This is a genomic window from Streptomyces sp. NPDC086080 (genome assembly GCF_044540255.1).
Lineage (GTDB): Bacteria > Actinomycetota > Actinomycetes > Streptomycetales > Streptomycetaceae > Streptomyces.
Genome location: NZ_JBITRU010000008.1, coordinates 197,097 through 253,360 on the forward strand (window position 1 = coordinate 197,097; position 56,264 = coordinate 253,360).

Consider the following 56,264-nt stretch of genomic DNA (forward strand, 5'->3'; position numbering starts at 1 on the left):
GAAGATCGTCGGCTCGACGTAGTAGCCGCCGTCGAGACCGGGCACGGCCCTCGGGGTGCCGCCGGTGAGGATCTCGGCGCCTTCCTGCCTGCCGATGTCGATGTAGGAGAGGATCTTCTCGTACTGGTCGTTGCTCGCCTGCGCGCCGATCATGGTCTCCGGGTCCAGCGGGTCGCCGCTGACGATGGCCTTGGTGCGCTCGACACAGCGGGCCATGAACTCGTCGTACATCGAGGCGTGGACGAGCGCGCGGGACGGGCAGGTGCACACCTCGCCCTGGTTCAGCGCGAACATCACGAAGCCCTCGACGGCCTTGTCCAGGAAGTCGTCGTCGGCGGCCGTGACGTCGGGCAGGAAGATGTTCGGGCTCTTGCCGCCCAGTTCCAGCGTGACGGGGACGAGGTTCTCACTGGCGTACCGCATGATCAGGCGGCCGGTGGTGGTCTCGCCGGTGAAGGCGACCTTGGCGACCCGCGCGCTGGACGCGAGGGGCTTGCCCGCCTCGACACCGAAACCGTTCACGACGTTGAGGACGCCCGGCGGCAGCAGGTCGGCGATCAGTTCGATCACGTACAGCAGGCTGACCGGAGTCTGTTCGGCCGGCTTGATGACCACGCAGTTGCCGGCCGCCAGCGCGGGCGCCAGCTTCCAGGTGGCCATCAGGATGGGGAAGTTCCACGGGATGATCTGGCCGACCACGCCCAGCGGCTCGTGGAAGTGGTAGGCGACGGTGTCGGCATCGATCTCGGCGATGCTGCCCTCCTGGGCGCGGACCACTCCCGCGAAGTAGCGGAAGTGGTCGATGGCCAGCGGGATGTCCGCGGCCAGCGTCTCGCGTACGGGCTTGCCGTTCTCCCAGGTCTCGGCGACCGCGATCTTCTCGAGGTTCTCCTCCAGCCGGTCGGCGATCCTGTTGAGGATGTTCGACCGCTCCGTCACCGACGTGGCGCCCCACTTGGGCGCGGCGGCGTGAGCGGCGTCCAGGGCGAGTTCGATGTCGGCGGCGGAGGAGCGGGCGACCTCGCAGAACGTGCTGCCGGTCACCGGGCTCGGGTTGTCGAAGTACCGTCCCTCCACGGGGGCGACCCAATCCCCGCCGATGAAGTTGTCGTACCGCGAAGCGAAGTTGACGATGCTGCCGTCCGTTCCCGGCTGCGCGTACACCATGGCGGCTCTCCTCGAAGGGTGGCGAGTGCGGTGGTCCGACGGTTCGTTGTCCGTCGTCGTGTCGTTCGTTCCGTCGTTCCGTCGTGACGGACCGCACTGTGCGATGCCGAGGTTGGCGCGAGGTTGGCGCGGTCAGTACCGCAGGGCCGTGGTGAGACGGCCCATCGCGAGGGCACGGCGGGGGTCGCCCGGGTCGAGCAGACGCAGCGCGTGTTCGTGCACCTCGGCGTCGTACGGGGCCTGTTCGCCGTAGCGCAGGGCGTGCTCCGGGCGAGAGCCGGCCAATACGGCCTCGCGCACGGCGACTTCCAGGTGACTGCGCCATTCCTCGATGCCGGGAGCCTCGGACCGGGGCAGCAGCGGGCCGCGGTAGAGGCGCAGCGCGGTCTCCACGTCGCCCCGCTCCAACGCGCTCAGCACCTCGCGCGCGTCGCAGGACACCGGGGCGGTCAGCGCGTAGCGGCGGGTGGCGACGCCGCCGTCCAGGGCGCGCCGGAGATGGGAGATCTCCGCCTTGAAGGTCGACGCGGTGACCGTCCGGTCGCCGTAGAGCGCCTCGCGGAGCCGGCCGGGGGTGAAGCCGTCCCGGTCCAGCGCGAGCAGGGTGAGGATCTCCAGTTGCCGGGGACGCAGCGCCAGGGGGGCACCGTCGCGATCCGCTCGTCCGGTGCCGAGGCAGGTGAGTCTCACCGGACCGGAGGCCACGGCGGGAGGCTCGGCACGGAGCCGGTCCTCGATGGTGGCGGCCAGGGTGCGGACGGTGGACATGGCCAGCGGGTTCGAGCGGTCCCAGGTGGTGGACATGTCCAGTACGCCCAGGACGCGTCCGTCCGGGGCGTGGACGGGAGCGCAGTAACACACCCAGCCGTGCAGGGCGGTGACCAGGTGCTCGGCCGAGAAGACGGAGCTGGGCCGGCCGGTGGTCAGGGCGAGGGAGAGGGCGTTGGTGCCCATGGCCCCCTCGTCCCACCGGCCGCCGGGCGCGAAGTTGACGCGCTCGGCCCGCCGGCGCATGGTGCGCCCGCCGCACGTCCACAGGATGGTGCCGGTCTCGTCGGTGACCGCGGTGACGAAGCCCGCGTCCTCGGCGATGGCGCGCAGTTCGTCGGTGACCCCGTCGACCGGCCGGCGCAGCGGTGAGCCGAGCCAGCGGCGGTGCACCACTCCTCCGTCGGTGACGGGGGCGCTGTCCAGCGCCGGGTCCACGCTGGTCAGCGAGCGCAGCCAGGATGCGGTCACGTCCGGCCGCAGGGCCTCGCCGCCGAGCGGCTGCGCTCCGGCCGCCCTCATTTGCGGTACCCAGCGGGACCACGCGCTCTCCAGCCTGGCCCTGTGCTGCCGCAGCTCGTTCCGCTGTGACATGTATGTTTCCTGCCGTCGAACGGGTACAACCGGCGCCTTCGCCCGCGAGACCGCGCCGACGCGTCCGGTGCTTCGGCGCGGCCCCCCGGCCCGATGTCTGTGTTATCCGCCAGTCCGGCGGCAAAAGCAAGGCCGCGGGTGCGCCGGTGCGGATCCGGCCGCGCCGTCGGTGGTCACGCCGCGACGGGTGGGCGGACGGCGGGGACCCGAGCTCGGCCGTCCGGTGGGGGGACGGGCGTCGGCCCCTCCGGCACCCTGGCTGCCTTTGTGGCACTCTGGGCGTAATCTCCGTATATGTGAGGTGTTCGGTGGACGTACCACGTGGCCGGACGGAGCGTGCCGGGTCCGGTCTCGATGCCATGGACGGGGGCGGGCGGCTGATGGACACCGAGGTGGCCGCCGCGGTGCGGGACATCGGCGCGTTCGGCGGGCTGCTGTATGCGCTGCCGCCCGGCGACAGCGCGTTGTGGCTGGTCATGGTGGCGGGTATTCCGCAGGAGATCGCGGCTCCCTGGCGGCGGGTCGCGCTGACCGACCCGGTGCCGGTGGCGGACGCCGTACGTGAGCGGCGCCTGGTGTGGCTGGGGGATCAGGAGGAAATGGCCCGCCGGTACCCGCGGCCTGCGCTTGTCCTGCCGTACGACTTCGCGCTGGGGGCCGCACCGCTCATCTCGGGTGGCGAGATGCGGGGCGGGATAGTGCTGCTGTGGCCCGGGACCCGTTCGCCGCGGCTGAGCCCTGGCGAACGCGAGGCGATCGCCGCGGGCTGCGACCGCCTCGCCCGCCTCCTCCAGCAGTCCGCGGACCGCGGGGACCCGCTGGTGCCCGGGGTCCGTCCCCGGACCCTGCCGCTGCCGAGCGGGCGCACCGTGCCACCCGACGAGGCGGCGGCGGCCGCGGCCTTCGTCGACCGCCTGCCCGGGGGATCCTGCGCGCTCGACATGTACGGCCGCATGACGTTCGTCACCCCCGCCGCCGCCGACCTCCTCGGCGCCGATCCGGAACACCTGCTGGGTGCCCTGCCCTGGGAAGCACTGCCGTGGATGGACGTCCCTCAGGTCGAGGACCGGTACCGGGCCGCGATGATCAGCCGCAAGCCGCAGGAGTTCACCGTTCTGCGCCCACCGGAGACATTGCTGGCCTTCGAGCTGTACCCGGACCCTTCCGGAATCAGTGTCCGCATCACCGGCGCCGAGCCGTCCGAGGCCGCCGCGGCGTCACCCTCCGGGCCGGCCGCCGGCCCCAGCCGCGCCACCCTGCTGTACCACCTGATGCAGCTGGCCGCGACCCTGACCGAGGCGGCCGGTGTCCAGGACGTGGTCGACCAGACCGCCGACCAGCTCCTGCCCGCTCTCGGCGCCCAGGGCCTGATGATGATGACCGCCCAGGACGGCCGCCTGAAGGTCCTCGGCCATCGCGGCTACGGCTCCGAACTCGTCCAGCGCTTCGACAACGCCCGGCTGAGCCCGGACATCCCGGGCGCCAGAGTCCAGACCACAGGTGTCTCCGGCTTCTACCCGACGTTCGAGGATCTCCGGCACGACTACCCGTCCGCCGAGCACGAGGACGACATGGCCGCATGGGCTGTCCTGCCGCTCATCGCCTCCGGCCGGCCCAGGGGGTCCCTGCTCCTCGCCTACCGCCGGCCCCACGCCTTCCCGCCCGGTGAACGCGCCGTGCTCACCTCGATGGCGGGCCTGGTCGGGCAGGCCCTGGACCGCGCACGCCTCTACGACGCCAAACACGACATCGCGCACCGCCTGCAGTCGGCCCTGCTGCCGCACACCCTTCCCCGGATTCCCGGGCTGAGGGTCGCCGCGCGCTACCTTCCGGCGGCCCGGGGCGTGGGGATCGGCGGCGACTTCTACGACCTGATCCAACTCGACGAGCACACCGCCGGCGCCGCCATCGGTGACGTGCAGGGCCACAATGTGGATGCCGCGGCGCTCATGGGACAGGTCCGCACCGCCGTCCACGCCCACGCCACCGTGGGCTCGCCCCCCGACCAGGTCCTGGCGGGCACCAACCGCCTGCTGAACGACCTCGAGCCGGGCCGGTTCACCAGCTGCGTCTACGTCCGCCTCGACCTCGCCACCCGGCGCGGCTGCATCGCCACCGCCGGCCACCCGCCGCCCCTGCTGCGTCACCCCGACGGACGCACCGAACTTCTGCGGGTCTCCCCGGGGCTCCTGCTCGGGATCGAGCCGGACTCCGGCTATCCGACCGCGGACGTTCCCCTGCCACCCGGCTGCGTACTCGTCCTCTACACCGACGGACTCGTCGAAGCACCCGGAGTGGACGTCGACGACGCCACGGCTGCCCTCGCCGCGCTCCTCGAACGCGCGGACCCGACCGACCTCGACGCCATGGCCGACACCCTCATCCGTCACGCGCCCGGCGCCTGGGACGACATCGCCCTGCTCCTGATCAGCCCCGACGGATGACATGCCGCCCTCCGAGGAGCCCCGGTTCCCGCGCCGCGCACGTGCCGGACCGGGAGCGCAACCGGCCCGCACGCCGCGTCACCCGCGGGACGGACAGCGTTCCCGCACGCGGCCCACGCCGTGTTTCGGGGCCCGGCCGGAGGGCGAGTCCGAGACCGACATGGGCACCGCGGCGCCGCCCCGGTGAGGAGCGGCCGCCCCTGTCCGAGGGGAACCCCTTCCCCGCCCCGTTCCGTCCCCGCGCCGGGTGGCACGGGCCGGGGTACGCGAGCCGACGAAGGAGCGCACCGTGAAGCGTCACCTGCGCACGCTCCGGCGCGGATGGCACTGGCTGGGCTTCCACATCCTGATACGGCGCGGCCGTGACCTCGAACTGATGCACAGGGCCATGGGGTTCGCCACGCTGGCGCTCGTCACGCTGGCCCCCCTGCTCATCGTGATCGCCGCCGCCGACCCGCTCGGCCGGGGCGGCTTCGCGGCCTGGCTGGCGGACGGCATGGGACTGTCCGGCCGGTCCGCGCGGGTCCTCGCGGAGATCATCAGCCCGCCGCGCGAGGTGGTCGGGACCACCAGTGCGTGGGGCGTGGTGGCGCTCGCCGTGTTCGGCATCCCGTTCGGCGGGAGCGTCCAGAACGGCTTCGAGCGCACCTGGGGCCTGCCGCCGGGGCCCTGGCACCGGATCTGGCGTCAGGCGACCTGGCTGTGCATGCTCACCGCCTATCTCTACCAGGAGGTGCTGACCCGTGACGCCCTGTACGGGCCGGAGCGGATCACCGTCTCCCTGGCGACCGGGGTGCTGTTCTTCTGGTGGGGGCAGCGCTTCCTGCTGGGCGGCCAGGTCCGCTGGTGGCATCTGCTGCCGGGCGCGCTCGCCACCATGACGGGCCTCATCGGTCTACGCGGCTTCTCCTACTTCGTCTTCACCCCGCTGATCGTCGAGAACGCGATCAACTACGGCACCGTCGGGGTCGTCCTCATCGTGGAGTCCTGGCTCATCGGCGTGGGGTTCGTCATCTTCGGCGGCGCCCTGTTCGGCCGCTGGCTCCTCGACCACCACGGGCACCGCTTCACCGACGACCTGCCCCCGCGGTCGCCCGGGGCACGGCCGGCAGGCGGCGACGGCTGACGGGTCCACCGTGCGGAAGTCCCGGGTCTCCTCCCGGCTCCTCCGGCGGATCACCCGGAGGGCGGGCCCGCGAGCGCGGTCAAGCGGCTCAGCACATCGCCGTGGAAGAGCCGACGCCCGCACGCGATCCGGTGGTCCCGGTACGGGCCGTCCCGCGACAGTCGCCGCAGCACGCGCACCAGGGCGGCGGCGTCCGTCGCGGTCTCCGAGACGCCGAGCGCCGCCATCCTTCGCACCCCCTCCGCTCCGTGACCCGGCAGCGGGCGGTAGCCCACCACGGGCGTCCCGGATGCCAGCGCCTGCACCGCGGTCTGCCCGGCGGCGTTGTCGACGAGGACCCGTGACGCCCGCAGCAGGCCGGGCATGTCGGTGACCCAGTCCGGTACGAACGCGCCCGGCAGCGCGGCCAGACGGGCCCGCAGCCGTGCGTTGCGGCCGCACAGCACGACCGGGAGGAATCCCGCGCCGGCGAGCAGCCGTGCGGTCCGCTCCAACTGGGACGCCGCGCCCCAGGCACCGGCGGAGAGCACGACGGGCGGCCGTCCGGGGGCATGCCGCTCGAAGCACCGCAGCCATGGCCCGGCTCCGGGCGCCGGTGCGAAGAAGCCGGGTGCCACCACCGGTCCGGTGGTCTCGACGGGCACCGGGACGCTTCGGCCCACGTCCCGCGCCGCGTCGTCGGTGAGGCAGAGGTACAGGTCGTTGCCGGCGTGGAGCCACTGCCGGTGGACGGCGAAGTCGGTCACGAAGACGGCGCTCGGGGACCTCAGCCGCCCCTGGGCCCTCAGATGGCCGGTCAGCTGGGCCGCGAGGTGGAAGACGGGGACGACCACGTCGGCGCCCGTCTGCTCGGTGAGCTCCGTCAGCCGGCCGGCCGCCAGCCGTGCCAGCGGCAGACCGCTCGGGCGGTACCGCGGGCCGGGGCGCAGCAGGGCGTGGTAGAGGCCCGCGTACGCCCAGGGGAAGTGCCGTACCGACGACTGGTAGAACAGGCGCAGCCCGGCGCCCAGACCGTACGGAAGCAGCCGCAGGAGATCCACGACCTGCGCGTCGTGGCCCCGCTCCCGCGCGCGGCGGGCCAGTTCGCCGGCCACGGTGTCATGGCCGGCGCCCATGCTCGCGCTGACGATCAGCAGTCGCGGCCTGCCGTCCGCCGGTGCGTTCCGGCGGGGTACCGAAGACGGTGAGTGCACGCGTTGCCGTGTCTCCCTGCGCCGCGCCGGTGAAACACGCTCTGCCGCGTTTCGACGGCCCGCCCCCTGGATACTCCCGTGTGTCGGCCCCGCCGAACGCCGGGAGCGTCCGCGGAGTGCGGTCTCCCGGTCGTTCACCCCCGCAGCCGAGGTGCAGCCCATGTCTCATACTTCCCGCGCCGGCGCCGCCGACGTGTCGTTCCCCCGGAAGTCCGTCGCACCGACGGACACGGTGCCGGGGATCCCGGCCGGCGGCACCGGGCGCCCTCGCGCCGCCCTGGTGACCGGCGCCTCCTCGGGCATCGGCGCCGCCGTGGCGCGGCGGCTCGGCGCACAGGGGTGGCGGCTCGTCCTCAGCGGACGGGACGCCGAACGTCTCGGCCGGGTCGCGGAGCGGGCCCCGGCGTCGGTCTTCCCGGCGGATCTGACCCGGCCCGGCGCCGAACGGCGGCTGACCCGGTTCGCCCTCGAGCGCGCCGGCCGGGTGGACCTCCTGGTGGCCGGCGCCGGGATCGGCTGGGCCGGGGAGTTCACCGCCATGCCCCCGTCCGCCCTCGACGAGGTCGTCGAGGTCGACCTCCTGGCCACGTTGCGGCTGGTCCGGCAGGTGGTGCCGCACATGGTGGAGGCCGGTTCCGGGCGCGTGGTGCTCGTCGGGTCCCTCGCGGGAACGGTGGCGGTACGGGGAGAGGCCGTGTACTCGGCGGCCAAGGCGGGTCTCGGCGCGTTCGCCGACGCCCTGCGGTACGAGCTGCGCGGCAGCGGCGTCGCGGTCAGCCTCGTGCTGCCGGGCGTGGTGGACACGCCGTTCTTCGACCGGCGGGGCGCACCCTACCGGCGGTCGTGGCCCAGGCCGGTCCCGGCCGAGCGGGTCGCCGACGCCGTGTGGAGCGCCGTCTCCCGGGGGCGGGACGAGGTCTACGTCCCCGGCTGGCTGCGACTGCCCGCCCGGGTGCGCGGCGCGGCTCCGGGCCTGTACCGGCGGCTCGCCGCCGTGTTCGGCTGAACGGCGACCCGGCGTGCTGGTCGTCGTCCTGGCCCTGCTCGCGGCGCTGGCCAACGCCGCGGCCTCGGTCCTGCAGCGGCGGGCCGCGGCGGACGAACCCGAGGGCGGCGCGGGCCTGCGCCAGGCCGTTCGCTGGCTCGGGCATGTGCTGAGACGCCCCTACTGGGTGGCGGGTGCGGGGATGCTCGCGGTGACCACCGTGCTGCAGGCGGCCGCCCTGAGTGTCGGCAGTCTCGCCCTGGTCCAGCCGCTGATGGCCACCGAACTGCTGTTCACCCTCGTCGTCGGCAGCGTGGTGTTCCACCGTCGTCCGGACCGCAGGACGTGGCTCGCCTTCGTCGCCCTGGCCGCCGGGCTGGCGGCGTTCCTGACCTCGGCCGCTCCGACCGCCGGCCGGGAAACCGCCTCCCCCGGGCAGTGGCTGCTGTCCGCGGCAGCGGTCCTGGGTGCCATCGTGGTGCTGGTGACGACGGCCCGCGCGGTACGGGGTGCGCCGCGCGCGGCGCTGCTGGGTCTGGCCTCCGCCGTGTCGTTCTCCCTGACGGCGGCGCTGCTGAAGGAGGTGACCGGCAGGTTCCCCGACGGCTGGGGAGCCGTGCTGGGGACATGGCCGGTGTACGCCACCGTGGCCGTGGGAGTCGTCGCCTTCCTGTTGCTGCAGAGCGCCTTCCGGGCCGGGACCCTGGCCGCGTCCCAGCCCGCCCTGACCCTCGGTGACGCGCTGACGAGCGTGGCGCTGGGGTGGGCACTGTTCGGGGAACAGATCACGCTCGGGGTGCGGGTGGTGCCCGCGGTGACCGGGGTGGTGCTCATGGGCGCGGGCGCCGCCGGGCTGGCCCGTGCCCCGTCGGTCTCCGGAGAATGGGACACGGCGTCGCGACGTCCGGGTACCGACTCGGCCCGGCCGGTCCGGTAGCCCGCGGAAGGAGCAGGAAGCCGATGGGTACGTCCTCCGGTCACTCCCCCGCCCGGCGCACGGCGGCCGTGCTGGCTCCAGCCGCCGCCGTCGTCGCCGCGGCGCACATCGCCCCTGCCGTCACCTGGCTGCCGGTGGCGCGCCGGTGCCTCCCGGGTCTCGCCGGTGCCGGACACCCCGGCCACGTCGCCCTGACCTTCGACGACGGCCCCGATCCCGGGTCCACCCCGCGCTTCCTCGACGCGCTGGAGGCGCTCGGGGTCCGGGCGACCTTCTTCGTCCTCGGCGACGGCGTCGTACGGCATCCCGCCGTGGTGTGCGAGACCGTCCGCCGCGGGCACGAACTGGCCGTCCACGGCTGGAGCCACGACCGCCCGTGGCTCCCCGGCCCCGTGAACGACGTGCGCGCCCTGCTGCGGGCGGCGGGCGCGGTGCGGGAACTGACCGGCCGGACCCCCCTCTGGTACCGCCCGCCCTACGGGATCCTCACCTCCGGGCGCTGGGCGGCGGCCCGTACGGCGGGACTGCGGCCGGTGCTGTGGACCGCCTGGGGCAGGGACTGGACGGGCGACGCCGGCCCCGAGTCGGTGCGCTCCACCGTCGCGGCAGGACTGCGCGGCGGCGGCACCGTCCTGCTGCACGACACCGACCGGATGTCGGCCCCGGGCTGCTGGCGGGCCACTCTGGGCGCCCTGCCCGGCATCGTGCACGACTGCCGTGCGGCGGGCCTGTCGGTTGGCCCGCTCACCGGGCACGGCGTGCGGAACGGTCCCGCTTGACCTTGACACCGTGACAAGGTCTTCACTGCGGTCGGGGAGGTGGTTCTTCGATGACCATCGCGGAAGAGGACCCGGACACGACACGGGTGGTACGAGGGCTGGAGAGCGACAGCTCGTCGACGCGGCTGCGGACGGCGCTGACGATGGGCACCGCACCGGACGCCCGGTTCGTCGGCACGCTCGTCGACCGGTGTGCGGTCGAGCCCGATTTCCACGTGCGGGACATGCTCACCTGGGCGCTCACCCGGCACCCGTCCTCGCTGACGGTCCCGCGCCTCGTCGGCGAACTCCGTTCGGAGCGCGCGCAGGCGCGCAGCCAGGCCCTGCACACGCTGTCCAAGATCGGGGCCCGGCAGGCATGGCCGGCGATCACACGTACGCTGCTGACCGACGCGGACGACGAGGTGGCACGGAGCGCCTGGCGAACTGCGGTCGTTCTCGTGCCCGAGGGTGAGGAGGCAGGGCTGGCCGCAGTACTGGCGACCCAGCTCGGGCGGGGCGGGCGGGAGACCCGGTCGAGCCTCAGCCGGGCGCTGACCGCGCTCGGCGAGGTGATCGTGCCGTTGCTGCGTGCCGCGGCGGCGGACCCCGGTCCCGGGGTGCGGCAGCACGCGATCGCCACGGAGCGGCTGCTGCGCGACCCGGACTCCGGATTCGAGTCCGCGATCGAGGAGGCGAAGCGCATCGTGGCTCTCGGCACGGGCGGCCTGGAGGGGTGACATACGGTGCTGATCGGTGAGGTGGCCCGACGGTCCGGGGTCAGTGCCCGCATGCTCCGGCACTACGAGTCGCTCGGACTGCTGCGCCCGGCGGGCCGTACCGGGGCCGGCTACCGCGCGTACACGGGCGACGACATCCGGCGGATCTTCCACATCGAGAGCCTGCGCTCGTTGGGGCTGTCGCTGCGCGAGATCGGGCGGGCGCTGGACGAACCCGGCTTCGAGCCCGCGCAGCTCGTGGACGACCTCGTCCGCCGGACGCGCGAACGTGTCGCCAGGGAGACGGAACTGCTGACGCGGCTGAGCCGGATCGGTGCCGCCGAACCCGCGGGCTGGGAGGAGGTTCTGCGGACCGTCGCCCTCCTCCAGGCCCTGGGTTCACGGAGCGCCGGGAGGCGCCAGCGCGCGGCCCTGGCCTCGGCCACGGAGCTCCCGGTGCCGGCCGAAGCCCTGGCCGAGGCGGCGCTGAGCGAAACGGACCCGAACGTGGCGGGTGCCCTGCGCTGGGCACTGGCGCGATCGGAGGACGGCGGACTGGGGCTTCTGGCGGAAGGCCTCGGCTCGCACGACGCGGAGGTGCGCGCCCGTGCCGTCCGGTCCATCGCCGGGACGGCCGGGGACGAGGCGACCGCGCTGCTGCGGGAGGCCCTCGGCGACTCCGAGGTCGCGGTACGCAGGCATGCGGCCCTGGCACTCGGGACACGCGGGGTGCGGGACGCGGCCCCGACGCTCCTCGACATGGTCGTCCAGGCGACGAACGACGTCGACGCGGCCGACGCGCTGGGCGTGCTGGCCCGTGATCCGGCGGTCGCCGCCCGGATCACCACCGAACTCGTCGAGCGCCTCGCCCACGCCGCCTCCGGCGCGTCCGCGCGCCGCCGCCTGGCCCAGGCCCTCGCGGGCATCCCGGGTCCCGAGGCGTGCGGGGCGCTCGCGCGCCTGTCGCGGGACGGGGACCGCGGTGTCGCGCTCACCGCGGCGTACGTCATGAAGCTGCGCGACGCGCGCTGAGGGGCCGGGCCCCGTGGCGCGGGCCGTCCCATGGGGCCGCGCACCCGCCGCGCCCCGTGCCGTCGGCGGCCGGGCCCCGCGGTTCAGCCGGTTCCGGTGGCGTCGAACCAGGTGGGTGCGTCCGACATGGCCTGCTTGATCCGGAAGCTCGCGAACTCGCTCAGCTCCGGCAGCGCGTCCACCGGGAACCAGCCGACGTCCAGCGATTCGTCGTCGTTGACCCGCGCCTCGCCCCCGAGCGCACGGCAGCGGAAGGTGATGTCCATGTACTGGCAGATGTCGCCGTTGCCGTAGGTCACCGGCTTCAGCGCCTGCACCAGCACGACCCGCTCGACGGCGCAGCGCACCGCGGTCTCCTCCTCGACCTCGCGCACGGCGCAGGCCGCGGGCTGCTCCCCCGGGTCGGGGATGCCTCCGATCACCGACCATCCGCCGGTGTCGGACCGGCGGTTCAGCAGCACCCGGCCCTCGTCGTCGAAGACCAGTGCGGTGACTCCGGGGAGCCACAGCAACTGGTGACCGGCCGAGGCGCGCAGGGTGCTGATGAAGTCCGGTGTGGCCATGCCCTGACCCTAACCGGCAGCGCGCGATGCTCCCCGGCGCGTCGGAGGGCGTGCGCCTCAGCCGTCGCCGCGCACGCCGGACGCGGTGGCCCCGCGCGTCACCTGTGCGTCGCCTACGCGTCCCGCGCGCCGCCCGGCGGCGACGGCCGCGCCCAGGCCTCCCGCGGCGACGAGCACGAGTGCGATCTCCGGGAGGATGCCGAGGCGGGTGGCGGGGGTCCGGGAGGAGCGCAGCGGCACCTCCTGCACCAGTGAGTCGGCGACGAACATGCCGGTCTTCCGCGCGATCGTCCCGTCCGGCATGATGACCGCGCTGACCCCGCTGGTCACCGGCACGGTCACCGCGCGGCTGTGCTCCACGGCGCGGACCCTGGACATGGCGAGCTGCTGGTAGGTCATCTCGCTGCGGCCGAAGGTGGCGTTGTTGCTGGGCACCGAGATCAGCTGGGCGCCGGCGGTGACCGTGTCGCGCACCGCCCAGTCGAAGGCTGCCTCGTAGCAGGTCACCAGGCCGACCCCGACGCCGTTCATGCGGAACACGCCGGGCTCGCTGCCCCGGCTGAAGTCCTGGCGGACCATCGAGGTCCACTCGTCGTTGATCGCTCCGACGAGGGAGCGCAGCGGCAGGTACTCGCCGAACGGCTGGGTCTGCCGTTTGTCGTAGGTGTCGACGGGGCCCTTCACCGGGTCCCAGAGGATCTGCTCGTTGAGCAGTCTGCCGTCCCTGCTGACCACGCCGCCGATCGAGACGGGCGCGCCGATGGCCTTGGCCGCCCTGTCGATGACGGCGCGCGCGTCGGCGTTGGCGAAGGGGTCGATGTCGGAGGAGTTCTCCGGCCACAGCACGACGTCCGGCCGCTCGGTCCTTCCCGCCGCGACCTCGGCGGCCAGGCGCTCCGTCTCCCGCGCGTGGTAGTCGAGGACGGCGCGCCGCTGGGAGTTGAAGTCGAGGCCCAGGCGGGGCACATTGCCCTGGATGACGGCCACGGTCGCGGTGCCGGTCTCGGCCTTGTCACTGACCAGTGTCCTGGCCGCGAGCGCCGCGACCACCGGGACGACGACGCTCAGCACCCCGACGACCGCCGCCGCCCGGCGCAGGGTTCCCGTGCGGCGGGCCCGCACGGCGAGCCGGACGGTCTCGTACAGGCCGAACCCGCACAGCACGACGGCGAAGCCGAGCACCGGGGTGCCGCCGAGCGCGGCGAGCGGCAGGAACATGCCGTCCGCCTGACCGAACGCGGCCTTTCCCCAGGGGAAACCGCTGAACGGTACCCGCGCGCGTGCCGCCTCACCGGCGATCCACAGGGCCGCCGCCCACACCGGCCACCCGGGCAGTTTCGACACCGCGGCGACACCGGCGCCGACCAGCGCCACGAACACCGCCTCGATCACCACCAGGGCGATCCACGGTCCGGGGCCCACCTCCACACCGGTCCACACCAGCAGCGGGAGCAGGAAACCGAGGCCGAAGAGGTAGCCGAGGCCGAGTGCCGCCTTCCAGCTCCGGCCGCGCAGCACCCAGCCGAACACGGCGAAGGCGGGCAGGGCCAGCCACCACAGGGTGCGCGGCGGGAAGCTGACGTAGAGGAGCAGGCCCGAGAGCGCGGCTGCGGCGGCCGGGAGCAGGCGCACGAGCCGCCGGTCCCGCGCGGGGGGCGCGGTTCGCGGAGGCATCGGGCCCGACTCGCCGACGGAGGTTGCGGTGACGGTCACTCCGGGAGTCTACGGCGGGTGACCTGGCGGCCGACAGCACGGTCTGCGGGGCGGGCAAGGTCACGGTGCGGCCCCGCCGTCTCCGGGGCGGGCGGCGTGCGGCATCGCTTTCGGGTGACGCGTCACCACACATCCCCAAACCGGTCACCAGCCGTTACGGTGTGCCGGTGCCCTGATCGTGCGGCCCGTTCCTGCGCCGGCGGCCGGGGCCCGTCACAGGTCGGGGGCGACGCGGTGCGGGGTGCGGGGTGGGTTCCACGGGAATGACGTCCGCCGGTCCGGAAGCGGACGGCGAGAGACGGGTCGGTCCGGACGCGGCGGGTGTCGCGCTGCTGGGGGTCTGCGCGGCCTGGCCACTGATCACGGCGGCGACCCGGGGCGGCCGTCCCGAGGGCATGCTGCTCGCGGTCCTGGCCGTGGCCGCGGGCTACGCGGCGGGCCGGATCGGCGGGGCGCTGCTGCCGGTGGCCGCGCCCTGCGCGGGCGCCCTGGCCGGCATCGGCCTCACGGTGGCGGTCCCGCACCTGACGCCCGGTCCGCAGATCACCGCTCCGCTGGGGCACGCCGGTGCGACGACCGCCATGGTGACGCTGTCGGCCGGCGCCGCGTGCTGCGCGGCCTGGGCGGCCACCACGCCGGCGGTCCGGATCGCGCTGCGCCTGCTGGCCGCGGGCGTGGCGGTGACAGCGGGCGTGCTCGGTTCGGTCGTCGGTTGTGTCGCGGGCTCGGTGGTACTGCTGTGTTCCCTCGCCGTGGGCCGCGTACGGCGCCGCGGTCCCGCCCTCGCGGGGCTGGGCGTGGCCGGCGCCGGGGTGACCGGGCTGGTCTGGGCGGTGGCCGGCGGAGCCCTGCCGGAGGGGCTCACCGCGTCCCTGGAGGGACGGCTGACCCCACACCGCGTGGGGTTGTGGCGCGACGCGCTCGGCATGGTCCGGGAGCACGCGGTTCTGGGCGTGGGCCCGGGGCGCTTCGGGGAGTTCAGCACGACGTCGGGCCAGTCGCCGCTGTCCGACGGCAAGCCGCACTCCGCGCCGCTCCAGCTGGCGGCCGAGCAGGGGCTCATCGGGATGGCGCTGCCGGCGCTGGCCTTCGGCTGGCTGCTGTACGCCCTGTGGCGCAGCCCGCGTGCCACGCCGGTGGTGCTGACGGCCGGCGCGGCGCTCATGGGCCTCGCCGCCGTCGCCTCGGTGGGCAACGCCCTGAGCTTCACGGCGGTGTCCGTGGGCGGCGGCCTGCTGGCGGGCCTGGCGACGTCCCGCCCCTTCTCGGACGACGCGACCCGCGGCGCGGGCGGCGACCCGCACCCGCGCGGGAACCGGCCGGTCCGGGTGACCGGCGGTCCGTAGGCGTCCAGGGCGGCCTCCGCGTGGCGTCGGCTCGCGACCGTCTGCCCGAGGGCGGACCACACGGCCGGGGCGGGCAGTGGTGTTCTTCGCCCCCGCCGCCCCTTCCCGTCCCGTCCCCGGGGCACTGCCCCGGACCCCCGTACCCCCTCACCCGGCGAAGCACGCGGGGCATGCTCCCGCACCGCCGACGCCGGCCGGTCGCGCGCCGACCGGTCACCGCGCGACACACCCGGCCGCGCTGCCCGGCCACCCCGAACCACCGCTCCAGAGCCCGTTCACCCTCCGGGAACGCGGGGTAACGAGGCCCGGCGAGGGCTCCCGGCCGGAAATCCGGAGCACCCACCGACAGCCCGACCGACGGTGCGAGTCCGGACGCGGCGGCGGGCGGCGGTGTGGCTTGTCGGGGCCTTGGTGCGGATATCGGCGGCGCGGGACCGGGGCGGTGCCGTGCCCGTGTTCCGTCGTCCAGGGGGAGCGAGCCCTCTGCGTGCGGACCGGCGGGTCCGGCGCGCGGTTCAGTGATTCGTGCCCGGTCTGCGTGGGCGGAGGCGGTCGCGGATGACCGTCACCGCCGCTTCCGCGTCGTCCACGGTGACCGTGAAGGTGTGGCCGTCCAGTAGTCGCAGCACGACGCCCTCGCCGCGGCGCACGACGACCGCCGTGCCCTTCTCGGGCCGCCAGCGGTAACCCCACCCGCCCCAGTGGCGCGGCGTGACGTGCGGGGCGAACTCCGCGCCGGCGACGTGCGACAGCGGGATGCGGCGGCGCGGCAGGCCGATGTGCCCGCAGCGCACCTCCAGATGGTCCTCGTCGACCCGCAGCGCGACATGCACGAACGCGAGGGTGCCGAACAGGACGAGCAGCCCGGCGGCGATACAGCCGACGACAGCCATGGCCAGCGGAGCGGCGCCGGTCGTCCACGCGGAGTCGACGGCCAGCGCGATGCCGAGCGCCATGCAGGCGGCGCCGATCAGCGCCAGCAGCCACTGGAAGCGACCGGTGGCGCGACCGGTCCAGACCTCGGTGTACGGGGCGGGCTCACCGTGGCGGGGGTCCCTCATGGCTTTGAGGTTACTCAGGATTCGCTCGGTCGGTACCGCGTGGCACAGCGTTACTGCGCCGTCCGGGCGGGAGCGAGCGGCTGGAGCAGCCGGCCTTCGGCGTAGGTGAGCGCGGCTGGGGGGAGGGTGCCCTCGCGTCCGCTCAGCAGCGTCGTCAGCGTGCCGCTCGCCGGTGCCCCGGGGGCGGCGCGTTCGCCGAGGCGGCGCAGGGCCTGGGCGGCCACCGCGCCCGCGGAGCCGTGCAGGGCGAGCGGCGGACGGCCGGGACGCTGCACGGCGGCCCGGATGCGCTCGCCGACGAGTTCGTAGTGGGTGCAGCCGAGGACCACGGTCGTCACGTCGTCCGGGGTGAGCGCGGCGGCGGCGGCGACCGCGGCGTCGATCGCCGTCTCGTCCGCGCGCTCCACGGCCTCGGCGAGCCCCCAGCACGGAACCTCGGTGACGGCCACGCCGCCGGCGAAGTTCTCGATCAGGTCGCGCTGGTAGGGGCTGCCGGTCGTGGCGGGCGTGGCCCAGATCGCGAACGGTCCGCCGCCGGCCGCGGCCGGTTTGATCGCCGGGACGGTGCCGATGACCGGCAGAGCGGGTTCGAGGCGGGCGCGCAGGGCGGTGAGGGCGTGGACCGTGGCGGTGTTGCAGCCGACGATCAGCGCGTCGGGGCGGTGGGCGGCCGCGGCCTCGGCGACGGCGAGCGCGCGTTCGGTGAGATCCTGCGGAGTTCTCGGTCCCCAGGGCATGCCGTCGGGGTCGAGGGAGAGCACAAGATCGGCGTCGGGACGCAGGCGCCGTACCGCGGCCGTGGCCGCCAGCAGTCCGATTCCGGAGTCCATGAGCGCGATCTTCACCCGGCCACGATAGACGATGAGCAGCCGCGCGGCCGTGCCGTGGGGGAGACTGCGGACGTGAGTGCCCTTGTATGGAGTGCCACCGGATCACTCGTCGCCTGGCTGTGGCTGCTGCTCTGCCAGGGCTGGTTCTGGCGTACGGACGTCCGGCTTCCGCCGCTGCGGGATCCGGACACGTGGCCGGACGTGTGTGTCGTCGTACCCGCGCGGGACGAGGCGGCGGTGCTGCCCGCGAGCCTGCCGTCGGTGCTCGCCCAGGACTATCCGGGCCGGGCCGAGGTCTTCCTCGTCGACGACGGCAGCACGGACGGCACCGGGGAGATCGCACGCGAGATCGCGCGGCGGCACGGCGGGCTGCCGCTCACGGTGGGCTCCCCGGGCGATCCCCCGGCCGGCTGGACCGGCAAACTGTGGGCCGTACGGCACGGCATCGCACTGGCGGGCGCGCGCGACCCCGAGTATCTGCTGCTGACGGACGCCGACATCGCGCACGCCCCGGACAGTCTGCGCCGGCTGGTGGCGGCCGCCCGCACGGGCGGGTTCGACGTGGTGTCGCAGATGGCCAGGCTGCGGGTGGAGAGCCGCTGGGAACGCGTGGTCGTGCCGGCCTTCGTCTACTTCTTCGCGCAGCTGTATCCGTTCCGCCGGATCAGGAAGGACGGGACACGCACGGCGGCCGCGGCCGGCGGCTGTGTGCTGCTGCGCGCCGAGGCCGCCACGCGGGCGCGGATCCCCGAGGCCGTCCGGCACGCCGTCATCGACGATGTCGCCCTCGCCCGCGCGGTCAAGCGGAGCGGCGGACGTGTCTGGCTCGGTCTCGCGGACGGGGTGACCAGCGTGCGCCCGTATCCGCGGCTGCACGATCTGTGGCGCATGGTGTCGCGCAGCGCGTACGCGCAACTGCGGCACAGTCCGCCGCTGCTGGCCGGTACGGTCGCCGGGCTGGCGCTGGTGTACCTGGTACCGCCCGTCGCGGTGGCCGCGGGCGCGGTGACGGGGAACGCGGCCGCCGCGATCCCGGGTGCGACGGCCTGGCTCCTGATGTCGGGGACGTACGTCCCGATGCTCCGGTACTACCGGCAGCCGCTGTGGCTCGCTCCCCTGCTGCCGTTCACCGCGTCGCTGTATCTGCTGATGACGGTGGACTCGGCGGTACAGCACCGCCGGGGGCGCGGTGCGGCCTGGAAGGGCCGCACCTACGCCCGTCCGAAGGCCGTACCGGACGAGGGCTGACCGGCCGTCACTTGCGGCCCGGGGTCCAGTTCATGCCCCACCCGTAGACGTGGTCGACGGTGCGCTGGGGGCTCACACCACGCTCCGGGACGAGATAGCGGGCCTCGCGCTGGACGACGAGTTCACCGCCGCCGGTGTTGGTGATCAGGGCGAGCGCGCAGACCGTGGAGGGAACGGTGCACTCGTCGAGGGAGAAGTCGATCGCCGCGCCGTGCTGGGGCTGGAGGGTGACCGTGGCGTGCAGGTCGGCGAAGGAGCGGGCGCCCTCGTAGATCGTGACGAAGACGAGGATGCGCCGGAACTGGTGCTTCTGGTCGAGGTTGACGGTGAGGTTCTCGCCGGCCGACACCGCGCCGGTGCGGTCGTCACCGTCCAGGTGGATGAAGGGGGGCTGGTGCAGGGCGCCGAAGGCGTTGCCGAGGGCCTGGACGACGCCCTTCCTGCCGTCGGTGAGTTCGAACAGGGCGCACAGGTCGAGATCGAGGTCGGAGTGCATGGCGACCGGGCGGCCGAGTTTCGCGGCCCAGCCGGAGAACTGCTTGCGCACCTGCCAGTTGAGGTTCACCCGCAGCGCGCCCGAGGTGCCGCCCTGTTTGGTCAGTGAGACCGAGGGGGCCGCCTTCGTCAGCGTCACCTTCGTCAGCCGGACCGGAGTGGGAGGCGCGGCCGGCGGAGGCGGGGCGGCCGGCGGGGGCGCGGTGACCGGGGGCGCCACGGGCGCTGCGGGCGCTGCGGGCGCTGCAGGCGCTGCGACGGCCGTCGGGGCCGGCGCCGCGGGGCGCTGCGGTTCGTCCACGCTGATGCCGTAGTCGGTGGCGAGGCCTTCGAGACCGCTGCTGTAGCCCTGGCCGACGGCGCGGAACTTCCAGGCGCCCTGGCGCCGGTAGAACTCGCCGAGCACGAACGCCGTCTCCGTGGTGGCGCCCGCGCTGTCGAAGCGCGCCGCGGCGGCGCCGCTCGCGGCGTCCCTGACCTCGATGTACAGATCCGGGACCTGACCGAACGCGCCGCCGTCGCAGGAGGCGGCGAGGATCACGGTCTCGATGCCGGGTTCCACCTGTGCGAGGTCGACGAGCAGGGTGTCGGTGGTCCGGCCGCCGGCGTCCCGCTTGCCCTCGTGCCGGACGGCACCGGAGGAGTGGGCGGGCTGGTTGTAGAAGACGAAGTCACTGTCGGAGCGGACCTTCCCGCCGGCCAGCAGAAGCGCCGAGGCGTCCGCGTCGGGTACGCCCGGGCCCGAACGCCAGCCCACTTCCACCCTCAGTGCCGTGGTCGGCACCGGTGTGTTCGATCCCTTCGGCATTGACATGTCCGCCCCCATCAGGGTTCGCCCGCGCCGGGCCAGGTCCCGGCTTGTGTCATTCCTCGTCCGCACAACCTATTCCCCCGGGCCGGGAACGCCCACGGGGAGGAGGACGGAACTCACGGGTCGGGAGTACGGGGGAACTCCGGGGGCCGACCGCCGGTAACCGGCCCGGAACTCGGCCTTTACACGAAATACGCCTAGCGGATTGCCCGTTTTCCGCATGTTCGCTCATATTAGTGATCGCAGGTCACGGCGGGCGCAGAAAACAACCCTCTTATCGCTCTCCCCAAAAGCACATCGTGGGCTTAACTTATGTGCCATGACCTCCCCCCGCTCCACTTATGGCGGCGGCTACTACTCCGCCTCCTTCCCGGACACTCCGATCTACGACTCGCTCGTGGCCGAGCGGGGCACCCCGCAGATCGCCCCGATCCGGGTCCCCTCCGCGTACGAGGCGCCGGTCAGTCATCTGCCCGCGCTCCCCTCGGCGTTGCCCGCCCTCCCGGCGGCTCCCTCTTACCCTTCCTACGGCTATCCGCAGGCACAGCAGCCCGCCCCGCTCCAGCAGGCGCATACCGCCTACATCCCGCAGCAGGCCACCGCGCCGCGCGGCTACCCCGGCCCGCAGCCGCCGCGTCCGGCCCCGCCGGCCGGCTACGAGGCGATGCGGCCCGCGGCTCCCCGGCCCGCCCCCGCGCCGTACCAGGACCCGTACAACCACCAGCAGTACCGCGGCTACTGAGCCCTTCGGGGCCGTCTCTGCCGGATGGCACGATGGCCCCATGGGAAAGGCGCGTCTGCACTCGATCCACGTTCATCCGGTCAAGGCCTTCCGGAGCCTGCCGCTCCGGGAGGTCGCCGTGGAGCCCTGGGGTCCGGCCGGGGACCGGCGCTGGATGCTGATCGACGACGAGGGGAGAGTCGTCACCCAGCGGCGCCACCCGCGCCTCGCCCTGGCCGTCGCCGAGCTCCTGCCCGGCGGCGGCGTCAGGCTGTCCGCACCGGGCGCCGGTGCGGTCACGGCCCGTGTCCCGGCGCCCGGCAGGACCCTCCCGGTGGTGCTCTTCGGGGACAAGGTCGAGGCGGTCCCGGCACAGGACGACGCCGTGCACGCATGGTGCAGTGCGCACCTCGGCGTCCCGGTGCGGCTCGTTCACCTGGACGATCCGGCCACCCGGAGGCCGGTGGATCCCGAGTTCGCGCTGCCGGGTGAGACGGTCTCCTTCGCCGACGGCTACCCGCTGCTGCTCACCACGACGGCCTCCCTGGAGAGTCTCAACTCCCTCATCGCCAGGGGGGAGCACCGCGCCGAAGGCCCGCTGCCGATGAACCGCTTCCGGCCGAACGTGGTGATCGAGGGCACCGGCCCCTGGGAGGAGGACCGGTGGACACGGGTCACCATCGGTGAGGTCCCCTTCCGCGTCGCCAAGCCGAGCGGCCGGTGCGTGGTGACCACGACGGACCAGCACACCGCCCGGCGGGGGAAGGAGCCCCTGCACTCACTGGCCGCCCGTCGGCGGCCCGACGGACGGCTCGTCTTCGGGCAGAACCTGGTGCCCCTCTCCCCCGGCACCATCCGGGTCGGCGACCGCGTCGAGGCCGGGTAGCGGATCCCGCCACGGCGTCACCGCACGCGCTGCTCGCCGACCCCGGCGCCGGCGTGCGGCCCCCGCGCACCGGACGCCGCAGAGGGCCGGCCCCGTGGAGGGACCGGAGCCGGCGGCCGACCGCGTTCCCACTCCGGTCAACCCGGTGCCCGCGCGCACGCTACGGTGGTCCGGCCGAACCGATCGGCGAGAACACGGGCGGGAACGAGCCATCAGTACGACAGGGTGGGGGCACAGCTCAGCCATGGCACAGGGCACGGTCCAGGTGACGCACACCGGCACATCGAGGTGGCGGCGCCGCACGGGTGAGTACGCGTCGCTCGCCGCCGCCCTGGAGGCCGCGGCCGAGGGCGACGTCCTCACCGTCGCTCCGGGCACCTACCGGGAGAATCTCGTCGTCCAGCGGGCGGTGACACTGCGCGGCCCGGAGGGCTCAGCCGGCTCGGTGCGCATCGCGCCCGTGGACGGCGTTCCGCTGACCGTGCGCGCCTCGGCGGTGGTACGGGACCTGCATGTGGAGGGCCAGGACACCACCGCTCCCGCGGTACTCGTCGAGGAGGGCACGCCGGAGCTGCGCGACGTCCGCGTGGTCACCCGGTCCGCGGCCGGCATCGAGGTGCGCGGCGGCGCCCGGCCCTCGGTGCGCCGCTGCACCGTCGACAACCCGGCGGGCGTCGGCATCGCCGTACTGGACGGCGCGGGCGGGGTGTTCGAGGAGTGCGAGGTGGTCGCCGCGGGGCAGGCGGGGGTCGCCGTGCACGGCGGGGCCCACCCACGGCTGGAGCGCTGCCGGGTGCATCACGCCGCCGGCTCGGGCCTGACCGCGACCGGGGAGAACTCGGCGCTGGAGGCCGTGGGATGCGAGGTCTACGAGGTGCGGGGCAGCGGTGTCCAGGTGACCGGCCGCGCCTCCGCGCACCTCACCGACTGCGATGTGCACCGTACGACCGGCGACGGGGTCACCCTCGACACGGACGCGGTACTGACCCTGGCCGACTGCCGGATCCACGACATCCCGGAGAACGCGGTCGACCTGCGGTCCCGCTCGGTCCTCACCCTGACCCGCACCACCGTGCGGCAGTTCGGCCGCAACGGTCTGTCCGTGTGGGACCCGGGCACGCGGGTGGACGCCAACCAGTGCGAGATCTTCGACAGCACCGGCGACTACCCGGCGGTGTGGGTGAGCGACGGCGCCACCGCCGTTCTGGAGTCCTGCCGGGTGCACGACGTGCCCGACGCGCTGTTCGTCCTCGACCGCGGTTCCCGGGTGGACGTGGTCGACAGCGATCTGTCGCAGGTGCGCAACACCGCCGTGTCGGTGAGCGACGGCGCCACCGCGCAACTCGACGACTGCCGGATCCGCGAAGCGGCGACCGGCGCGTGGTTCCGTGACCACGGCAGCGGCGGCACGCTGAGCAACTGCACCCTGGACGGCACGCAGACCGGAGTGATCGTCACCAAGGGGGCCGACCCCACCGTCGAGCGCTGCACGGTCGGTTCCCCCGCCGAGGCCGGCGTCTATGTCTCGGCAGGAGGCCGCGGCACCTTCGTGAACTGCCGGGTGACGGGCAGCGGCGGTTACGGCTTCCATGTGATCGACGGCAGCCGTACGACGCTCCGGAAATGCCGTACGGAGCGCTGCGCGCGCGGTGGTTACGAGTTCGCCGAGGGCGCGGAGGCCGGGTCCGGCTCGGGCGGTCCGCTCGTCGAGGACTGCACCAGCGACGAGAGCGGCAGTCCGAGGGCGCCCGCGGCACCCGAGCCGGCCGTGCAGACGACGGGCCGTTCCACCGGCCTGCTCGGGGCGGTCCCGGCCGCCCGGCCCGCCGAGCCGGCACCACCGGTCCTGCCCGCCGCCGGGCCGGAGGCCCGCACGTCGAAGGCCGTGCTCGGCGAACTCGACGCGCTGGTGGGCCTGGACAGCGTCAAGCGCGAGGTGCGCGCCCTCACCGACATGATCGAGGTCGGCCGGCGCCGGCAGCAGGCGGGGCTGAAGGCGGCGTCGGTCAAACGGCATCTGGTGTTCACCGGCTCCCCCGGCACCGGCAAGACCACCGTCGCCCGTCTCTACGGCGAGATCCTCGCCTCGCTCGGTGTGCTGGAGCAGGGACATCTGGTCGAGGTGTCCCGGGTGGACCTGGTCGGCGAGCACATCGGTTCCACGGCGATCCGCACCCAGGAGGCCTTCGAGAAGGCGCGCGGCGGTGTGCTCTTCATCGACGAGGCGTACGCGCTCTCCCCGGAGGACGCCGGGCGCGATTTCGGCAAGGAGGCCATCGACACGCTGGTGAAGCTGATGGAGGACCAGCGTGACGCGGTCGTGGTGATCGTGGCCGGCTACACGGCGGAGATGGAGCGGTTCCTGTCGGTCAACCCGGGTGTGGCGTCCCGTTTCTCACGGACGATCACCTTCGGCGACTACGGTCCCGAGGAACTGCTGCGGATCGTGGGGCAGCAGGCCGAGGAGCACGAGTACCGGCTGGCGCCGGGCGCGGCCGAGGCCCTGCTGACGTACTTCACCGACATTCCCAAGGGACCCGCGTTCGGCAACGGGCGCACCGCGCGGCAGACCTTCGAGGCGATGGTCGAGCGGCACGCGAGCCGCGTGGCCCAGTTCGACGAGCCGACCACCGACGACCTGACCCTCCTCTACGCCGAGGACCTGCCCCCGCTCCCCTGAGTACGGCCTTCTTCAGCCGGCCGGGGGCCCGGGCCGGGCTCCTCCGTGTGCCGCGGGGCCGGTACCCCGGGCCGCAGGCGGGCCAGCAGCCGGCCGCGTTCCTCGGCGAACGCGGGGTCGGCCTGGTAGTCGGAGTGGCCGAGGATCGGCGCGGGCAGCGGATGGTTCTCGGTGCGGCCGTGGGCGAGGGGGTCCCGGAGCGCGGAGCGGTCCACGTCGGAACCGTGGGCTCCCGGCAGCCGCACGGGGCCGCCGATGGGGTCGGTGCGCCGGTGGAGATTGCGCCAGCAGTCGACCTCCTGGTGCAGGAAGCCGAGCGCGTCCGGTCCGAAGTGCGCGGGGAACCAGCGCCCGTACAGCCGCTCCAGCGGGGATCCGTAGGTCAGCAGGGCGATGCGCCCGCGGGTGGACGGCGGGAGCTGCCAGGCGGCCGCGGCCGCGAGGACACTGCCCTGGGAGTGGCCGGAGAGCACAAGACCTCCGCCGGTGGACCGGGTCCAGGTGGCGATCCGCCAGGTCAGGTCGGGCACGGCACGCTCCGCGTAGCAGGGCGGCGCGAAGGGGTGCGCGGCGCGCGGCCAGAAGGTGCCGACGTCCCACAGGATGCCGATGGTGCGCCGCGCGGAGGCGTCCTTGTACGCGCGGCGGCCCCAGGTGACCAGGAGTATGAAGCCGAGTCCGATCAGCCAGGAGCCCAGTGCCTGCGCGGTCTCGGCCGCGCCGTGGACGACGGCGTACGAACCCCGCGCCGCCTCGCCGGGGGTCTGCTCGGTGGTGAGGGCACCGACGAGGGCGCCGGCACCCAGCAGCAGGGTGGCGGTGGAGGTGACGGCGAGGATGCGCGGTCCACGGTCGGTGAGGGCGGCCATCGCGCGGACGGAGGCGATACGGCGGGTGCGTCCGGGATCACCCGGCTCGTCGGCGTACTCGCGCTCCACCGCGGCGCGCTCCGCACGGGCGATCCGCACGGCGCGGCGGGCGAGCCAGCCGCACATCACCAGCAGCAGCACGAGCAGCGGCGGGATCACGGAGGCCTGCCAGGTGAGCAGCACAGGCGGTCCGGGCATCGAGGTGCCGGTGCCGTCCAGCCAGTCGGACACGCGCTGGGAGACGCCGCCCGACATGACACCGCCCAGCGCGCAGGCGAGCATGGCGACGGCCGGTCCGGCCAGGCCCCGCAGGGCGGCACGCCGGTCGGGGCGGGTGCGGTACAGGGTGTGGGCGACCCCGGCGAGGACGATCACCAGCAGGCCCTGCGCGAGGGCGAGGGCACCGAAGGTGGCGTCGCCCGGCAGCCGGCCCGACGACTCCCACCCGGGACGCTCCCATCCCGCGTACAGCAGGGCGAGCGCGAGCAGGACGAGAGAGGCGAGGGGCAGAGCCCGCACCAGGCGGCGGTCGAGCGCGCCGTCCAGCCGGCGTTCGCTGCGGCCCCGGCGGCAGACCACCCACACCACGGCGCCCGCCCCGGCGGCCAGTACCGCCTCCAGGAGCACACCGAGGACGGCCGGGGCAGCGGGGCCGCCCGGCTCGCGGTCGTACCGGGCGGCGGCGGAGCCGACGGCGGCGGCGACCGTCAGCAGTCCGGCGGCGGTGTGCGCGGCGCGCAGCCGGGCGACCAGGCGTCGGCCGTACCAGAAGCCGGGCCGGCCGAGCGCGGTGGGGACCGTGTCCTCCTCGGGTTCGGGGCCGGGGGTCATCGGCTGCTGGGACTCGTACGCGCTCCAGGTGCGCAGGGAGAGGAACCACAGCAGACCGGTGAGGGCCGTGGGCACCAGGGCGGCGAGGGCGAGCCGGCGGCCCGGCGTGCTCCACCAGCCTCCGTCGGAGAGCCCGGGCGAGAGGAAGCCCAGCCAGGAGTGCCGCTCGGCGCACGCGCGGGTGCCCGCGCACTGCCACGCGGCCAGGTCGAGGGCGACCTCGCAGGCGGCCGCGACGAGCAGCACCGTCAGGCTCAGTCCGGCCAGCCGCACCAGTACGCCGTAACACCGGATCGTGCGCCGGCGGCCGTGGGCCGTGGGGCGCATCCAGTGGGCGAGGTTGACCACCATGAAGGGCAGCAGCAACAGCCACAGGGCACGGGTGCCGTTCCCCGAGGTGAGGTTGCACCAGACGTAGGCCTCGGGGACGGGCCCCTCACGGCGTCCGGCGGGCCGGCATTCCGCGTCGGCGTCGTCCGCGCGGCGGTACACGGCGGCGATGTCGTCACCGGTGATCCGGACCGTGCGCGGGTCGTCGAGCATCTTCTCGGGAGTGGTGCCGCCCACGCCGTGGACCAGGAGTTCCAGGGCTGTCGCGGGCTCCCCCGGCCGGGTGCCGGGACCGTTGTCCGCCTCCGGCGGTCTGTGCTGCGGCGCGCTTGCCATGGCTTCGCACTTCCCCCGTGACACCCCGTCGGTTCCGTCCGTGCGGGCACAGGATCTCCCGCGGCGGGACGGCTGACACCTCTCGTCGCGTAATCTCCCCGGTCCGGGTGACACGCAAGCACCGCCCACGCCATCTGTGACATGCTCGCGACGAAACCATCGGTGGCACCCTCCGGGGTCCGGCATGCGAGGATGGGACGTCCGCGCACCGGTGCCGGGAGGGAACCCGGTCGTCGCAGCGGGCGCGTGAGGTGTGTCGGAGGTTTTGTGGCGAAAGGACCGGAGCGGACGTGAGCGAGAATCAGAACCTGCTCGCGGAGCAGCGGCGCACCCTGATCCTCGACGAGGTCCGGCGCCGGGGCGGTGTCCGGGTCAACGAGCTGACCCGCCAGCTCGGGGTGTCGGACATGACGGTCCGCCGCGACCTCGACGCGCTGGCCCGGCAGGGCGTACTGGAGAAGGTGCACGGCGGCGCGGTCCCGGTGGTCGAGGCGAGCACGCACGAACCGGGTTTCGAGGCCAAGTCGGGCCTGGAGCCGACCGCCAAGGAGGACATCGCGCGGGCGGCGGCCGAGCTGGTCTCCCCCGGTGCGGCCATCGCGCTGTCGGGCGGTACGACGACGTTCGCGCTGGCGCATCGACTGGTCGACATCCCCGATCTCACGGTGGTCACGAACTCGGTGCGGGTGGCCGACGTCTTCCACGCGGCGCAGCGCACCGCGGGGCCCCGGCAGGGCGCGGCCACGGTCGTCCTGACGGGCGGGGTGCGCACACCGTCCGACTCCCTGGTGGGCCCGGTGGCCGACCAGGCGATCGCGGCACTCCACTTCGACCTGCTGTTCCTCGGGGTGCACGGGATATCGGTCGAGGCGGGGCTGTCGACGCCGAACCTCGCGGAGGCCGAGACCAACCGGCGCCTCGTCCAGTCGGCCCGGCGGGTGGTCGTGGTCGCCGACCACACCAAGTGGGGGACGGTGGGACTGAGTTCGTTCGCCTCCCTGGAACAGGTCGACACCCTCGTCACCGACCCCGGGCTGCCCGAGGGTGCGCGCGCGGAGGTGTCGGAGCACCTGCGGCACCTGGTGGTGGCGGGCGAGCCCGAGGATTCCTCGGAGTCCGCCAAGATCTGACGGGGCACCAGGAGGGCGGGCAGACGTCCGGCACTGTCCGCCGCCCGTGGAGCCACGCCGCCCCGTCCGTCGTGGCCACGACGGCGGGGCCCGCCGTCAGCCGGGCCAGACCCCCGTCCGCAGCAGGGACTCGACCGCCGCCGAGTACGGCGCGATGTCCAGCCCCTGTTCGGCCAGCCAGGCGTCCGAGTAGTACTTGTCCAGGTACCGGTCCCCCGGGTCGCACAGCAGAGTCACCACGCTTCCCCGCCGGCCCTCCGTGACCATCTCCGCGACGAGCTTCAGCGCGCTCCACAGCCCGGTGCCGGTGGAGCCGCCCGCCTTGCGGCCGATGACCCCCTCCAGAGCCCGCACGGCGGCGACACTGGCCGCGTCGGGCACCTTCATCATCCGGTCGACGGCACCCGGCACGAAGCTCGGCTCCATCCGCGGCCGGCCGATGCCCTCGATACGGGAGCCGCGGTCACAGACGACGCCCGGATCGCCTGCCGTCCAGCCTTCGAAGAAGCAGGAGTCCTCCGGGTCGGCGACACAGATGCGGGTGTCGTACTGCATGTAGTGGACGTAGCGCGCGAGGGTCGCCGAGGTGCCGCCGGTGCCGGCCGTGGCGACGATCCACGCCGGTTCCGGGAACCGCTCCAACCGCAGCTGACGGAAGATCGATTCGGCGATGTTGTTGTTGCCCCGCCAGTCCGTGGCCCGTTCGGCGTAGGTGAACTGGTCCATGTAGTGGCCGCCGGTCTCCTCCGCGAGGGCGGCCGAGGCCTCGTACATCGTGCGGGGGTCGTCCACGAAGTGGCACCGCCCGCCGTGGAACTCGATCAGGCGGCACTTCTCGGCGCTCGTCGTGCGCGGCATGACCGCGATGAAGGGCACCCCGATCAGTTTCGCGAAGTACGCCTCCGACACGGCGGTGCTCCCACTGGACGCCTCGATCACCGGGCGGCCCGGACGGATCCAGCCATTGCAGAGTCCGTACAGGAAGAGCGAACGGGCCAGCCGGTGCTTGAGGCTGCCGGTCGGGTGGGTCGACTCGTCCTTCAGATAGAGGTCGATGCCCCACCGCTCGGGCAGCGGAAAGCGCAGCAGATGGGTGTCCGCCGAGCGGTTGGCGTCGGCCTGGACCCTGCGTACGGCCTCTTTGAGCCACGCCCGGTACGCGGAGTCGCTGCGGTCGACGTCGAGGGTGGCGCCGGTCAAAGTCTGTTGGGGAGTGCTCACGACAGGGCTCCTTACACTGAGCGCCGACGGCGTCCCACGCGGCCGGTACCCCGATCATAAGCACCATCCGCACCACCTCTCACCTGCATAAACGCTCCTTTGAGCGTCTCAAAGCCGCCCCTGGGGGGCCGGGCACGGGGGCGTAGGGGGGCGCATTGGCGCGAGTGCTCCCACACCCCGGGGAACGGGGGCGCGCGCACTGGTGCTCGGCGGCGGGTGCGGGCAGACTGCACCGGCGGAAGCAAGGGCACACGGGATCAGGGCACGAGCCGGGCCGCGGAGTCCGGCACACCGACACGCACAAGGGGGCGGGTGGCATGGCGGAGCCGGAGTTCACGGCCACGGGCGTGCGGATCGGCAAGCGGCTGCGTTCGCTCACCCGGGCCGGGCAGGTCCGGATCAGCGGCGGCCGACTGGAGTTGCTCACCAGCTACGGCAGTGAGATCGACAGTGCCCCGGTGCAGGCGGTCCGCGCGACCAGGCCCTGGTTCGTACCCGAGGACCGGGCCCTGGCGGACCTCAACGGCAACCGGTACCTGCTCACTCTCGGCGACCACGATCCCGCACCGGGCGAGCCCGGCCCGCCGGCCGCCCGCCGCTTCATCGAGGCCGTCCGCCGGGCGTCGGGGCGCGGCGCCTGAGATGTCCGCGAGTTGCGCCACCCCATCCGCTGCGTCACGCTGGTCCCACGTCACTCTGGGTTTACCGGCGATAACGCTGCGAACCAGCCCGCCGGCCAGGACAGCAGGCGGCAGCGTCACGCGGGCGTCCTGCTGGATCCGTACTCCGTGTTCTTCCGGACCTCACGTCGGGGAGTCGCAGCCGTGATCAGTCACCCAAGCAGGCACTGCGCGGTGGAGCTCCAAGCCCTGCCGTCGCGGATCGGCCAGGTCCGCAGAATCGTATCTGCGCAGTTGCGCTACTGGCATATGGATTCATTGATAGACCGGGCCTCGCTCGGTGTGACAGAGCTGTTGTCCAATGTCCACCGGCATGCCCTGCCCGACAAGACGTGCACCGTCGAGATGGAACTGCTGCTCGACCGGCTCAAGATCTCGGTGTCCGACCGTGATCCGCGCCTGCCGGTGGTGGCGGACGCCGGACCGCTCGCCACCTGTGGGCGCGGGCTGGCGATGGTGGCCGCGATGAGCGAGAGCTGGGGCGCCGTGCCCGACGGCGAGTCCGGCAAGGTCGTGTGGTTCACCCTGCCGACGCCGTCCGCGGACGCACCAGCGGCCTGGGACCGGCTCCCCCGGCTCGCGGCCGTCGAACCCACGGACCACCGGTTCGCGGAGGTCGCGTTCGCCGAGCACACCGCCGGGACCCGCCCCGAGCGGGCCCCGGCCCACTCGACCGTCCCGGGCTGACGGGCGGCGGGCCGTCGCCCGCGCCCCGGGCACGGTGAACCTGACGTGCCGGGTACCGGCGCGGGCGGGACGGTGTCCCCCCGGGCCGGTGCCCGCGGGACACCGTCCGCGCGCCGACCCGCGCGGTGAGCACCGCGCGCCGACCCGCGCGGTGCTCATCGCCGAGCCGGGGTGATCCGCGCGACGGCCGGTGCGCTGTCGCCGATGCCGGGGGACGCGTCACCCCGCCCTGCCGGGCCGGCCGAACTCCTCGTCCAGGACGGACAGCCGGCGCCAGTACTCGTCCTCGTCGATCTCGCCGGAGGCGAAGCGGCGGCCGAGCACCGCGATGGGCGACTCGTGCTCCATGGCGGACCGGCCAGGTCCGCGGCCCCGGTGCCCGTGCCACGCCGTACGGCGCAGCAGCGCGATGCCGCCGCCGATGAACAGGACCCAGAGCAGAGGCAGGAACAGGATCCATGGGCCGGGCCCGCCGTCGCCGAAGTGTGCCAGGGTCTGCATGATCGTCAACTCCTCGGGTGCGCTGTCCCGTCGCTCCTTTGTGCGACACCTCGAGAGTCACCCCGCGAGGGGGTCCCGTCGTCGTACGGCCGGCTGCACCGGGCGTACCCCGCGGGGAGTACGCAGGGCACGGCGGTGCGGAACGTGGACTCCTTCCCGCCCCGGGTCAGCCGGACGCCTGGGTGCTGTCCTTCATCGCGCCCCACCCGTGCCGGCGTTCGACCTCGATCCAGCCGCTGACCCGGGCGCGCTCGCGGTCCGGGTACGGGTTGCCGGTGTAGTGCCGGGAGAGGCGGTCGATGTCCGCGAGGCCCTCGTCGTCGTACAGGCCGGCCACGCGGCCGATCAGGGTGACATGGGTGTACCAGTCGTCCCCGGCGAGGACCGTGAGGGTGACGCGCGGGTCACGGCGGACGTGCTTCAGGCGGACCCGGCCTTCGTCGAAGTTGACCAGCGCGCGGCCGTCCTCCCACAGGTACCAGGTGGGGGTCGACACGGGCGCGCCGTCGGAGCGCAGCGTGGCCATGACACAGGGATGGGGCCTGCGCAGCAGGGCGTCGGCCGCGGGCGGCAGTGGAGGCTTGGACACGGGGACTCCTCGGTGTTCGTCGGCGGTGGGGCCGGGGCAGGGACTCGGGGGACGGGCATCTCACGACGCCGGATGTCCTCCTACGCGAGTGCCCCGAGAGGGTCGTCCAGCACCGGCTGCCAGGCCAGTTCCGCCGCGCCGACGAGGCTGTTGTGGTTCAGGGTGCAGGCGAGGATGGGGACGCCGCCACTGCGGCCCCACAGACTGCGGTCGGCGACGACGGCGCGCAGCCGGTCCGGGTCGGCCTCGAGCAGGGTGCGGTGCAGCCCGCCGAGGATGATCCGGTCCGGGTTGAGGATGTTGACCAGTCCGGCGAGGCCCAGGCCGAGCCGGTCGATGAGGGACTCGGTGGCGGTGCGCACGTCCGGGTCGTCGTACTGTCCGCGGATCAGCTCGTCGGCCTGTTTCAGCAGGGACATCTCGGGGCCGGGTGCCCGTCCCGCCGCGGTGAGCAGGGCCAGCGGGTCGGCCTCCACGTCGAGACAGCCGCGGCCGCCGCAGTGGCAGGGGCGGCCCTCGGGGTCGACGGGAAGGTGGCCGACCTCCAGGGCGAGCCCCGAACTGCCCGTGTGCAGACGGCCGTCGAGCACCAGTGCCCCGCCCACCCCGCGGTGGCCGGTGGCCACGCACAGCAGGTCACGGGAGCCTCGTCCGGCACCGTGCCGGTGTTCGGCGAGGGCCGCGAGATTGACGTCGTTGGCCGCGAAGGCGGGTCCGTCCAGGCCGGCCGCGCGCACCTGTTCGGCGAAGATCTCCCGCACCGGGGCGCCCGCGGGCCACGCCAGGTGCAGGGGGTTGAGGGCGAGCCCTTCCGGTTCGGCCACCGCCGACGGCACGGCGAGCCCTGCTCCCACGCACCGCCTCCCGGTCTCCCGCAGCAGCCCGGCGCCGGCCGCGACGACGGAACCGAGGACCTTCGCCGGGTCGGCGTCGACGACCTCGGAACCGGGCGCCGTGGCGACGATACGGCCGCCGAGTCCGACCAGCGCCGCCCGGTAACCGTCGGAGTGCACCTGCGCGGCGAGCGCAACGGGGCCGTCCTCCGCGACGGAGAGCCGGTGCGAGGGGCGACCCTGCGAACCGGCCGCCGCACCGGGCCGGGCGTCGACCCTGATCAGCCCCAGCGCCTCCAGCTCGGCGGCGACCGCACCGGCCGTCGCGCGGGTCACCCCCAGCTCGGCGGTGAGCACCGCGCGGGTCGGCGCGCGTCCGGTGTGCACGAGTTCCAGCGCGGGTCCGAGCGCGCCGCGCCCCCGGTCCAGCCGCGTCCTCGAACTGCTCCCTTCCCCCGCCGGCCGGGGGTCCGCCTTCCCGCTCATGATGGCGAGTCTCCCATGATCCGCAAGACCCGCGGACTACAGGCCGCTGACCCGCAGCGTGATGTTCAGCCGTCCGCTCAGCCCCAACTCCGGCGGCCCGGTGCCCGCGTGCACCCGGGGAACGCCGTGGTACGCGAGCCGGGAGGGTCCGCCGAAGACGAACAGGTCACCGCTGCGCAGTTCCACGTCCGTGTAGGGGCGGGTCCGGGTCCTGGGGTTGCCGAAGCGGAAGACGCAGGTGTCGCCGAGGCTCAGCGACACCACGGGAGCGTCCGATCGCTCGTCGCTGTCGCGATGCATGCCCATACGGGCGTCGGCGTCGTAGAAGTTGACCAGCGCGATGTCGTGCTCGGCCGCTCGGGCGGCGTCCTCACCCAGCGCCTCGGTCACGGCGCGGCGGCCCAGTTCGGCGAGCCGCACGGGGAATGGTTTCACCGGGGCGCCGTCGCCGTCGACGACCGTGCGGGCATATCCGTACGGATACCAGTGCCATCCGAGACACACCTGCCGGGCGGTCATGGTGCCGCCGCCCGGCGTGCGGACGGTGCGCAGTCCGGCGGGCGGACGGGCCGCATCACGGCAGTCGTCCAGCAGCTCGCGCTGCTCCCGTGCGTCCAGCCAGTCCGGTACGTGCACCGCGCCCGGCGCGATCTCGCTCCGTGCCCTGGGGAACAGCTCGGCGTCCATGCCTCCATCCTCCCCGACAGGTGCTGAACTGGGGCTCCGTTAGCCTGGTCGGACGATGAACGACCGAATGACGACTCCATGGGGCGATCCGGCACTGGCCCGTTTCCCCGAGGATCCGCGGGACAGGCTGCGTGCCTGGGACGCCTCCGACGCGTATCTCCTCAGGCATCTCGCCGACCGGCGGATCCCGCTGTCCGGCACGGTCGTGGTCGTCGGTGACCGCTGGGGCGCGCTGGTCACGGCGCTGGCCGCACACCACCCGACACAGATCACCGACTCGTGGCTCGGTCAGGAGGCGACCCGCGCCAACCTCGCCCGCAACGGCGTCGAACCCGGCACGGTCCGGCTGCTCACCACACAGGATCCCCCGCCGGACCGGATCGACGTCCTGCTCGTCCGCGTGCCGAAGAGCCTTGCGCTGCTGGAGGACCAGCTGCTGCGGCTGGCACCGGCGGTGCACGCGGACACGGTCGTCGTCGGCACCGGCATGGTGAAGGAGATCCACACCTCCACCCTGAACCTCTTCGAGCGGATCCTCGGCCCGACCAGGACCTCGCTCGCCGAGAAGAAGGCGCGGCTGATCCTCTGCACACCGGATCCCGCGACGGCCCGCCCCGCGAACCCCTGGCCCTACCGGTACTCCCTGCCCGACGACGTCGGCCCGGCCTCGGGGCGGACGGTCGTGAATCACGCCGGCGTCTTCTGCGCGGACCGTCTCGACATCGGTACCCGTTTCTTCCTGAAGCACCTGCCCGCCGGCCGCGGCGGCGGCCGCGTGGTGGACCTGGGCTGCGGCAACGGTGTGGTGGGTACGGCGATGGCGCTGGCCGATCCGCGGGCCGAGGTGCTGTTCGTGGACGAGTCCTTCCAGGCGGTGGCGTCGGCGGAGGCCACGTACCGGGCGAACGGCGTGCCGGGACACGCCGAGTTCCGGGTCGGCGACGGCCTGTCGGGCCTGCCGGCGGACAGCGTCGACCTCGTGCTCAACAACCCGCCCTTCCACTCCCATCAGGCGACCACCGACGCCACGGCCCGGCGCATGTTCGCCGACGCCCGCCGCACCCTGCGCCCCGGCGGTGAGCTGTGGGTGATCGGCAACCGGCACCTGGGGTACCACGTGCAGCTGCGCCGACTGTTCGGCAACAGCGAGGTGGTGGCCTCGGATCCCAAATTCGTCGTGCTGAAGGCAGTGAAGCGGTAGCTCAGGGCACCACGGCCGCCGGGCTCAGTACCTCGATGATCTCCGCCACCGTCCGGGTCATCGCCTCGCGGCCCACCGTGAGGTAGCCGCGGGAGTCGACGGCCTCGGGGTGGGTGGTGAGGTACTCCCTGATGGCGCCCGTCATGGCGATGTTCAGGGCGGTTCCGATGTTGACCTTGGTGATGCCGCCGGTGACCGCGGCGGTGAGCTCGTCGTCGGGGAGGCCGGAGGAGCCGTGCAGGACGAGCGGGACGTCCAGGGCGGCGGCCAGCCGTTTGAGGAGGGCGTGGTCGACGGAGGCGGTGCGGGTGGTCATGGCGTGGGTGGTGCCGACGGCCACGGCCAGCGCGTCCACGCCGGAGTCGGCGACGAAGGCACGCGCCTGGTCGGGGTCGGTACGGGCGCCGGGGGCGTGGGGGTCCGGCGCGGACTGTCCGGCCTTGCCTCCGACCTCTCCCAACTCCGCCTCGATCCACAACCCTTGGGCGTGCGCCCAGTCCGCGGCGGCCCGGGTGGCGGCGAGATTGTCGGCGTAGGGCAGCCGGGCGGCGTCGTACATCACGGATCCGAAGCCGGCGTCCGGGGCCTGGCGCAGCAGGGCGTCGCTCTGGACGTGGTCGAGGTGGAGCGCGACGGGGACGGTGGCGTGCTCGGCGGCGGCGACGGCGGCGCGGGCGAGCGGCAGCAGCCGCCCGTGGCGGAATCTGACAGCGTTCTCGCTGATCTGGAGGACGACGGGGGCGTGCACCGACTCGGCGCCGGCGATGACGGCCTCGACGTGTTCGAGGGTGATGATGTTGAACGAGGCGACCGCCGAACGGGCGGAGGCGGCGCGGGCGACGAGCACGCCGGTGGTGGTGAGCGGCACGGTCCGTCCTTTCCGACGGGTCAGGGCGCGAGGACGACCGAGCGGGTGAGGTGGCGGGGCCGGTCGGGGTCGAGACCGCGGGCCGCGGCGAGGGCGACGGCGAGCCGCTGGGCGCGGACGAGTTCGGCGAGGGGGTCGAGGGTGCCCTCGATCCACAGTCCGCCGGTGTCCCGGACCTGCCCTGCCAGCCCTTCCGGTGCCTCGCCGAACATCCAGGTCGCGGTGTTGGAGGTGCTGATGCTGATGGGGCCGTGCCGGTACTCCATCGCCGGGTACGCCTCCGTCCAGGCCAGTGCGGCCTCGCGCATCTTCAGTCCGGCCTCGTTGGCCAGGCCGACGGTCCAGCCCCGGCCGAGGAAGGTGAACTGGGCGCGGTCCAGCAGACCTTCGAGCAGGGGCGTGTCCAGGGCCGTCCGCGCGTCCTCGACGACCCGGTCGCTGTGCAGGCCCAGGTGGGCGCGGAGCAGGGTGAGGGCCGTCGTGGCGAACCGGGTCTGGACGACGGAGCGTTCGTCCGCGTGGTCGAGGACCACGGTCTCGTCGGCGAGCGACATCACGGGGGTGGCCGGGTCGGCGGTGACCGCGGTGGTACGGGCCGTGCCCCGCAACCTGTCGAGGAGATCCAGGACTTCGGTGGTGGTGCCGGAGCGGGTGAGCGCGACGACCCGGTCGTAGGCGCGGCGGTGCGGGAACTCCGAGGCGGCGAAGGCGTCGGTCTCGCCCTGGCCGGCGTCCTCGCGCAGGGCGGCGACGGCCTGCGCCATGAAGTACGAGGTGCCGCAGCCGACCACCGCGACCCGCTCCCCCGGCACCGGCAGGGCCCGGGCCTGCGCCTCGGCCTGATCCGCTGCGCGCTGCCAGCATTCGGGCTGGCTGTTCAGTTCGTCCTCGACATGGGTCATGCGGCACTCCCACCCGACGCCTCGATGATTGCTCTTGCAAGATAGAGCCAGTTTTCAAGCAGAATCAAGCATCAGTCGCTCGACGGTGTGCGTTAGGGTCACCGAAGAACGAGGAAACGGGAGGGCGGATGTCGCGGGACGCCCGCTGGAAGACGCTGCTGGAGCTGCTCGTCGAGCGCGGCCGGCTGGACGTCGAGGAGGCGGCCGCCGAACTGGCGGTGTCGGCGGCGACGATCCGGCGCGACTTCGACCAGCTCGCCGAGCAGCAGATGCTGGTGCGCACCCGCGGCGGCGCGGTGGTGCACGGGGTGTCGTACGAGTTGCCGCTGCGCTACAAGACCGCGCGGCACGCCTCCGAGAAGCAGCGCATCGCAAAGGCGGTGGCGGACCTCGTGGCGCCGGGCGAGGCGGTCGGGCTGACCGGCGGTACGACCACCACCGAGGTGGCGCGGGCCCTGGCCGTACGCGCCGATCTCACCTCCGGGTCGCCCGCGCTGACCGTGGTGACCAACGCGCTGAACATCGCCAATGAGCTGGCCGTGCGACCGCAGTTCAAGATCGTGCTGACCGGCGGGGTGGCGCGGGCCCAGTCCTACGAGCTGGTCGGGCCGCTCGCGGACGGGGTGCTGGGGCAGATCACCCTGGACGTGGCGGTGCTCGGTGTCGTCGCCTTCGACGCCACGCACGGGGCGGCGGCGCACGACGAGGCGGAGGCCGCGATCAACCGGCTGCTGTGCGAGCGGGCCGAGCGGGTGGTCGTGGCCGCCGACTCCAGCAAACTGGGCGGACGGGCGTTCGCCCGGATCTGCGCGGCCGAGTCGGTGGACACCTTGGTCACGGATTCCGCCGCGACCCCGGAGACGGTGCGCCGTTTCGAGGAGGCGGGGCTGCGGGTCACCGTGGTGTGAGGCACGTTCGGAGCGTCGGAACCACCATCGGCGTCCTGGTGACGGAGGTCCGGGACCGCGAGCCGACGCTCTCGGCCGGGACGGCGAACTCACCTGGCCGCAAAGGCGGCTCGCGCCCTGTTCCGGGAGGGCCGGGAGATCCCACCCCGCCGGCCGCGGGGGCCGTCCGCGCACAGGGAGCCACCGCTCGGCGCCGGACCTAGGCTGGAGTGACGTGGTGCGCACGTGACGGTGTGCGCCGCCGGCCAGGGAGGCTGCGATGGACGGGACGGCCAGGGCACGGGACGCGTCCGCAGCACCGGGGTACACGCCGATCGCCGATCACGGGCTGATCGGTGATCTGCGCAGTGCGGCCCTGGTGGGGACCGACGGGACCATCGACTGGTACTGCTGCCCGTCCTTCGATTCGCCGAGCGTGTTCGCCGCGATCCTGGACGCCGGGCGCGGCGGCAGCTTCGAGCTGTCGGCGGCCGTGCCGGCCCACACCAAACAGTTCTACTTCCCCGACACCAACGTCCTGATCACCCGGTTCTTCACCGAGGACGGGGTCGGCGAGGTGCAGGACTTCATTCCCCTCGACGGCGAATCGACCACGCAGCGCCCGCACCGGCTGATCCGGCGGGTGCTGTGCGTACGCGGCACCGTGCCGTTCCGCACCCGGGTGGCACCGCGCTTCGGCTACGGCGCCCACCCGCACACCGTGCGGCTGACCGGTGGTGTCGCGGTCTTCGAGTCCCGGGAGCTCTCCCTCGCGCTCACCGCGACCGTCCCGCTGGAGGCGGACGAGACCGATGTGTGGGCCGATTTCAAACTGACCGAGGGCGACACGGCGGTCCTCACCCTGGACCAGCTCGACGCGGACCGGTCACCGAACCGGTGCGAGTGCGGGGAGGCGGAGCGGGAGTTCGCCGCGACGGTGGCGTACTGGAGGCGCTGGCTGTCCTCCTCGCGCTACCGGGGGCGATGGCGGGAGATGGTGCACCGTTCGGCCCTCACCCTGAAGCTGCTCACCTACGCGCCGACGGGCGCGATCGTGGCGGCGCCGACGACCAGCCTGCCCGAGGATCCGGGCGGGGAACGCAACTGGGACTACCGGTACGTGTGGGTGCGCGACGCGGCGTTCTGTGTGTACGCACTGCTGCGGCTGGGCTTCACCGAGGAGGCGGAGGCCTTCATGGCGTTCGTCTCCCGGCACGTCAGCCCAGGTGACTGCAAGGGCTCCGGCCCGCTGCAGATCATGTACGGGATCGACGGCCGCACCGACCTCACCGAGCAGGAGCTCGGGCACCTCGGGGGCCACCACGGCTCGGCGCCGGTCCGGGTCGGCAACGCCGCTGCCGACCAGATGCAGCTCGACATCTATGGGGCCCTGATCGACTCCATCTATCTCTACGACAAATGGGCCGAGCCGGTCTCCAGCGGGCAGTGGGACGACGTGACGGCGCTGGTGGACTGGGTGTGCGCGCACTGGGACCAGCCCGACGAGGGCATCTGGGAGACCCGCGGCGGGCGCAAGAACTTCCTGTACTCGCGGCTGATGTGCTGGGTGGCGATCGAGCGGGCCATCCGCATGGCCCAACGGCGCGGTCTGCCCGCCGACCTCACCCGCTGGCGGGCGAGCCGGGACACCATCTACCGGCGGATCATGAGCAGCGGCTGGTCCGCGTCACGGCAGGCGTTCATGCAGCACGAGGGCGGGGACGTACTGGACGCGGCGGTCCTGATGATGCCGATGGCGAAGTTCATCGCACCGACCGACCCCAAGTGGCTGTCCACGCTCGACTCCCTCACCGAGGACCTGGTGTCCGACTCACTGGTCTACCGCTACGACCCTCAGGCCAGCCCCGACGGCCTGCACGGCGACGAAGGCACGTTCTCCATCTGCTCGTTCTGGTACGTCGAGGCACTGACCCGGGCCGGACGGCTCGACGAGGCGGCCCTCGCTTTCGAGAAGATGCTGACGTACGGCAACCATCTCGGCCTGTACGCGGAGCAGATCGGCCCCACCGGGGAGCAGCGGGGCAACTTCCCGCAGGCGTTCACCCATCTCTCCCTGATCAGCGCCGCGTTCAATCTGGACCGTGCCCTGGGCTGAGGCTCAGTGTCCGTGGCCGTCGGAGTGCCGCTGCGTGCCGCCCGGAGGTGCCTCGGCACCGGTCCCGGCCGCTCCGGCCCGAACGGTGAACGCCGCGGTGTGGACGACTCCGTCGTGCTTGAAGTCCAGGAACAGCCGGTAGCTGCCGCCGCTCGGTGCCGTGGCGGTGAAGGAGACCTCCGGGCCGGGTCCGGTCCGGCCGTCGCCGGGCTCGCCCTGCGGATGGACGTGCAGGTGGGCGAGGTCTCCGGAGCGCAGGGCGACCAGGTGGCCGTAGGCGCCGAGATAGAGCTGGAGGTCGGTGACCGGCTTTCCGGCACGCGAGACGCTCAGCCGCAGTTCGCTCGCCCGGCCCGGTCGCAGTGATCCGGTCAGCTCGACCTCGTAGCCGTCGACGGTGGCCGTGTCCGTGGGCCGGGGCAGTTCCCGCGGGCGGTAGGAGCCGGAGACGGCGAGGTCCGCTCCGAGGGTGAGGTCCTGCGCGTCCTTCTCCGCCGGGGTGAAGTCGGCGAAGACCCGGTAGTCGCCGGCCCGGGGCAGGTCGACCGGGATGCTCCAGGTGCCGTCGGCGGCACGGGTGGGGTGCAGATGGCGGTAGGTGAGCAGGTCGCGGGAGGCGATGATCAGGTGGAGTTCCTTGTCGTGCTCGCGGCGATACTCGGTGACGGCCCGCCCGCTGTCGTCCCGCACCGTGAAGCGCAGATCGGTGCGGTGCCCGGCCGTGATCCGCGGGGTGCGCAGATCGAGCGTATGTCCGCCCTCGGAGATCTGGAGTCCGCCGGCCGGAGTGCTGTCGTGGCCGGTGCGGCCGCCGCCTTCCTCCGCCTGCGGTGAAGGCGAGGCGTGCCCCCCGTCGTGCGCCGGCGCACGCTCCACGGCGACCGGGTCGAAGCCCTCACCGATGCCGTAGGCCGTGCCGAAGGTGGCGGCCAGGGCGGCGGCGAACGCGGTGATCTTCAGTCCGGTGTTCATGGCCGTCTCCTCGGGAAGTGGAACGGGGACCCCACGGCTCTCACCGAGCCGGCCCCCTGCGGTCCAGCATACCCCCGGGGGGTACAAGGTCAAGTCGTCCAACCCCTGCGCGTCGCATACAGGAGGGGGGTATACAGGTCAACGACTCACGGCTTCCCACGCCATGCCGGACCACAGCCACACGAACCCGTCCTGGGCGTGCCAACTCCCCGCGCCGGCACGGTTTCCCGGCCCGCGGACCGGGTGAGGGCCGGGGCGGGCGGGCCGCTCGTACGGTTCTTGCGTACCGTGGGCACCTGGTGATTCCCGCGCCCCTGTGCGGGTACCACTTCACGATGCCAGCGCGGGAGAGACAGATGAGCGAGCCGCCCACCACCACCCAGGACGCCACCCGTCCGCTCACCGAACCCGTACCGCCGGCCGACGGACTGCGCAGGGTCGCCTCCGCGGTACTCGGTGATCTCAGGGCGGTGGACGGCGCCCTGTACGCGGCGGTCGCGGCCACTCCGACGCCGACCCTCGACCGGGCGCTGCGCCGCCTCTCCCACGCGGCGGACCACTCCAAGATCTCGTTCGCCATCGCGGGTGCGCTCGCCCTGGCCGGGTCACGTCCGCGCCGGGCCGCGCTCGCCGGGGTCGGAGCCATAGCGGTGGCCTCGGCGTCGGCCAATCTGCTGGGCAAGCGCCTGGTGCGCAGGGACCGTCCGGACCGGGAAGCGGCGCGGGTGACGGTGGACCGGCACGTACCGATGCCGACGTCGGCGTCGTTCCCTTCCGGGCACACCGCGTCGGCGGTCGCGTTCGCGACGGCGGTCGGCACGGTGGTGCCGGCGGCATCCGTTCCGCTGGGGGCTCTGGCGGGGGCGGTGGGGTACTCCCGGATCCATACGGGGGTGCACTATCCGGGCGATGTGGCGGCGGGGGCGGTGCTGGGCATCGCCAGTGCGGCCGTCGCGCTGGCCGTGGCGTCGGCCCGCCTGCCCGCGTCCTACGCGCGGGGAACCCGGCGGCGTCGGTAGACATAACGGAGGATCCGTGTGCCGCTCTCGCCCGCGACGACCTCGACGGCGTCACCGGCCCGGTGGTCGACGCGCATCCTCACACCGTCCCCCCGGACGCCCACCCGGAACGTCCCCCGTGCATGGCCGCGTGAAAGGGGTCCCCGGGAACGATCTCACCGGAGCGCACCGGCTGCCCGGTGAACGCCGCCTTGTACAGAGCGGCGGCGAACTCGAGCGTGCCCCGGGCCTCCTGTCCGCTGCCGGGCGGCCGCGCACCGGCGTCGTAGGCGTCGAGGAGAGCGTCCAGCTGGGCGGCGTGCGAACTGGGCACGTCCCGGGCCGGCGTCCGCCAGGCATCGGCACGCCCGGCGGGGACATGCCGCGCCGGGGTGTACCTCCAGTCGTCGTTGCCGTGCCCGTAGAGGTGGGTGAGTTCGACCGTCGCGTCCGCGCAGTCGACACGGACCCGGCTCATCTCGTCGGGCGAGAGCACACTGTTGACGACCGTGGCGAGCGCGCCGTCACGGAAACGGACCAGGGCGGTGGAGACGTCCTCGCTCTCGGTGTCGTGGACGAGGCGTGCCGCCATGGCCCGGATCTCCTCCCACGGGCCGAGCAGGTGCAGCAGCAGGTCGTACTGGTGGATGCCGTGCCCCATCGTCGGCCCGCCGCCCTCGGTGGCCCACCGTCCGCGCCACGGCACGGAGTAGTACGCCGCGTCCCGGTGCCAGGTGGTCTGGCAGTGGGCGACCAGCGGAACGCCCAGTTCCCCGCTCCGGATCAGCTCGCGGGCGTGGACGGCGCCGGAGCCGTAGCGGTGCTGGAAGATCACGGAGGCGTACGCCCCCGAAGCCTCCTCGGCGGCGGCGATCTCGTCGTACTCGGCGAGCGACAGGCACAACGGCTTCTCGCACAGCACCCAGGCGCCGGCCTCGAGCGCGGCCACCGTCTGCTCGCGGTGCAGCGACGGAGGGGTCCCGATCAGCACCAGATCGGGGCGCACGGCGTCCAGCATCGCGCCCGTCGAGGTGAACCCGGCCACCTGTTCCCCTGCCGCCGAGCAGAAGGCGTCGAGCCTGTCCCGGTCCACGTCGACGGCGGCGACCAGTTCGGCGCGGTCGGCGTGGGCGCGCAGCGCGGGCAGATGGCCACTGCTGACGATGGCGCCGGTGCCGACGACGGCGACGCGGCGGCGGACGGGGGACAGGGGCATGCGCCGCTCCTCGAATCGAACCGCTGGAAAGCGCTTTCTCTCCACGGAGAGAGTAGGCCCACCCTTGACCCAGGACAACCGTCCCGGCCGGGAGGCGGGAGTCGGCCCCGCACCGCAATCCGCCCCACCCTCTTGACGCGTCTACGACAACAGTGGCTTGATGTCTGGCATGGGAGCGCTCCCATGTCGATCAGGGAAGGGGAAATCCATGCGCGACAACCGGCTTCTGCGCTTGACCACACTTCCGCTCCTCGGCCTGCTGGCCGCCCTGCTCCTCCCGCTCGGGCCCGCCGTGACACCGGCCGCCGCGGCCGCACCGGTTCGCATCATGCCCCTCGGTGACTCCATCACCGGCTCGCCCGGCTGCTGGCGGGCGGTGCTGTGGAACCGCTTGCTGGACGCCAGTCACACCGGCATCGACTTCGTCGGCACCCTGCCCGAACAGGGCTGCGGCGTGGCGCACGACGGCGACAACGAAGGACACGGCGGCGAGCTGGTCACCAACGTCGCGGACCAGAACCTCCTCCCCGCACGCCTTACCGCCACGCAGCCGGACATCGTTGTCATGCACTTCGGCACGAACGACGTCTGGAGCGCCGTCTCTCCTGACCGGATCCTTGCCGCCTACACCCACCTGGTCGCGCAAATGCGGGCGTCCAACCCGGACATGCGCGTGCTCGTGGCCCAGCTCATCCCCATGAACCCCGCTACCTGCGCCGCCTGCGCCCAGCGCGTCGCCGACCTCAACGCCCGGATTCCCGCGTGGGCCGCGTCGACCGGCACCAGCCACTCCCCGGTCACCGTGGTCGACCAGTGGACGGGATTCGACACGTCCACCGACACCTACGACGGCGTGCACCCGAACGCCGCCGGGGACGAGAAGATCGCCGCCCGCTGGTTCCCGGCCCTGGCCGCGCTCCTGGAGGACGGCGACCCCGGCGACCCCGGCGACCCGGGCGACCCGGGTGACTCCGCCTGCACCGCCTCCTTCCGCGCCGTCTCCGCCTGGCAGGGCGGTTACCAGGCCGAGGTGACGGTGACCAACACCTCCGCCGCCCCCGTCACGGGCTGGACGGTGACGGTCGTGCCGGCCGACGGCGCCCGCGTCACCCAGGTCTGGAACGGCACCCTCGGCACGGCCCCCGACGGCACGGCCACCGTCACCCACGCGGGCTGGAACGGCACCCTCACCCCCGGCGCGAGCACGTCCTTCGGTCTCATCGCCACCCGGGCAACCTCCGCCTCCCCGGCGGCGACCCTCGACTGCACGACCGCCTCCTGACACACGGCGAGCACACCCGGATCCCTCCTCCCACTCACTGGAGCCGCCATGAGATCCACCGAACACCGCCACGACGTCCCCCGCACCGCCGCACTCCTCACCACCCTCCTGGGACTTCTCCTCCCGCTCCTCGCGCTCACCTCTCCGGCCGCCCACGCGGCACCCACCGGGTTCCGCGTCGAGAACGGCCGGCTGCTGGAGGCCTCCGGGAACGACTTCGTGATGCGGGGCGTCAACCACGCGCACACCTGGTACGCCGACCGGATCAGCTCCCTGGCGCACATCAAGGCCAAGGGCGCCAACACCGTGCGCGTCGTCCTCTCCAGCGGCGACCGGTGGACCCGAAACGACGCCTCCGACGTGGCGAACGTGGTCGCGCAGTGCAAACAGAACCGGCTGATCTGCGTGCTGGAGGTGCATGACACCACCGGCTACGGCGAGCAGAGCGGAGCGGTCACCCTCTCCCGTGCCGCCGACTACTGGATCGGCGTGCAGAGCGCCCTGGCCGGTCAGGAGGACTACGTCATCGTCAACATCGGCAACGAGCCGCACGGCAACACCGGCTACGCGAACTGGACGGCCGACACCAAGGCCGCGATCCAGAAGCTGCGCGACGCCGGCTTCGATCACACCCTGATGGTCGACGCCCCGAACTGGGGCCAGGACTGGGCGTTCACCATGCGCGACAACGCCGCCTCGGTCTTCGCCGCCGACCCGGACGCCAACACCGTGTTCTCCATCCACATGTACGGCGTGTTCGACACCGCCGCCGAGATCAGCGACTATCTGGGCCGCTTCGTCACCGCAGAACTCCCCATCGTGGTGGGCGAGTTCGGTCATGACCACTCCGACGGCAACCCCGACGAGGACACCATCCTGGCCGTCACCCGGCAGCTCGGTCTCGGGTACCTCGGCTGGTCCTGGAGCGGCAACGGCGGGGGCGTCGAGTACCTGGACATGGTCACGAACTTCGACCCGGACCAGCTGACCAGCTGGGGCGAGCGTCTGTTCAACGGCGCCGACGGCATCGCCGCCACGTCCGAGGAAGCCGCGGTCTTCGGGTCCGGTCCGGGCGACGACACCACGGCTCCGACCGCTCCCGGCACCCCGAGCGCCTCGGCGGTGACCGCGTCGTCCGTGACCCTGAGCTGGGGCGCGGCCACCGACGCGGTCGGGGTCACGGGCTACGACGTCGTGCGGGTCAGCGGTGGCACGGAGTCCGCCGCCGTCACGACGACCGGCACCTCCGCCACCGTCACCGGCCTCAGTCCCGACACCTCGTACACCTTCGCCGTCTACGCCCGGGACGCCGCCGGCAATCGCTCGCAGCGCTCCGCCACGGTGACCGTCAGCACGTCGGCCGGCGGTACGACGGGAGCCTGTGAGGTGGGCTACCGGGTGACCGGCGAGTGGCCCGGCGGCTTCCAGGGCGAGGTGACCATCCGCAACACCGGCAGCGCGGTGGTCAACGGCTGGACACTGCGCTGGACCTTCCCCGCCGACCAGCGGATCACCCACATGTGGGGCGGCACACCGGCCCAGAGCGGTTCCGAGGTCACCGTCACCTCCGCCGCGTACACCGCGTCGATCCCCGCGTCCGGCTCGGTCACGATCGGCTTCACGGGGGCCCGGTCCGGTGCGAACCCCAGCCCCACGGCGTTCGGCCTGAACGGCGCGGACTGCTCCGTGGCCTGATGGGCGGGCCGCCCGGGAGGAAAGCTCTCCTCCCGGGCGGCCGGCACCGGCCCGCCGGCCGGATCAGACGAGACGCGCGAAGACCACCAGGTTCTCGGTGTAGTCCTTGACCGAGTGGTCGTAGTCGCCGGCGCAGGTGATGAGCCGGACCTGGGCGTCGGGTGTGTCGGCGTAGACGCGCTCGTCGGGGAAGTCGTCCTTGTCGAAGGACTCCGCGTGGTCGACCACGAACGTGGCCCTGCTGCCGTCCTCGCGCACCACCCGGAAGCGGTCGCCCTTCTTCAACTCGTCGAGTCGCGCGAACACGGCCGGGGAGGTCGCCGTGTCCACGTGGCCGGCGATGATCGCCGTACCGCGTTCTCCCGGGGAGACGCCCTTGGCGTACCAGCCGACGAGGTTGGTGTTGTGGGCCGGCGGCGGGTCGAGCTGGCCCTTGCCGTTGATGGCGAGATCGGTGAAGGGGGCGTCGACGTCGATGCGGGGGATGACCAGCCGGGTCGGGTCGGCCCGCGGCAGGGACGCGCCGGCGGCGGGCTCGCCCGCGGCCGGGTCGCCGGAGGCCGGGGCGGACGGCGCCGCGGAGACCGCGGGACGCGCGTGCGGGCCGTGCGCGTCGTCGGGAGGGTCGCCCCCGCCGCCCAGCAGGGTCGTGACCAGCACCAGGCCGACCCCGCTCCAGAAGAGCGCCGTCATTATGGCGCGCAGTCTCCGCCGCGTCGGTGACGCCGGATCGGTTTCGGGGGGAGTGGGGGGACTGGCCGGCATCGGGGGGACCACCTCATTCGGGCACGGCAGCGGGTACGACATACAGATGAGCGAGCGGGGCCGTCGTGACGCGCGTGGCGCGCGGGACGGCCCCGGCCGCTATGACGCCGGGCACGGCTCAGGCCACGTCGCCGGTGGCCTTCTTACGGCGCAGCGCGTAGGCGCCGACGCCGAGGACTCCGAGTGCGGCGAGGCCGCCCGCGGTGACACCGGGCTGGGCGAGGCCGCCGCCACCGGTGTGCATGCCGCCGCTGGGCTTGTCGTGCTTCCACTCCTTGTCCTTCTTGTCGCCCCAGGACTCCTCCTTGTCGGAGTCGCCCTTGTCCTTGGCGGTACCCCAGTCCTCCTCGCTCACGGAGGCCAGGGCCCCGCCACCCGTGTGCATGCCACCGTGCGGCTTGCCGTACTTGTCCTCCTTCTCGTACTTCTCTTCCTTCTCCTTCTTGGCGCTGTCCCAGTCGCCCTCACCCACGGCGGCCAGGGCCCCGCCACCCGTGTGCATCCCGCCGTGCGGCTTGCCGTACTTGTCTTCCTTCTCGTACTTCTCTTCCTTGTCCTTCTTGGCGCTGTCCCAGTCGCCCTCGCCCACGGCGGCCAGGGCCCCGCCACCCGTGTGCATGCCACCGTGCGGCTTGCCGTACTTGTCTTCCTTGTCGTACTTACCTTCCTTGTCGTACTTGCTCTCCTTGTCGTACTCCTTGCTGGAGGAAGAGGAGCTGTGGCTGTCGTCACCGGGGTGGTCGGCAAAGGCTGCGGGCGCGGCGATAGCAAGGGCCGCCGTGGCCGTTGCGGTGGCAAGCACCATGCGGGCAGAGCGCATTGATCGGTCCTTCCGCGGAAGGCCGGGCAGCTGACTCCTCGTCAGCACGGATGTCCCGCCCTCCGGCATGATCCACAGTTGGTCATGCCGCACGGTCCCACCATCCGGGACGTTCACACGGGTTAACAGCCGTCACCCCTGCGGCGCACCCGGCACGATCGGCACGCCGCCCCGGGCTCACCTCCGGGCTCTCTTGTCCCTGGCCCGATCGCCACCTAGCCTGACTTTGTGCCGCAAATAAACAAAACCCGAACGCACAATGTGGTGCCGGGTACCGACCTCGTCCGACTCCGTCTCGCCCTCACCGCCTTCTTCGCTCTCGACGGCTTCGTCTTCGCCGGCTGGGTCGTGCGCATCCCCGCCATCAAGGAACAGACCGGCGCCTCCGCGAGCGAGCTGGGCCTCGCCCTGCTCGGCGTCTCCGCCGGGGCCGTCGTCACCATGACGCTCACCGGCCGGCTGTGCCGCCGGTACGGGAGCCATCTCGTCACCGTCGTCTGTGCGGTCCTGCTCTGTGTCGGCGTCGCCCTGCCTCCGCTGACCCACTCCGCCGCCGCCCTCGGCACCGTGCTCCTGCTGTTCGGCGCCGCCTACGGCGGGATCAACGTCGCCTTCAACAGTGCCGCCGTCGACCTGGTGGCCGCGCTGCGACGGCCCATCATGCCCAGCTTCCACGCCGCGTTCAGCCTGGGCGGCATGATCGGGGCGGGGCTGGGCGCGATGGTCGCCGGGTCCCTGTCGCCGACGCCGCACCTGTGGGGGCTCGCCGCCCTCGGGCTGGTGATGACGGCGGTCGCGGGGCGGGCGCTGATGCGCTGCGAGCCGCTCACACCGGCGGAAGACAATCGGGCCGGGCGGACGGCCCCGCGCCGGCTGGACCGGCGTACCCGGGCACTGGTGATCGTCTTCGGCCTCATCGCCCTGTGCACGGCGTACGGCGAAGGGGCGCTCGCCGACTGGGGCGCGCTCCATCTCGAGGAGGACCTGGACGCCTCGCCGGGTGCGGCGGCCATCGGGTACTCCCTCTTCGCGCTCGCCATGACGATCGGACGGCTCACCGGTACAACGCTGCTGGAGCGGCTGGGCCGGACCCGTACGATCCTCGTGGGCGGCTCCACCGCGGCGGCCGGGATGCTGCTCGGCGCGCTCTCCCCGTCCCTGCCGGCGGCCCTGTTCGGTTACGCGGTCACCGGTCTCGGTCTCGCGAACCTCTTCCCCGTGGCCATCGAGCGGGCGGGCGCCCTCGCGGGCCCCAACGGCGTGGCGACCGCCTCCACCCTGGGCTACGGGGGCATGCTCCTCGGCCCGCCCGCGATCGGCTTCATGGCGGACTGGTTCAGCCTCCCGGCGGCCCTGACCAGTGTGGCGGTGCTGGCCGCGGTGGCCACCGTCATCGGCTTCGCGACCCGCCATGTGAAGGCGGCCTGATCCGTACGGCCGTCCCGGCGGCGTCCGGGTGGTGTGGCCGGCGGCCGGATCAAGCTCTCCGTCGCGGGGTACCCGGATGTCGGCTCCGCCGGTCCTGCGCCGGCGGACGCCGTGCCACCACCCCTTGTATCCGCGGGAGAGACCGTGACCGAGCAGCAGAACCCCGTCGACCAGCATCCGACCCCCGACTTCCCGGCCCAGGACCAGCCGCATCCCGGCTGGACCGGCCCGATGGATCCGCCGCCGGACCACGGTGAGGACTCCTACCGGGGCAGCGGCCGACTGACGGACCGTACGGCCGTGATCACCGGCGGCGACTCGGGGATCGGCCGGGCGGTCGCTCTCGCGTTCGCCCGGGAGGGTGCCGACGTCCTCTTCACCTATCTGGACAGCGAGAAGGAGGACGCCGACGAGACCGCACGCCTGGTGTCGGAGGCAGGCCGGCGGGCCGTGGCCGTCGCGTGCGATGTCCGGGAGGAGGAGAACTGCCGGGCCCTGATCGAGCGCGCGGCGCGGGAGTTCGGCCGGATCGACATCCTGGTGAACAACGCCGCGTACCAGATGTCACAGCCCGACGGCATCGAGGCGATCTCCACCGAGCAGTTCGACCGCGTACTGCGGACCAATCTGTACGGCATGTTCTGGCTGTGCAAGATGGCGCTGCCGCACATGCGGGAGGGGGCCTGCATCATCAACTCGGCCTCCGTGCAGGCCTACAAACCGAGTCCGCATCTGCTGGACTACGCGACCACCAAGGGCGCCATCGTCACGTTCACCCAAGGGCTGGCGAAGATGCTGATCGAGCGGGGGATCCGGGTGAACGCCGTGGCGCCGGGCCCGGTGTGGACGCCACTGATCCCGGCGACGCTGCCGGACACGGCGGAGTTCGGCAAGCAGGCTCCCATCGGCCGGCCCGCCCAGCCGGCCGAGCTGGCCCCGGCGTATGTCTTCCTCGCTTCCCAGGAGGCGTCCTACATCACCGCCGAGATCGTCAACGCGACGGGCGGGACCCCGCTGCCGTAGGCCGGGAGCGGTCCGCCGTACGGCAGAATCGCCCCCATGGACACTGCCCGGTTCCTGGAAACCCTTGAGAAAGAGGGCCAGTTGCTGGCCGACGCCGCGGCGGAGGCCGGTATGACCGCCTCCGTTCCGCCCTGCCCCGGCTGGGACGTGCGGGACCTGCTCCGGCACACCGGCGTGGTGCACCGCTGGGCCGCCGCCTTCGTCGCCGACGCACACCTGACGCCCCGCCCGATGGGTGAGCACCCCGAGCTGGACGGCCCCGAACTCGTGACCTGGTACCGCGACAGTCACCGGCGTCTGGTGGACACCCTTGCGGGTGCCGCGCCCGACCTGGAGTGCTTCACGTTTCTGCCCGGCCCGTCCTCCGCGCTCGCGTTCTGGGCCCGCCGCCAGGCGCACGAGACCACGGTCCACCGGTTCGACGCGCAATCGGCCCGCGGCGGTGTCCCGGACCCCGTCGCCACGGACTTCGCCGTGGACGGCGTCGACGAGCTGCTGTGCGGCTTTCACGCCCGGCGCAAGAGCCGGATACGCACCGACGGGCCCCGGGTCCTGCGAGTACGCGCGACCGACGCGGACGCGGTGTGGACCGTACGTCTGTCCCCGGAGCCACCCGTGACCACGCGGGACGCGGCCGGGATCGCGGAGTGTGAACTGGCCGGACCGGCGGAGCGGTTGTATCTGGCGCTGTGGAACCGGCTGCCGGTCCCGGCCCTGTCGGGCGATCCCGGACTCGCGCAACTGTGGCGGGAGACGTCCGCCGTGGTCTGAACCCCGCGGGCCCAGTCGGCGGGGCTCGGGGTGCCGGGGCCCTGGGCTGCCCGGCTCTGGGTTGCCCGGGCCCCGGGTGGCCGGGGCAGGCACCGCGCCGCACCGGCAGGAGCTCGCCGTGCGGCGCGCGCTGCTGCGGCGTGGGTGTTGCTTGCCTGCCGGGAGTACGCCTGTTTGACTGCTCGGGTGCGTGCGATCAGGGGGCGGGAATGACGGGTCACGGAGGACGGCGGACCCAGGCCGAGCGCGACGCGATCACCGTGGAGACCGGGTACGCGCTGCTGAGCGCGGCCTTCGCGGCGGCGCTCGTCCTCGGGGCCGTGGCGGGGCCGGCGTGGCTCTTCGAACTGCCGGATGCCGTAGAGGTGTCGCTGTTCCGCGCCGGGCTGGTGCTCGCGACCGCCCTGTTCGCCGTCCGGACCGTCGCCGTGCTGGTGAGGTTCCGACGAGCCGCTCAGCCCAGCCAGCCCGGCCGTACAAGTCCCGACTCGTAGGCCAGGACCACCAGTTGGGCCCGGTCTCGGGTGCCCAGTTTCACCATGGTACGGCTGACGTGGGTCTTCGCGGTGAGCGGACTGACCACCAGTCGGCGTGCGATCTCCTCGTTGGACAGACCCATGCCGACCAATGCCATGACCTCCCGTTCCCGATCGGTGAGCTCGGCGAGGGCGCCGGCCTCGGCCGGCTCCTTGGAGCGGGCCGCGAACTCGGCGATCAGCCGGCGGGTCACCCCGGGTGACAGCAGCGCGTCGCCCCCGACCACCGCCCGCACCGCGCGCAGGAGTTCCTCCGGCTCGGTGTCCTTGACCAGGAAGCCCGAGGCTCCTGAGCGGATCGCCTCGAAGACGTACTCGTCCAGCTCGAAGGTGGTGAGCATGACGACCTTCACGTCGTGCAGCTCCGCGTCCCCCGTCACCCGGCGGGTGGCGGCCAGGCCGTCGAGGGCGGGCATACGGATGTCCATCAGCACGACATCGGGCCGCAGTTCGCGGACCAGACGCACGGCCTCCTCGCCGTCGGCCGCCTCCCCCGCCACCTCGATGTCGGGCTGCGCGTCCAGCAGCGCGCGGAAACCTGCCCGGACCAGTGACTGGTCGTCGGCGAGCAGTACACGGATCACCGGTCCTCCTCGACCTCGAGCGGCAGTTCGGCGACCACCCGGAACCCGCCGTCGGGGCGCGGGCCCGCCTCGATGGTGCCACCCAGCGCGGCGGCCCGCTCCCGCATCCCGGCCAGCCCGGTTCCACCGCCTCCCGCGTCGGCGCCGGTGGCCGGCCCGTCGTCGTCGACGCACAGCCGCAGTCGTCCCCCGCCCTGTCCGACGCGCACGCGCGCCTCCCGCGAGCCCGAGTGCCGTACGACGTTGGTGAGCGCCTCCTGGACGATCCGGAAGGCGGCCAGGTCCGCCCCGGGCGGCAGCGGCGGCGGCTCCCCCTCGACGGTGACGGTGAGGCCCGCGCTCGCGGCCTGTTCCACCAGCTCGGGCAGCCGGTCCAGACCGGGGGCGGGCGCCCGGGGCGCGGTGCCGGGCGCGCGCAGCGTGTCGAGCACCTGGCGCACCTCCCCCAGCGCCTCCTTGCTCTTGGCCTTGATGGTGGCGAGCGCGGTGCGCGCCTGCTCCGGGTCGCTGTCCAGGAGTGCGAGCCCGACGCCCGCCTGCACATTGATGACGGAGATGCTGTGCGCCAGCACGTCATGCAGGTCCCGGGCGATCCGGAGCCGTTCCTCGTCCGCGCGCCGCCGCGCCGCCCGGACCCGCTCGGCCCGTTCCCTCACCCAGTGCTCGCGGCGGATCCTGGCCAGCTCCGACACCGCCAGCAGCGCCACCACCCAGGTGGCGATCACGATCTCCTGGTTCCACGAGGCGGCGTGATCACCGGACGGTGGCAGCCACCGGTAGAGGACGTGGGCGATCAGTAGGTGGCCCGCCCAGAACACCCCCATCGCCGCCCAGGTCGCGTGCCGGTGTCCCGAGACGACGGCGCCGAAGCAGGCCACGACGACGGTGAGGAACACCGGACCGTACGGATATCCCGCCCCCGCATAGAGCAGGACCGCGGCCACCGTCCCGTACACCACGTGCACGGGGTGACGCCTGCGCCACAGCAGCATCGCGCCGGCCACGAGGAGCAGCACCCTGCCGAAGGGGTCGAGGGCGACCCGCTGGCCCTCCTGGGCGTGGTCCGCGACGTGGGATCCGATCAGCACGAACGCCGTGAGCAGCACGGTGGAACGCCACGGCCACCGCGGGCGCCGGTGCCGGGTCCCGCCGTCCCCGTCGTCCTCGAAAGGCCCCTCGTGCTCCTCTGCCCAGCGGCTCCACGGAGGTGGGCCGGGCCGCCACCCCCGGGGCGGTCGCCCGTGGCGCCACCGTCCCGTGGGCCCGCGCGCGGGTCCACGCTGCTCGTCCATGTCCGCCACGCTAGACGCCGGGCGCCCCGGACGGCGTCAGCCCGGCGTGGCGGTCACACGTACTCCCGGCGCAGTACGTCCGACCCCCCGGCCTCCTACGACAGCCGGGCGGCGGTCCCTGCCGCCGGGCCGTTCGCGGGGCCGGTCGCCGGGCCGTTCGCGGGGCCCTTCTGCGGATAGACCAGGCCGACGGTGTGCGCGAGTTGTCCCACCGTGTGGCGGAAGAACGTGTCGCGGTCCTCGACGACCCGGTTGAACTGCCCGAACAGCTCGAACCCGATCAGCCCGAACAGCTGGGCCCAGGTGGCCACCATCGTCACCACCACCTCGGGCGGCAGGTCGGGGGCGAGGTCGGCTGCCATGCGCACGGCCTCGGGCTTCAGTTCGGCCGGCAGTACGGGCCTGGCGAGACCGAGGCCCTGGTGCGCGTCGCGGAGGATACCGATGACGACCATGGCGCCGCGGGCGGCGGACGGCACGGTCGTGGCGGGCGCGACATAACCGGGCACCGGAGTTCCGTAGATCAGCGCGTACTCGTGCGGGTGCTCGAGCGCCCAGCCGCGCACGCCCTCGCAGACGGCGGTCCAGCACGCGATCGGCCCGGCACCGGCGGCCGCGTCGCGGGCCGTTTCAGCCGCCTCGCCGATGGAGTCGTAGGCGTCGATGATGAGAGAGGTCAGCAGGTCGTCACGGGCCGGGAAGTAGCGGTAGAGGGCGGAGGAGGCCATGCCGAGCTCACGGGCCACGGCGCGCAGCGAGAGCTTGGCGGCGCCTTCCTTCGCGAGCTGTCTGCGGGCTTCCTCCTTGATGGCCGCGGTGACTTCGATCCTGGCCCTCGCGCGGGCCCCCTGTGTGCTGCTCATGAGGGCAGTGTCCCACGAAAGCAGAGCACTGCACACAAACAAGAGCAGCGAACGCGTTTGCGAGCAGCGCCCACACACGAGAGCACTGCTCTTGCTTTGGAGCACCGCTCTCAGGCAGACTATGCAGCAGCAAGCGAGAGCACTGCTCACGTAAGCGAGCAGTGCTCTCGAAGTGGATTACTGCTCTCCATCGACGCGGGATCAGCGCTCTCGAAACAGATCAGTGCTCGCCTCGTCGTCCGAGCGGGCGTCACACACCCACCATCCACCGGAGTCCCCTGTGTCCATGTCCACCCACGTCAAGAAGCCCGGCTGGCTGACCGTCAACGTGCTCAACCGCTTCGTCGCCTGGCTGACCCGCCGCGGCCTCAGCGTCTGGGGCTCCCGCGTCCTCGCCGTCCGCGGCCGCAAGAGCGGCCAGTGGCGCACGACCCCGGTCAACCTGCTCACCGTCGACGGCGCCCAGTACCTCGTGGCGCCGCGCGGCCACGTCCAGTGGACCCACAACATGCGCGCGGCCGGCGGGGGCGAGCTGCGCCTCGGCAAGACCGTCGAGGTCTTCACCGCCGCAGAGGTGGCCGACGACGACAAGCCACCTCTGCTGCGCGCCTACCTCAAGCGTTGGAAGGCCGAGGTCGGGGCCTTCTTCAACGGAGTCGGCCCCGACTCCTCCGACGACGAACTGCGCCGCATCGCCCCCGACCACCCGGTCTTCCGCATCACGGTCAGGAGCTGACCTCGTCACCCGCCGGACGCCGGTCCAGCGCCAGCAGGGCACGGTGGGCCAGCGGGTGGGTACGGACCAGCTCACCGAGCGACGTGGAGCCCTGAGTGATGTCCTTGAACGCCTTCCACGCCGGGCGGAAGCCGGTGAGGACCGCGTGGAAGACTCCGGGACGCCGCTCGAACGCCGCGAGCATCCGCTTGCCGACGCTCATCTCCACGCCGAGCCCCGCCTTGACGGCGAAGGCGTAGTTCAGCGCCTGCCGGCGCGCGTCCACGGCATCGTGGGCCTCGGCGATCCGCACCGCCCACTCCCCCGCCAGCCGGCCCGAGCGCAGCGCGAAGGAGATGCCTTCACGGGTCCACGGCTCCAGCAGTCCGGCGGCGTCCCCGCAGACCAGCACCCGACCGCGCGACAGCGGGGAGTCGTCGGCGCGGCAGCGGGTCAAGTGCCCGGAGGACATGCTCGGTTCGAAGCCGGCGAGGCCGAGCCGCCCGATGAAGTCCTCCAAGTACCGCTTGGTCGCGGCCCCTTCACCGCGCCGGGAGATCACCCCGACGGTCAGCGTGTCTCCCTTGGGGAAGACCCAGCCGTAACTGCCGGGCAGGGGGCCCCAGTCGATGAGCACCCGCCCTCTCCAGTCCTCGGCGACGGTCTCCGGGACCGGGATCTCCGCCTCCAGGCCCAGGTCGACCTGGTCCAGCTTGACCCCGACGTGCGCTCCTATCCGGCCCGCGCTGCCGTCCGCGCCGACCACGGCCCGCGCCAGCACCGTCTCACCGCCCTGCAGTACGACGGCGACCGTTCGCCGGTCCGGTACCGACGGGCCGTGCTGCTCCACCCGCTGCACGGTGACGCCGGTGCGCAGCTCGGCGCCCGCCTTCTGCGCGTGCTCCACGAGTTGCTGGTCGAACTCGGGCCGGTTGATCAGCCCGAACATCATCTGACGGGAGCGCCGGGTGCGACTGAAGCGGCCGTTGTGGGAGAACGTCACCGCGTGCACCCGGTCCTTGAAAGGAAGGTCGAAGCCGGGTGGGAGCGAGTCGCGCGACGGGCCGATGATGCCGCCGCCGCACGTTTTGTAGCGTGGCAGGTCCGCCTTCTCCAGCAACAGCACACGCCGTCCCGCGACCGCCGCCGCGTAGGCGGCCGAGGCCCCCGCGGGTCCCGCGCCCACCACGACGACGTCCCACACCTGCCGCACGTCGTCCGCCGAAGAGTTCTCGCTGCTCACGATGGTCTACTGCTCCCGATCCAGCCGCCTGCCGCCCATGTCCTCCCGCATCCTACGGCGGCGATCGTCTGGGGCCACTGTGGGAGGATCGGAGGCGTAAGTGCCCCGTACACGGGTCCTCACGCACACCGCACGATCATCTCGTACGAAGAAGTTCGCACACGTACAACGTCGCACCCACAAGGAGCGTGCCCATGTCGTCGAATCCGGTCGCCGCGACCGTCGCCTCGCTGATGCCCAGGGCGAAGGAGGAGCTCACCGAGCTGGTGGCCTTCAAGTCGGTGGCGGACTTCGGCCAGTTCCCGCGCGGCGAGAGCGCGGGCGCGGCGCGCTGGATCACCGACGCGCTCACCGCCGAGGGCTTCGAGGACGTGACTCTGCTGGACACCCCGGACGGCACGCAGTCGGTCTACGGCCGTCTGCCCGGCCCCGAGGGTGCGAAGACCGTGCTGCTGTACGCGCACTACGACGTGCAGCCGCCGCTGGACGAATCGGGCTGGACCACCCCGCCCTTCGAACTGACCGAACGTGACGGCCGCTGGTACGGGCGCGGAACCGCCGACTGCAAGGGCGGGCTCATCATGCACCTGCTGGCGCTGCGCGCGTTGAAGGCGAACGGCGGCGTCCCCGTACACGTCAAGGTGATCGTCGAGGGCTCGGAGGAACAGGGCACCGGCGGCCTGGAGCGGTACGCCGAGGAGCACCCCGAGCTGCTGACGGCCGACACCATCGTGATCGGCGACGCGGGCAACTTCCGCGCCGGTCTGCCGACGGTCACCACGACACTGCGTGGCATGACGCTGGTCCGCGTGCGGATCGACACGCTCGAG

At 73.1% G+C, this 56,264-nt stretch carries 51 protein-coding genes (2 of these 51 cut by a window edge); 27 read left to right on the plus strand and 24 right to left on the minus strand.

The window, feature by feature from the left end; all coding sequences use genetic code 11:
* Positions 1–1,167, minus strand: partial view of an aldehyde dehydrogenase gene (gene adh, locus ACIF9R_RS13150; protein WP_399978332.1) — the 5' portion only. It extends 351 nt beyond the left edge of the window; only the first 1,167 of its 1,518 coding nucleotides appear in the window; its start codon is at positions 1,165–1,167; the stop codon falls past the left edge of the window.
* A 132-nt stretch (positions 1,168–1,299) separates the two neighbouring features.
* Entirely contained in the window at positions 1,300–2,529 is a 1,230-nt protein-coding gene (locus ACIF9R_RS13155) for a transcriptional regulator (protein WP_399978335.1), read from the minus strand.
* Between the two features lie 380 nt (positions 2,530–2,909).
* Between ACIF9R_RS13155 and ACIF9R_RS13160 the strand changes: the two genes are divergently transcribed.
* Both ACIF9R_RS13160 and ACIF9R_RS13165 read left to right on the plus strand, forming a co-directional pair.
* Entirely contained in the window at positions 2,910–4,973 is a 2,064-nt protein-coding gene (locus ACIF9R_RS13160; RefSeq protein ID WP_399978559.1) for a SpoIIE family protein phosphatase, read from the plus strand.
* 289 nt (positions 4,974–5,262) lie between these two features.
* Positions 5,263–6,099 carry a ribonuclease BN gene (locus tag ACIF9R_RS13165; RefSeq protein WP_399978338.1) on the plus strand — a complete coding sequence of 279 codons (837 nt, stop codon included), beginning with the start codon at positions 5,263–5,265 and terminating at the stop codon, positions 6,097–6,099.
* Positions 6,100–6,149: 50 nt separating this feature from the next.
* On the opposite strand, the gene ACIF9R_RS13170 is transcribed toward ACIF9R_RS13165, so the two are convergent.
* The gene (locus tag ACIF9R_RS13170; protein ID WP_399978561.1) at positions 6,150–7,214 is read right to left on the minus strand and encodes a galactosyldiacylglycerol synthase; all 1,065 of its coding nucleotides are present in this window, start codon (positions 7,212–7,214) and stop codon (positions 6,150–6,152) included.
* Positions 7,215–7,452: 238 nt separating this feature from the next.
* On the opposite strand from ACIF9R_RS13170, the gene ACIF9R_RS13175 reads away from it, so the two are divergent.
* Genes ACIF9R_RS13175 through ACIF9R_RS13195 form a run of 5 tightly spaced genes read left to right on the plus strand, consistent with a single transcriptional unit; the run spans position 7,453 to position 11,723 of the window.
* Positions 7,453–8,298 (plus strand): SDR family NAD(P)-dependent oxidoreductase, encoded by an 846-nt coding sequence (locus ACIF9R_RS13175; RefSeq protein ID WP_399978340.1) that lies wholly within the window; start codon positions 7,453–7,455, stop codon positions 8,296–8,298.
* A gap of 13 nt (positions 8,299–8,311) precedes the next feature.
* The gene (locus ACIF9R_RS13180) at positions 8,312–9,214 is read left to right on the plus strand and encodes a DMT family transporter (RefSeq protein WP_399978342.1); all 903 of its coding nucleotides are present in this window, start codon (positions 8,312–8,314) and stop codon (positions 9,212–9,214) included.
* A gap of 23 nt (positions 9,215–9,237) precedes the next feature.
* Positions 9,238–9,993: a polysaccharide deacetylase family protein gene (locus ACIF9R_RS13185; protein WP_399978345.1), complete on the plus strand. Its 756-nt coding sequence runs from the start codon at positions 9,238–9,240 to the stop codon at positions 9,991–9,993.
* Positions 9,994–10,043: 50 nt separating this feature from the next.
* The gene (locus ACIF9R_RS13190) at positions 10,044–10,712 is read left to right on the plus strand and encodes a HEAT repeat domain-containing protein (protein ID WP_399978348.1); all 669 of its coding nucleotides are present in this window, start codon (positions 10,044–10,046) and stop codon (positions 10,710–10,712) included.
* Positions 10,713–10,718: 6 nt separating this feature from the next.
* The gene (locus ACIF9R_RS13195; protein ID WP_399978351.1) at positions 10,719–11,723 is read left to right on the plus strand and encodes a MerR family transcriptional regulator; all 1,005 of its coding nucleotides are present in this window, start codon (positions 10,719–10,721) and stop codon (positions 11,721–11,723) included.
* Positions 11,724–11,806: 83 nt separating this feature from the next.
* On the opposite strand, the gene ACIF9R_RS13200 is transcribed toward ACIF9R_RS13195, so the two are convergent.
* Together ACIF9R_RS13200 and lnt are read right to left on the minus strand one after the other, a co-directional pair.
* A complete protein-coding gene (locus ACIF9R_RS13200) occupies positions 11,807–12,286 on the minus strand; it encodes an NUDIX hydrolase (RefSeq protein WP_399978354.1) in 480 nt (159 codons plus the stop codon).
* A gap of 57 nt (positions 12,287–12,343) precedes the next feature.
* Positions 12,344–13,999 (minus strand): apolipoprotein N-acyltransferase, encoded by a 1,656-nt coding sequence (gene lnt, locus ACIF9R_RS13205; RefSeq protein WP_399978357.1) that lies wholly within the window; start codon positions 13,997–13,999, stop codon positions 12,344–12,346.
* Between the two features lie 263 nt (positions 14,000–14,262).
* Here lnt and ACIF9R_RS13210 point away from each other — a divergent pair, with 263 nt between their 5' ends.
* Positions 14,263–15,345: an O-antigen ligase family protein gene (locus ACIF9R_RS13210; protein ID WP_399978359.1), complete on the plus strand. Its 1,083-nt coding sequence runs from the start codon at positions 14,263–14,265 to the stop codon at positions 15,343–15,345.
* Positions 15,346–15,860: 515 nt separating this feature from the next.
* On the opposite strand, the gene ACIF9R_RS13215 is transcribed toward ACIF9R_RS13210, so the two are convergent.
* Together ACIF9R_RS13215 and ACIF9R_RS13220 are read right to left on the minus strand one after the other, a co-directional pair.
* A complete protein-coding gene (locus ACIF9R_RS13215) occupies positions 15,861–16,406 on the minus strand; it encodes a hypothetical protein (RefSeq protein ID WP_399978362.1) in 546 nt (181 codons plus the stop codon).
* A gap of 50 nt (positions 16,407–16,456) precedes the next feature.
* Complete coding sequence (locus tag ACIF9R_RS13220) at positions 16,457–17,251, minus strand: glutamate racemase (protein ID WP_399978364.1); 795 nt, start codon at positions 17,249–17,251, stop codon at positions 16,457–16,459.
* Between the two features lie 39 nt (positions 17,252–17,290).
* Here ACIF9R_RS13220 and ACIF9R_RS13225 point away from each other — a divergent pair, with 39 nt between their 5' ends.
* Positions 17,291–18,484, plus strand: a complete 1,194-nt coding sequence (locus tag ACIF9R_RS13225) for a glycosyltransferase (protein WP_399978367.1) — start codon at positions 17,291–17,293, stop codon at positions 18,482–18,484.
* Between the two features lie 7 nt (positions 18,485–18,491).
* On the opposite strand, the gene ACIF9R_RS13230 is transcribed toward ACIF9R_RS13225, so the two are convergent.
* Positions 18,492–19,787: a TerD family protein gene (locus tag ACIF9R_RS13230; protein ID WP_399978370.1), complete on the minus strand. Its 1,296-nt coding sequence runs from the start codon at positions 19,785–19,787 to the stop codon at positions 18,492–18,494.
* 322 nt (positions 19,788–20,109) lie between these two features.
* Here ACIF9R_RS13230 and ACIF9R_RS13235 point away from each other — a divergent pair, with 322 nt between their 5' ends.
* The 3 genes from ACIF9R_RS13235 to ACIF9R_RS13245 all read left to right on the plus strand — a co-directional run bounded on the left by ACIF9R_RS13235 (position 20,110) and on the right by ACIF9R_RS13245 (position 24,077).
* Positions 20,110–20,532 carry a DUF6643 family protein gene (locus ACIF9R_RS13235; protein WP_399978373.1) on the plus strand — a complete coding sequence of 141 codons (423 nt, stop codon included), beginning with the start codon at positions 20,110–20,112 and terminating at the stop codon, positions 20,530–20,532.
* 40 nt (positions 20,533–20,572) lie between these two features.
* Entirely contained in the window at positions 20,573–21,397 is an 825-nt protein-coding gene (locus tag ACIF9R_RS13240) for an MOSC domain-containing protein (protein WP_399978376.1), read from the plus strand.
* A 244-nt stretch (positions 21,398–21,641) separates the two neighbouring features.
* A complete protein-coding gene (locus ACIF9R_RS13245) occupies positions 21,642–24,077 on the plus strand; it encodes a right-handed parallel beta-helix repeat-containing protein (protein WP_399978378.1) in 2,436 nt (811 codons plus the stop codon).
* Here ACIF9R_RS13245 and ACIF9R_RS13250 read toward each other — a convergent pair.
* On the minus strand, positions 24,047–26,443 hold the full coding sequence (locus tag ACIF9R_RS13250; RefSeq protein WP_399978381.1) for a hypothetical protein: 2,397 nt from the start codon (positions 26,441–26,443) through the stop codon (positions 24,047–24,049). The genes ACIF9R_RS13245 and ACIF9R_RS13250 overlap by 31 nt on opposite strands.
* A gap of 290 nt (positions 26,444–26,733) precedes the next feature.
* Between ACIF9R_RS13250 and ACIF9R_RS13255 the strand changes: the two genes are divergently transcribed.
* Entirely contained in the window at positions 26,734–27,573 is an 840-nt protein-coding gene (locus ACIF9R_RS13255; protein ID WP_399978384.1) for a DeoR/GlpR family DNA-binding transcription regulator, read from the plus strand.
* Between the two features lie 96 nt (positions 27,574–27,669).
* On the opposite strand, the gene ACIF9R_RS13260 is transcribed toward ACIF9R_RS13255, so the two are convergent.
* Positions 27,670–28,794, minus strand: coding sequence for a PLP-dependent cysteine synthase family protein (locus ACIF9R_RS13260; RefSeq protein ID WP_399978387.1), 1,125 nt, complete (start codon positions 28,792–28,794; stop codon positions 27,670–27,672).
* Positions 28,795–29,111: 317 nt separating this feature from the next.
* Between ACIF9R_RS13260 and ACIF9R_RS13265 the strand changes: the two genes are divergently transcribed.
* Positions 29,112–29,435: a hypothetical protein gene (locus tag ACIF9R_RS13265; protein ID WP_399978389.1), complete on the plus strand. Its 324-nt coding sequence runs from the start codon at positions 29,112–29,114 to the stop codon at positions 29,433–29,435.
* A gap of 183 nt (positions 29,436–29,618) precedes the next feature.
* On the plus strand, positions 29,619–30,161 hold the full coding sequence (locus tag ACIF9R_RS13270; RefSeq protein WP_399978392.1) for an ATP-binding protein: 543 nt from the start codon (positions 29,619–29,621) through the stop codon (positions 30,159–30,161).
* A 219-nt stretch (positions 30,162–30,380) separates the two neighbouring features.
* On the opposite strand, the gene ACIF9R_RS13275 is transcribed toward ACIF9R_RS13270, so the two are convergent.
* The 4 genes from ACIF9R_RS13275 to ACIF9R_RS13290 form a co-directional block, all read right to left on the minus strand.
* Positions 30,381–30,662, minus strand: coding sequence for an SHOCT domain-containing protein (locus tag ACIF9R_RS13275; protein WP_399978395.1), 282 nt, complete (start codon positions 30,660–30,662; stop codon positions 30,381–30,383).
* Between the two features lie 166 nt (positions 30,663–30,828).
* Positions 30,829–31,251 (minus strand): PPOX class F420-dependent oxidoreductase, encoded by a 423-nt coding sequence (locus ACIF9R_RS13280; RefSeq protein ID WP_399978398.1) that lies wholly within the window; start codon positions 31,249–31,251, stop codon positions 30,829–30,831.
* A gap of 80 nt (positions 31,252–31,331) precedes the next feature.
* Complete coding sequence (locus ACIF9R_RS13285; protein ID WP_399978401.1) at positions 31,332–32,570, minus strand: ROK family protein; 1,239 nt, start codon at positions 32,568–32,570, stop codon at positions 31,332–31,334.
* 36 nt (positions 32,571–32,606) lie between these two features.
* Positions 32,607–33,257 (minus strand): alpha-ketoglutarate-dependent dioxygenase AlkB family protein, encoded by a 651-nt coding sequence (locus ACIF9R_RS13290; RefSeq protein ID WP_399978403.1) that lies wholly within the window; start codon positions 33,255–33,257, stop codon positions 32,607–32,609.
* A 67-nt stretch (positions 33,258–33,324) separates the two neighbouring features.
* On the opposite strand from ACIF9R_RS13290, the gene ACIF9R_RS13295 reads away from it, so the two are divergent.
* Entirely contained in the window at positions 33,325–34,458 is a 1,134-nt protein-coding gene (locus ACIF9R_RS13295; protein WP_399978405.1) for a methyltransferase, read from the plus strand.
* Between the two features lies 1 nt (position 34,459).
* Here the strand turns inward: ACIF9R_RS13295 and ACIF9R_RS13300 are convergent, their stop codons facing one another.
* A complete protein-coding gene (locus tag ACIF9R_RS13300) occupies positions 34,460–35,326 on the minus strand; it encodes a ketose-bisphosphate aldolase (protein ID WP_399978408.1) in 867 nt (288 codons plus the stop codon).
* 20 nt (positions 35,327–35,346) lie between these two features.
* The gene (locus tag ACIF9R_RS13305) at positions 35,347–36,228 is read right to left on the minus strand and encodes an SIS domain-containing protein (RefSeq protein WP_399978411.1); all 882 of its coding nucleotides are present in this window, start codon (positions 36,226–36,228) and stop codon (positions 35,347–35,349) included.
* 128 nt (positions 36,229–36,356) lie between these two features.
* On the opposite strand from ACIF9R_RS13305, the gene ACIF9R_RS13310 reads away from it, so the two are divergent.
* On the plus strand, positions 36,357–37,136 hold the full coding sequence (locus tag ACIF9R_RS13310) for a DeoR/GlpR family DNA-binding transcription regulator (RefSeq protein WP_399978414.1): 780 nt from the start codon (positions 36,357–36,359) through the stop codon (positions 37,134–37,136).
* 259 nt (positions 37,137–37,395) lie between these two features.
* On the plus strand, positions 37,396–39,231 hold the full coding sequence (locus tag ACIF9R_RS13315) for a glycoside hydrolase family 15 protein (protein ID WP_399978417.1): 1,836 nt from the start codon (positions 37,396–37,398) through the stop codon (positions 39,229–39,231).
* 3 nt (positions 39,232–39,234) lie between these two features.
* Here ACIF9R_RS13315 and ACIF9R_RS13320 read toward each other — a convergent pair whose 3' ends face one another.
* Positions 39,235–40,203, minus strand: coding sequence for a hypothetical protein (locus ACIF9R_RS13320; protein WP_399978419.1), 969 nt, complete (start codon positions 40,201–40,203; stop codon positions 39,235–39,237).
* Positions 40,204–40,559: 356 nt separating this feature from the next.
* Here ACIF9R_RS13320 and ACIF9R_RS13325 point away from each other — a divergent pair, with 356 nt between their 5' ends.
* Positions 40,560–41,222, plus strand: a complete 663-nt coding sequence (locus tag ACIF9R_RS13325) for a phosphatase PAP2 family protein (RefSeq protein WP_399978422.1) — start codon at positions 40,560–40,562, stop codon at positions 41,220–41,222.
* A 79-nt stretch (positions 41,223–41,301) separates the two neighbouring features.
* On the opposite strand, the gene ACIF9R_RS13330 is transcribed toward ACIF9R_RS13325, so the two are convergent.
* The gene (locus ACIF9R_RS13330; protein WP_399978425.1) at positions 41,302–42,417 is read right to left on the minus strand and encodes a Gfo/Idh/MocA family protein; all 1,116 of its coding nucleotides are present in this window, start codon (positions 42,415–42,417) and stop codon (positions 41,302–41,304) included.
* Positions 42,418–42,625: 208 nt separating this feature from the next.
* Here ACIF9R_RS13330 and ACIF9R_RS13335 point away from each other — a divergent pair, with 208 nt between their 5' ends.
* Positions 42,626–43,699 (plus strand): GDSL-type esterase/lipase family protein, encoded by a 1,074-nt coding sequence (locus ACIF9R_RS13335; RefSeq protein ID WP_399978428.1) that lies wholly within the window; start codon positions 42,626–42,628, stop codon positions 43,697–43,699.
* Positions 43,700–43,747: 48 nt separating this feature from the next.
* Positions 43,748–45,394: a cellulase family glycosylhydrolase gene (locus tag ACIF9R_RS13340; RefSeq protein WP_399978430.1), complete on the plus strand. Its 1,647-nt coding sequence runs from the start codon at positions 43,748–43,750 to the stop codon at positions 45,392–45,394.
* A 63-nt stretch (positions 45,395–45,457) separates the two neighbouring features.
* On the opposite strand, the gene ACIF9R_RS13345 is transcribed toward ACIF9R_RS13340, so the two are convergent.
* Together ACIF9R_RS13345 and ACIF9R_RS13350 are read right to left on the minus strand one after the other, a co-directional pair.
* Complete coding sequence (locus ACIF9R_RS13345; protein WP_399978433.1) at positions 45,458–46,087, minus strand: class F sortase; 630 nt, start codon at positions 46,085–46,087, stop codon at positions 45,458–45,460.
* A gap of 190 nt (positions 46,088–46,277) precedes the next feature.
* Positions 46,278–46,979, minus strand: a complete 702-nt coding sequence (locus tag ACIF9R_RS13350) for a hypothetical protein (RefSeq protein WP_399978436.1) — start codon at positions 46,977–46,979, stop codon at positions 46,278–46,280.
* 264 nt (positions 46,980–47,243) lie between these two features.
* On the opposite strand from ACIF9R_RS13350, the gene ACIF9R_RS13355 reads away from it, so the two are divergent.
* The 4 genes from ACIF9R_RS13355 (at position 47,244) to ACIF9R_RS13370 (ending at position 50,695) form a co-directional block, all read left to right on the plus strand.
* Entirely contained in the window at positions 47,244–48,407 is a 1,164-nt protein-coding gene (locus ACIF9R_RS13355; protein WP_399978438.1) for an MFS transporter, read from the plus strand.
* Between the two features lie 144 nt (positions 48,408–48,551).
* The gene (locus ACIF9R_RS13360; protein ID WP_399978441.1) at positions 48,552–49,430 is read left to right on the plus strand and encodes an SDR family oxidoreductase; all 879 of its coding nucleotides are present in this window, start codon (positions 48,552–48,554) and stop codon (positions 49,428–49,430) included.
* Positions 49,431–49,466: 36 nt separating this feature from the next.
* The gene (locus tag ACIF9R_RS13365; protein WP_399978444.1) at positions 49,467–50,201 is read left to right on the plus strand and encodes a maleylpyruvate isomerase family mycothiol-dependent enzyme; all 735 of its coding nucleotides are present in this window, start codon (positions 49,467–49,469) and stop codon (positions 50,199–50,201) included.
* A gap of 209 nt (positions 50,202–50,410) precedes the next feature.
* Positions 50,411–50,695: a DUF6332 family protein gene (locus ACIF9R_RS13370; RefSeq protein ID WP_399978446.1), complete on the plus strand. Its 285-nt coding sequence runs from the start codon at positions 50,411–50,413 to the stop codon at positions 50,693–50,695.
* Here ACIF9R_RS13370 and ACIF9R_RS13375 read toward each other — a convergent pair.
* From ACIF9R_RS13375 to ACIF9R_RS13385, 3 genes are all read right to left on the minus strand, one after another.
* On the minus strand, positions 50,656–51,321 hold the full coding sequence (locus ACIF9R_RS13375; protein ID WP_399978449.1) for a response regulator: 666 nt from the start codon (positions 51,319–51,321) through the stop codon (positions 50,656–50,658). The genes ACIF9R_RS13370 and ACIF9R_RS13375 overlap by 40 nt on opposite strands.
* Complete coding sequence (locus ACIF9R_RS13380; protein WP_399978452.1) at positions 51,318–52,622, minus strand: sensor histidine kinase; 1,305 nt, start codon at positions 52,620–52,622, stop codon at positions 51,318–51,320. Before ACIF9R_RS13380 ends, ACIF9R_RS13375 begins: the two co-directional genes overlap by 4 nt.
* Before the next feature lie 86 nt (positions 52,623–52,708).
* Positions 52,709–53,476: a TetR/AcrR family transcriptional regulator gene (locus tag ACIF9R_RS13385; protein WP_399978455.1), complete on the minus strand. Its 768-nt coding sequence runs from the start codon at positions 53,474–53,476 to the stop codon at positions 52,709–52,711.
* Positions 53,477–53,762: 286 nt separating this feature from the next.
* On the opposite strand from ACIF9R_RS13385, the gene ACIF9R_RS13390 reads away from it, so the two are divergent.
* On the plus strand, positions 53,763–54,212 hold the full coding sequence (locus ACIF9R_RS13390) for a nitroreductase family deazaflavin-dependent oxidoreductase (RefSeq protein WP_399978457.1): 450 nt from the start codon (positions 53,763–53,765) through the stop codon (positions 54,210–54,212).
* On the opposite strand, the gene ACIF9R_RS13395 is transcribed toward ACIF9R_RS13390, so the two are convergent.
* The gene (locus ACIF9R_RS13395) at positions 54,202–55,434 is read right to left on the minus strand and encodes a geranylgeranyl reductase family protein (protein WP_399978461.1); all 1,233 of its coding nucleotides are present in this window, start codon (positions 55,432–55,434) and stop codon (positions 54,202–54,204) included. The two genes, ACIF9R_RS13390 and ACIF9R_RS13395, sit on opposite strands and share 11 nt — an antisense overlap.
* A gap of 194 nt (positions 55,435–55,628) precedes the next feature.
* Between ACIF9R_RS13395 and ACIF9R_RS13400 the strand changes: the two genes are divergently transcribed.
* A protein-coding gene (locus tag ACIF9R_RS13400) for a dipeptidase (RefSeq protein WP_399978464.1) crosses the window boundary here: on the plus strand, positions 55,629–56,264 show its 5' end (the start). 726 nt of this gene lie beyond the right edge of the window; only the first 636 of its 1,362 coding nucleotides appear in the window; its start codon is at positions 55,629–55,631; its stop codon lies beyond the right edge, outside the window.

What these genes read in the sequence shown, in the direction of transcription:
- ACIF9R_RS13245 (WP_399978378.1), top strand. Translation starts at nt 21,642, where the DNA reads ATGGCACAGGGCACGGTCCAGGTGACGCACACCGGCACATCGAGGTGG.
- ACIF9R_RS13350 (WP_399978436.1), bottom strand. Translation starts at nt 46,979, where the DNA reads ATGCGCTCTGCCCGCATGGTGCTTGCCACCGCAACGGCCACGGCGGCC.
- ACIF9R_RS13325 (WP_399978422.1), top strand. Translation starts at nt 40,560, where the DNA reads ATGAGCGAGCCGCCCACCACCACCCAGGACGCCACCCGTCCGCTCACC.
- ACIF9R_RS13250 (WP_399978381.1), bottom strand. Translation starts at nt 26,443, where the DNA reads ATGGCAAGCGCGCCGCAGCACAGACCGCCGGAGGCGGACAACGGTCCC.
- ACIF9R_RS13265 (WP_399978389.1), top strand. Translation starts at nt 29,112, where the DNA reads ATGGCGGAGCCGGAGTTCACGGCCACGGGCGTGCGGATCGGCAAGCGG.
- ACIF9R_RS13345 (WP_399978433.1), bottom strand. Translation starts at nt 46,087, where the DNA reads ATGACGGCGCTCTTCTGGAGCGGGGTCGGCCTGGTGCTGGTCACGACC.
- ACIF9R_RS13305 (WP_399978411.1), bottom strand. Translation starts at nt 36,228, where the DNA reads ATGACCCATGTCGAGGACGAACTGAACAGCCAGCCCGAATGCTGGCAG.
- ACIF9R_RS13390 (WP_399978457.1), top strand. Translation starts at nt 53,763, where the DNA reads ATGTCCACCCACGTCAAGAAGCCCGGCTGGCTGACCGTCAACGTGCTC.
- ACIF9R_RS13320 (WP_399978419.1), bottom strand. Translation starts at nt 40,203, where the DNA reads ATGAACACCGGACTGAAGATCACCGCGTTCGCCGCCGCCCTGGCCGCC.
- ACIF9R_RS13385 (WP_399978455.1), bottom strand. Translation starts at nt 53,476, where the DNA reads ATGAGCAGCACACAGGGGGCCCGCGCGAGGGCCAGGATCGAAGTCACC.
- ACIF9R_RS13160 (WP_399978559.1), top strand. Translation starts at nt 2,910, where the DNA reads ATGGACACCGAGGTGGCCGCCGCGGTGCGGGACATCGGCGCGTTCGGC.
- ACIF9R_RS13370 (WP_399978446.1), top strand. Translation starts at nt 50,411, where the DNA reads ATGACGGGTCACGGAGGACGGCGGACCCAGGCCGAGCGCGACGCGATC.
- ACIF9R_RS13240 (WP_399978376.1), top strand. Translation starts at nt 20,573, where the DNA reads ATGGGAAAGGCGCGTCTGCACTCGATCCACGTTCATCCGGTCAAGGCC.
- ACIF9R_RS13185 (WP_399978345.1), top strand. Translation starts at nt 9,238, where the DNA reads ATGGGTACGTCCTCCGGTCACTCCCCCGCCCGGCGCACGGCGGCCGTG.
- ACIF9R_RS13190 (WP_399978348.1), top strand. Translation starts at nt 10,044, where the DNA reads ATGACCATCGCGGAAGAGGACCCGGACACGACACGGGTGGTACGAGGG.
- ACIF9R_RS13285 (WP_399978401.1), bottom strand. Translation starts at nt 32,570, where the DNA reads ATGAGCGGGAAGGCGGACCCCCGGCCGGCGGGGGAAGGGAGCAGTTCG.
- ACIF9R_RS13200 (WP_399978354.1), bottom strand. Translation starts at nt 12,286, where the DNA reads ATGGCCACACCGGACTTCATCAGCACCCTGCGCGCCTCGGCCGGTCAC.
- ACIF9R_RS13330 (WP_399978425.1), bottom strand. Translation starts at nt 42,417, where the DNA reads ATGCCCCTGTCCCCCGTCCGCCGCCGCGTCGCCGTCGTCGGCACCGGC.
- ACIF9R_RS13175 (WP_399978340.1), top strand. Translation starts at nt 7,453, where the DNA reads ATGTCTCATACTTCCCGCGCCGGCGCCGCCGACGTGTCGTTCCCCCGG.
- ACIF9R_RS13365 (WP_399978444.1), top strand. Translation starts at nt 49,467, where the DNA reads ATGGACACTGCCCGGTTCCTGGAAACCCTTGAGAAAGAGGGCCAGTTG.
- ACIF9R_RS13155 (WP_399978335.1), bottom strand. Translation starts at nt 2,529, where the DNA reads ATGTCACAGCGGAACGAGCTGCGGCAGCACAGGGCCAGGCTGGAGAGC.
- ACIF9R_RS13340 (WP_399978430.1), top strand. Translation starts at nt 43,748, where the DNA reads ATGAGATCCACCGAACACCGCCACGACGTCCCCCGCACCGCCGCACTC.
- ACIF9R_RS13215 (WP_399978362.1), bottom strand. Translation starts at nt 16,406, where the DNA reads ATGAGGGACCCCCGCCACGGTGAGCCCGCCCCGTACACCGAGGTCTGG.
- ACIF9R_RS13275 (WP_399978395.1), bottom strand. Translation starts at nt 30,662, where the DNA reads ATGCAGACCCTGGCACACTTCGGCGACGGCGGGCCCGGCCCATGGATC.
- ACIF9R_RS13310 (WP_399978414.1), top strand. Translation starts at nt 36,357, where the DNA reads ATGTCGCGGGACGCCCGCTGGAAGACGCTGCTGGAGCTGCTCGTCGAG.
- ACIF9R_RS13235 (WP_399978373.1), top strand. Translation starts at nt 20,110, where the DNA reads ATGACCTCCCCCCGCTCCACTTATGGCGGCGGCTACTACTCCGCCTCC.
- ACIF9R_RS13295 (WP_399978405.1), top strand. Translation starts at nt 33,325, where the DNA reads ATGACGACTCCATGGGGCGATCCGGCACTGGCCCGTTTCCCCGAGGAT.
- ACIF9R_RS13170 (WP_399978561.1), bottom strand. Translation starts at nt 7,214, where the DNA reads ATGGGCGCCGGCCATGACACCGTGGCCGGCGAACTGGCCCGCCGCGCG.
- ACIF9R_RS13315 (WP_399978417.1), top strand. Translation starts at nt 37,396, where the DNA reads ATGGACGGGACGGCCAGGGCACGGGACGCGTCCGCAGCACCGGGGTAC.
- ACIF9R_RS13335 (WP_399978428.1), top strand. Translation starts at nt 42,626, where the DNA reads ATGCGCGACAACCGGCTTCTGCGCTTGACCACACTTCCGCTCCTCGGC.
- ACIF9R_RS13230 (WP_399978370.1), bottom strand. Translation starts at nt 19,787, where the DNA reads ATGCCGAAGGGATCGAACACACCGGTGCCGACCACGGCACTGAGGGTG.
- ACIF9R_RS13290 (WP_399978403.1), bottom strand. Translation starts at nt 33,257, where the DNA reads ATGGACGCCGAGCTGTTCCCCAGGGCACGGAGCGAGATCGCGCCGGGC.
- ACIF9R_RS13210 (WP_399978359.1), top strand. Translation starts at nt 14,263, where the DNA reads ATGACGTCCGCCGGTCCGGAAGCGGACGGCGAGAGACGGGTCGGTCCG.